The 56,885-nt window shown below is 34.4% G+C and carries 57 protein-coding genes and 1 pseudogene (1 of these 58 only partly in view); 30 read left to right on the top strand and 28 right to left on the bottom strand.

Features of this window, described 5'->3' with window-relative positions:
• From ACN0QX_RS03605 to uvrB, 3 genes are all read left to right on the top strand, one after another.
• The coding region (locus ACN0QX_RS03605; RefSeq protein WP_417195576.1) for a T9SS type B sorting domain-containing protein at positions 1–504 on the top strand (504 nt) is incomplete at its 5' end.
• Between the two features lie 67 nt (positions 505–571).
• The gene (locus tag ACN0QX_RS03600) at positions 572–3,742 is read left to right on the top strand and encodes a T9SS type B sorting domain-containing protein (protein WP_417195575.1); all 3,171 of its coding nucleotides are present in this window, start codon (positions 572–574) and stop codon (positions 3,740–3,742) included.
• A 121-nt stretch (positions 3,743–3,863) separates the two neighbouring features.
• On the top strand, positions 3,864–5,867 hold the full coding sequence (gene uvrB / locus ACN0QX_RS03595; protein WP_417195574.1) for an excinuclease ABC subunit UvrB: 2,004 nt from the start codon (positions 3,864–3,866) through the stop codon (positions 5,865–5,867).
• A 157-nt stretch (positions 5,868–6,024) separates the two neighbouring features.
• On the opposite strand, the gene ACN0QX_RS03590 is transcribed toward uvrB, so the two are convergent.
• Positions 6,025–6,429 (bottom strand): TerB family tellurite resistance protein, encoded by a 405-nt coding sequence (locus tag ACN0QX_RS03590; RefSeq protein ID WP_248400600.1) that lies wholly within the window; start codon positions 6,427–6,429, stop codon positions 6,025–6,027.
• Between the two features lie 234 nt (positions 6,430–6,663).
• On the opposite strand from ACN0QX_RS03590, the gene ACN0QX_RS03585 reads away from it, so the two are divergent.
• Both ACN0QX_RS03585 and ACN0QX_RS03580 read left to right on the top strand, forming a co-directional pair.
• Positions 6,664–6,963, top strand: coding sequence for a DUF1456 family protein (locus tag ACN0QX_RS03585; RefSeq protein ID WP_417195579.1), 300 nt, complete (start codon positions 6,664–6,666; stop codon positions 6,961–6,963).
• A gap of 67 nt (positions 6,964–7,030) precedes the next feature.
• On the top strand, positions 7,031–7,729 hold the full coding sequence (locus ACN0QX_RS03580) for a phosphoadenylyl-sulfate reductase (RefSeq protein ID WP_417195573.1): 699 nt from the start codon (positions 7,031–7,033) through the stop codon (positions 7,727–7,729).
• 60 nt (positions 7,730–7,789) lie between these two features.
• Here the strand turns inward: ACN0QX_RS03580 and sucC are convergent, their stop codons facing one another.
• Positions 7,790–8,983, bottom strand: coding sequence for an ADP-forming succinate--CoA ligase subunit beta (gene sucC / locus ACN0QX_RS03575; RefSeq protein ID WP_376861361.1), 1,194 nt, complete (start codon positions 8,981–8,983; stop codon positions 7,790–7,792).
• 125 nt (positions 8,984–9,108) lie between these two features.
• Positions 9,109–10,119 carry a T9SS type A sorting domain-containing protein gene (locus ACN0QX_RS03570; RefSeq protein WP_417195572.1) on the bottom strand — a complete coding sequence of 337 codons (1,011 nt, stop codon included), beginning with the start codon at positions 10,117–10,119 and terminating at the stop codon, positions 9,109–9,111.
• Positions 10,120–10,324: 205 nt separating this feature from the next.
• On the opposite strand from ACN0QX_RS03570, the gene ACN0QX_RS03565 reads away from it, so the two are divergent.
• The 11 genes from ACN0QX_RS03565 (at position 10,325) to ACN0QX_RS03515 (ending at position 19,068) form a co-directional block, all read left to right on the top strand.
• Complete coding sequence (locus ACN0QX_RS03565) at positions 10,325–12,268, top strand: tetratricopeptide repeat protein (RefSeq protein WP_248398487.1); 1,944 nt, start codon at positions 10,325–10,327, stop codon at positions 12,266–12,268.
• Positions 12,268–13,011, top strand: a complete 744-nt coding sequence (locus tag ACN0QX_RS03560) for a LytR/AlgR family response regulator transcription factor (protein WP_248398484.1) — start codon at positions 12,268–12,270, stop codon at positions 13,009–13,011. The genes ACN0QX_RS03565 and ACN0QX_RS03560 overlap by 1 nt, the downstream gene beginning before the upstream one ends.
• 142 nt (positions 13,012–13,153) lie before the next feature.
• Positions 13,154–13,891, top strand: a complete 738-nt coding sequence (locus tag ACN0QX_RS03555; RefSeq protein WP_417195571.1) for a hypothetical protein — start codon at positions 13,154–13,156, stop codon at positions 13,889–13,891.
• Positions 13,892–13,917: 26 nt separating this feature from the next.
• Entirely contained in the window at positions 13,918–14,676 is a 759-nt protein-coding gene (locus tag ACN0QX_RS03550) for a hypothetical protein (protein WP_417195570.1), read from the top strand.
• Positions 14,677–14,735: 59 nt separating this feature from the next.
• Positions 14,736–15,185: a nuclear transport factor 2 family protein gene (locus ACN0QX_RS03545; RefSeq protein WP_417195569.1), complete on the top strand. Its 450-nt coding sequence runs from the start codon at positions 14,736–14,738 to the stop codon at positions 15,183–15,185.
• On the top strand, positions 15,182–16,120 hold the full coding sequence (locus tag ACN0QX_RS03540; RefSeq protein ID WP_376861375.1) for an NAD-dependent epimerase/dehydratase family protein: 939 nt from the start codon (positions 15,182–15,184) through the stop codon (positions 16,118–16,120). Before ACN0QX_RS03545 ends, ACN0QX_RS03540 begins: the two co-directional genes overlap by 4 nt.
• A gap of 77 nt (positions 16,121–16,197) precedes the next feature.
• A complete protein-coding gene (locus tag ACN0QX_RS03535; protein ID WP_417195568.1) occupies positions 16,198–16,767 on the top strand; it encodes a hypothetical protein in 570 nt (189 codons plus the stop codon).
• Positions 16,768–16,803: 36 nt separating this feature from the next.
• Positions 16,804–17,325 carry a RidA family protein gene (locus tag ACN0QX_RS03530; RefSeq protein ID WP_417195567.1) on the top strand — a complete coding sequence of 174 codons (522 nt, stop codon included), beginning with the start codon at positions 16,804–16,806 and terminating at the stop codon, positions 17,323–17,325.
• 86 nt (positions 17,326–17,411) lie between these two features.
• A complete protein-coding gene (locus ACN0QX_RS03525) occupies positions 17,412–17,819 on the top strand; it encodes a nuclear transport factor 2 family protein (protein WP_417195566.1) in 408 nt (135 codons plus the stop codon).
• Between the two features lie 81 nt (positions 17,820–17,900).
• Positions 17,901–18,170 carry a hypothetical protein gene (locus ACN0QX_RS03520; protein ID WP_417195565.1) on the top strand — a complete coding sequence of 90 codons (270 nt, stop codon included), beginning with the start codon at positions 17,901–17,903 and terminating at the stop codon, positions 18,168–18,170.
• A 121-nt stretch (positions 18,171–18,291) separates the two neighbouring features.
• Positions 18,292–19,068 (top strand): DUF1206 domain-containing protein, encoded by a 777-nt coding sequence (locus ACN0QX_RS03515; protein WP_417195564.1) that lies wholly within the window; start codon positions 18,292–18,294, stop codon positions 19,066–19,068.
• Between the two features lie 49 nt (positions 19,069–19,117).
• On the opposite strand, the gene ACN0QX_RS03510 is transcribed toward ACN0QX_RS03515, so the two are convergent.
• The 10 genes from ACN0QX_RS03510 to ACN0QX_RS03465 all read right to left on the bottom strand — a co-directional run bounded on the left by ACN0QX_RS03510 (position 19,118) and on the right by ACN0QX_RS03465 (position 28,822).
• Positions 19,118–19,495, bottom strand: coding sequence for a VOC family protein (locus ACN0QX_RS03510; protein ID WP_417195563.1), 378 nt, complete (start codon positions 19,493–19,495; stop codon positions 19,118–19,120).
• Entirely contained in the window at positions 19,495–20,061 is a 567-nt protein-coding gene (locus ACN0QX_RS03505) for a hypothetical protein (RefSeq protein ID WP_417195562.1), read from the bottom strand. The genes ACN0QX_RS03510 and ACN0QX_RS03505 overlap by 1 nt, the downstream gene beginning before the upstream one ends.
• Before the next feature lie 3 nt (positions 20,062–20,064).
• Positions 20,065–21,468: a M20/M25/M40 family metallo-hydrolase gene (locus tag ACN0QX_RS03500; protein ID WP_417195578.1), complete on the bottom strand. Its 1,404-nt coding sequence runs from the start codon at positions 21,466–21,468 to the stop codon at positions 20,065–20,067.
• Positions 21,469–21,541: 73 nt separating this feature from the next.
• Positions 21,542–22,420, bottom strand: coding sequence for a PPK2 family polyphosphate kinase (locus ACN0QX_RS03495; protein ID WP_417195561.1), 879 nt, complete (start codon positions 22,418–22,420; stop codon positions 21,542–21,544).
• Between the two features lie 122 nt (positions 22,421–22,542).
• Complete coding sequence (locus tag ACN0QX_RS03490) at positions 22,543–23,706, bottom strand: sigma-54-dependent transcriptional regulator (RefSeq protein WP_417195560.1); 1,164 nt, start codon at positions 23,704–23,706, stop codon at positions 22,543–22,545.
• 6 nt (positions 23,707–23,712) lie between these two features.
• The gene (locus ACN0QX_RS03485; RefSeq protein ID WP_417195559.1) at positions 23,713–24,603 is read right to left on the bottom strand and encodes a mechanosensitive ion channel family protein; all 891 of its coding nucleotides are present in this window, start codon (positions 24,601–24,603) and stop codon (positions 23,713–23,715) included.
• An 8-nt stretch (positions 24,604–24,611) separates the two neighbouring features.
• Complete coding sequence (locus ACN0QX_RS03480; protein ID WP_417195558.1) at positions 24,612–25,922, bottom strand: ABC transporter permease; 1,311 nt, start codon at positions 25,920–25,922, stop codon at positions 24,612–24,614.
• 2 nt (positions 25,923–25,924) lie between these two features.
• Positions 25,925–26,851: an ABC transporter ATP-binding protein gene (locus tag ACN0QX_RS03475; RefSeq protein ID WP_376861398.1), complete on the bottom strand. Its 927-nt coding sequence runs from the start codon at positions 26,849–26,851 to the stop codon at positions 25,925–25,927.
• Between the two features lie 293 nt (positions 26,852–27,144).
• Positions 27,145–28,278, bottom strand: coding sequence for a molecular chaperone DnaJ (gene dnaJ, locus ACN0QX_RS03470; protein WP_417195557.1), 1,134 nt, complete (start codon positions 28,276–28,278; stop codon positions 27,145–27,147).
• 1 nt (position 28,279) lies between these two features.
• A complete protein-coding gene (locus ACN0QX_RS03465; protein ID WP_248398439.1) occupies positions 28,280–28,822 on the bottom strand; it encodes a nucleotide exchange factor GrpE in 543 nt (180 codons plus the stop codon).
• A gap of 160 nt (positions 28,823–28,982) precedes the next feature.
• Between ACN0QX_RS03465 and ACN0QX_RS03460 the strand changes: the two genes are divergently transcribed.
• Positions 28,983–29,636, top strand: a complete 654-nt coding sequence (locus ACN0QX_RS03460) for a YceI family protein (protein ID WP_248398437.1) — start codon at positions 28,983–28,985, stop codon at positions 29,634–29,636.
• A 72-nt stretch (positions 29,637–29,708) separates the two neighbouring features.
• Here the strand turns inward: ACN0QX_RS03460 and ACN0QX_RS03455 are convergent, their stop codons facing one another.
• The 4 genes from ACN0QX_RS03455 to ACN0QX_RS03440 form a co-directional block, all read right to left on the bottom strand.
• The gene (locus ACN0QX_RS03455; protein ID WP_248398434.1) at positions 29,709–30,614 is read right to left on the bottom strand and encodes a TIGR01777 family oxidoreductase; all 906 of its coding nucleotides are present in this window, start codon (positions 30,612–30,614) and stop codon (positions 29,709–29,711) included.
• A gap of 241 nt (positions 30,615–30,855) precedes the next feature.
• A complete protein-coding gene (gene mnmD, locus ACN0QX_RS03450; protein ID WP_417195556.1) occupies positions 30,856–31,551 on the bottom strand; it encodes a tRNA (5-methylaminomethyl-2-thiouridine)(34)-methyltransferase MnmD in 696 nt (231 codons plus the stop codon).
• 1 nt (position 31,552) lies between these two features.
• A complete protein-coding gene (locus ACN0QX_RS03445; protein ID WP_248398427.1) occupies positions 31,553–31,999 on the bottom strand; it encodes a hypothetical protein in 447 nt (148 codons plus the stop codon).
• Positions 31,999–32,505, bottom strand: coding sequence for a DUF4920 domain-containing protein (locus ACN0QX_RS03440; protein WP_248398426.1), 507 nt, complete (start codon positions 32,503–32,505; stop codon positions 31,999–32,001). Before ACN0QX_RS03440 ends, ACN0QX_RS03445 begins: the two co-directional genes overlap by 1 nt.
• 113 nt (positions 32,506–32,618) lie before the next feature.
• Between ACN0QX_RS03440 and ACN0QX_RS03435 the strand changes: the two genes are divergently transcribed.
• On the top strand, positions 32,619–33,707 hold the full coding sequence (locus tag ACN0QX_RS03435; RefSeq protein WP_248398425.1) for a branched-chain amino acid aminotransferase: 1,089 nt from the start codon (positions 32,619–32,621) through the stop codon (positions 33,705–33,707).
• A gap of 84 nt (positions 33,708–33,791) precedes the next feature.
• Here the strand turns inward: ACN0QX_RS03435 and ACN0QX_RS03430 are convergent, their stop codons facing one another.
• On the bottom strand, positions 33,792–34,178 hold the full coding sequence (locus ACN0QX_RS03430) for a nucleoside triphosphate pyrophosphohydrolase family protein (protein ID WP_248398423.1): 387 nt from the start codon (positions 34,176–34,178) through the stop codon (positions 33,792–33,794).
• Positions 34,179–34,590: 412 nt separating this feature from the next.
• Positions 34,591–36,636 carry a dipeptidyl-peptidase 3 family protein gene (locus ACN0QX_RS03425; RefSeq protein ID WP_417195555.1) on the bottom strand — a complete coding sequence of 682 codons (2,046 nt, stop codon included), beginning with the start codon at positions 36,634–36,636 and terminating at the stop codon, positions 34,591–34,593.
• Positions 36,637–36,725: 89 nt separating this feature from the next.
• Here ACN0QX_RS03425 and ACN0QX_RS03420 point away from each other — a divergent pair, with 89 nt between their 5' ends.
• The 4 genes from ACN0QX_RS03420 (at position 36,726) to ACN0QX_RS03405 (ending at position 40,833) form a co-directional block, all read left to right on the top strand.
• On the top strand, positions 36,726–37,745 hold the full coding sequence (locus ACN0QX_RS03420; protein WP_417195554.1) for an SRPBCC family protein: 1,020 nt from the start codon (positions 36,726–36,728) through the stop codon (positions 37,743–37,745).
• Positions 37,746–37,752: 7 nt separating this feature from the next.
• Complete coding sequence (gene crcB, locus ACN0QX_RS03415) at positions 37,753–38,118, top strand: fluoride efflux transporter CrcB (RefSeq protein WP_248398415.1); 366 nt, start codon at positions 37,753–37,755, stop codon at positions 38,116–38,118.
• Positions 38,119–38,308: 190 nt separating this feature from the next.
• On the top strand, positions 38,309–39,364 hold the full coding sequence (locus tag ACN0QX_RS03410; RefSeq protein WP_417195553.1) for a hypothetical protein: 1,056 nt from the start codon (positions 38,309–38,311) through the stop codon (positions 39,362–39,364).
• A gap of 14 nt (positions 39,365–39,378) precedes the next feature.
• Entirely contained in the window at positions 39,379–40,833 is a 1,455-nt protein-coding gene (locus tag ACN0QX_RS03405; protein WP_417195552.1) for a T9SS type A sorting domain-containing protein, read from the top strand.
• 47 nt (positions 40,834–40,880) lie between these two features.
• Here ACN0QX_RS03405 and ACN0QX_RS03400 read toward each other — a convergent pair whose 3' ends face one another.
• Complete coding sequence (locus tag ACN0QX_RS03400; RefSeq protein WP_417195551.1) at positions 40,881–41,483, bottom strand: DUF1684 domain-containing protein; 603 nt, start codon at positions 41,481–41,483, stop codon at positions 40,881–40,883.
• A 236-nt stretch (positions 41,484–41,719) separates the two neighbouring features.
• Between ACN0QX_RS03400 and ACN0QX_RS03395 the strand changes: the two genes are divergently transcribed.
• Positions 41,720–42,931, top strand: a complete 1,212-nt coding sequence (locus ACN0QX_RS03395; protein WP_417195550.1) for an MDR family MFS transporter — start codon at positions 41,720–41,722, stop codon at positions 42,929–42,931.
• Between the two features lie 39 nt (positions 42,932–42,970).
• Here ACN0QX_RS03395 and ACN0QX_RS03390 read toward each other — a convergent pair whose 3' ends face one another.
• The gene (locus ACN0QX_RS03390) at positions 42,971–43,414 is read right to left on the bottom strand and encodes an Lrp/AsnC family transcriptional regulator (protein ID WP_248398405.1); all 444 of its coding nucleotides are present in this window, start codon (positions 43,412–43,414) and stop codon (positions 42,971–42,973) included.
• A 117-nt stretch (positions 43,415–43,531) separates the two neighbouring features.
• Between ACN0QX_RS03390 and ACN0QX_RS03385 the strand changes: the two genes are divergently transcribed.
• Positions 43,532–43,927: a hypothetical protein gene (locus ACN0QX_RS03385; protein WP_248398403.1), complete on the top strand. Its 396-nt coding sequence runs from the start codon at positions 43,532–43,534 to the stop codon at positions 43,925–43,927.
• A gap of 5 nt (positions 43,928–43,932) precedes the next feature.
• On the opposite strand, the gene ACN0QX_RS03380 is transcribed toward ACN0QX_RS03385, so the two are convergent.
• The 3 genes from ACN0QX_RS03380 to ACN0QX_RS03370 form a co-directional block, all read right to left on the bottom strand.
• On the bottom strand, positions 43,933–44,544 hold the full coding sequence (locus ACN0QX_RS03380; RefSeq protein ID WP_376861423.1) for a DEAD/DEAH box helicase: 612 nt from the start codon (positions 44,542–44,544) through the stop codon (positions 43,933–43,935).
• Between the two features lie 157 nt (positions 44,545–44,701).
• On the bottom strand, positions 44,702–45,367 hold the full coding sequence (locus ACN0QX_RS03375) for a hypothetical protein (RefSeq protein WP_417195549.1): 666 nt from the start codon (positions 45,365–45,367) through the stop codon (positions 44,702–44,704).
• A gap of 107 nt (positions 45,368–45,474) precedes the next feature.
• Positions 45,475–46,014 (bottom strand): sigma-70 family RNA polymerase sigma factor, encoded by a 540-nt coding sequence (locus ACN0QX_RS03370; protein ID WP_417195548.1) that lies wholly within the window; start codon positions 46,012–46,014, stop codon positions 45,475–45,477.
• Positions 46,015–46,422: 408 nt separating this feature from the next.
• Between ACN0QX_RS03370 and ACN0QX_RS03365 the strand changes: the two genes are divergently transcribed.
• The 3 genes from ACN0QX_RS03365 (at position 46,423) to ACN0QX_RS03355 (ending at position 50,043) form a co-directional block, all read left to right on the top strand.
• Positions 46,423–47,454, top strand: coding sequence for a DNA cytosine methyltransferase (locus ACN0QX_RS03365; protein WP_417195547.1), 1,032 nt, complete (start codon positions 46,423–46,425; stop codon positions 47,452–47,454).
• Positions 47,429–48,445, top strand: coding sequence for a BsuBI/PstI family type II restriction endonuclease (locus ACN0QX_RS03360; RefSeq protein ID WP_417195546.1), 1,017 nt, complete (start codon positions 47,429–47,431; stop codon positions 48,443–48,445). Before ACN0QX_RS03365 ends, ACN0QX_RS03360 begins: the two co-directional genes overlap by 26 nt.
• 674 nt (positions 48,446–49,119) lie before the next feature.
• On the top strand, positions 49,120–50,043 hold the full coding sequence (locus ACN0QX_RS03355; RefSeq protein WP_417195545.1) for a septum formation inhibitor Maf: 924 nt from the start codon (positions 49,120–49,122) through the stop codon (positions 50,041–50,043).
• Positions 50,044–50,142: 99 nt separating this feature from the next.
• Here the strand turns inward: ACN0QX_RS03355 and ACN0QX_RS03350 are convergent, their stop codons facing one another.
• The gene (locus ACN0QX_RS03350) at positions 50,143–53,577 is read right to left on the bottom strand and encodes a methylmalonyl-CoA mutase family protein (RefSeq protein ID WP_417195544.1); all 3,435 of its coding nucleotides are present in this window, start codon (positions 53,575–53,577) and stop codon (positions 50,143–50,145) included.
• A gap of 231 nt (positions 53,578–53,808) precedes the next feature.
• On the opposite strand from ACN0QX_RS03350, the gene ACN0QX_RS03345 reads away from it, so the two are divergent.
• From ACN0QX_RS03345 to ACN0QX_RS03335, 3 genes are all read left to right on the top strand, one after another.
• Complete coding sequence (locus ACN0QX_RS03345; RefSeq protein ID WP_417195543.1) at positions 53,809–54,516, top strand: DUF4197 domain-containing protein; 708 nt, start codon at positions 53,809–53,811, stop codon at positions 54,514–54,516.
• A 171-nt stretch (positions 54,517–54,687) separates the two neighbouring features.
• Positions 54,688–54,891 carry a Lacal_2735 family protein gene (locus ACN0QX_RS03340; protein ID WP_066253249.1) on the top strand — a complete coding sequence of 68 codons (204 nt, stop codon included), beginning with the start codon at positions 54,688–54,690 and terminating at the stop codon, positions 54,889–54,891.
• Between the two features lie 75 nt (positions 54,892–54,966).
• Positions 54,967–55,179 (top strand): Lacal_2735 family protein, encoded by a 213-nt coding sequence (locus ACN0QX_RS03335; RefSeq protein WP_248398388.1) that lies wholly within the window; start codon positions 54,967–54,969, stop codon positions 55,177–55,179.
• Here the strand turns inward: ACN0QX_RS03335 and ACN0QX_RS03330 are convergent.
• The 3 genes and pseudogenes from ACN0QX_RS03330 to ACN0QX_RS03320 all read right to left on the bottom strand — a co-directional run.
• Entirely contained in the window at positions 55,142–55,939 is a 798-nt protein-coding gene (locus ACN0QX_RS03330) for an ABC transporter substrate-binding protein (RefSeq protein WP_417195542.1), read from the bottom strand. The genes ACN0QX_RS03335 and ACN0QX_RS03330 overlap by 38 nt on opposite strands.
• Positions 55,929–56,156, bottom strand: a pseudogene (locus ACN0QX_RS03325) (orotidine 5'-phosphate decarboxylase); the annotation flags it as partial. The pseudogene ACN0QX_RS03325 and the gene ACN0QX_RS03330, both read right to left, overlap by 11 nt.
• Positions 56,157–56,309: 153 nt before the next feature.
• On the bottom strand, positions 56,310–56,885 hold the 3' portion of the coding sequence (locus ACN0QX_RS03320; RefSeq protein WP_417195540.1) for a hypothetical protein. Its footprint extends 273 nt past the window's final position; the window shows 576 of its 849 coding nt (coding positions 274–849); its start codon lies off the right edge, out of view — the gene reads right to left on this strand; it ends in the stop codon at positions 56,310–56,312.

Raw genomic sequence — 56,885 nt, 5'->3', positions numbered from 1 at the left:
TCAATTAGAAACATTGAAGTTCTACCATCTAACATCCCGACAATAGATGACATTGTAGTTGTAGATGCATCATCAAATAACACCATTACTGTTTTTGTTTCTGGAGAAGGTTCTTATGAGTATGCTTTAGATTTTGGAACGTTCCAAAACAACCCAACCTTCACAAATGTTTCGGCCGGAGTTCATACCATAACCGTGAATGACATTAATGAATGTGGATCTATTTCACAAGATGTTTCGGTTCTGGGTTTTCCTAAATTTTTCACACCAAATGGCGATGGCATGAATGATGTCTGGAAACCACTTGGCGTAAACGCGAATAGCAGTCAATTACAAATCAGTATTTTTGATCGGTATGGAAAACTCATCAAACAAATAAATGCTTCTAATTCAGGTTGGAATGGCACGTATAAAGGTCAACAATTAGGTTCGGATGATTATTGGTATCGCGCTGTACTTCTAAATGGTAAAGAATATCTAGGTCATTTTTCATTGGTAAGATAATCGTAACATACATTTAATCTTTCAATATGTAAAAATTTCTTACTTTTGGTTGCTATTATTTTTTCCCATGAAACAACCGAAACTTTTCCCTTTTTTTCTCTGTTTACTATTTATTAGCAAATGTAGTTTTGCATTAATAAACGTAAATTATTCAAACACTGAAAGCCGCTATAATAATCCGTGTCCTGCACCGGTAATTTCAGATTTCTCGCCAACTAGTGGCCCAGAAAACACCTTAATAACTATTAATGGTAGTAATTTCAACAATGCAGTAGATGTATCCTTTAATGGCGTAACTGCTGCTTTCACTATAATTAATGATAACCAAATAACAGTATTTGCCGCATCGGCATTAAATACTAGTGCTACAATTTCCATTACGAGTTCGGGTGGATGCGTAGGAAACTCGACAACCGATTTTGCGTTTATTCAACCAAATTGTGCAGATACAGGCGATATTTATATATCAGAAATTTATGATGCTTTTTCCGGAAGCTACGCCGTAATAGAACTTTATAACCCAACAAGCACGCCTATTGTTTTAGATGGTGTGTATGTTATTGATCGTTATGGTAATATTGGAGATCCAACACCAAGTCATACCTACGCCATGCTGGGTACGATAGCACCTTTAGATACATATATTATTTTATTAGGAAGTGGTTCCGATTGTCCAGCTTTAGTTGCCGATTTTACTGTTGGCACAGGAATAAATGATAACGATGAATTTAAACTATTAAAAAATGGTACGGTAATAGATGTAGTTGAGGCACCAAACGAACGTGGTTACAGTATTGTTAGAAATGCAGATGCTGTGGTTCCAAATAACACCTTTGTTCCTTCAGATTGGGTTACAGATCTTAATGAAACCTGTACTAATCTAGGTTCTCATACAGCTGATCCTATTACGACAACTACGATTCCCGTTATTACACAGCCAGATTGGCAAACCATTTGCGAAAATGAAAATGCATCATTTACGGTGTCTGTAGCTACAGGAACTTACACATATCAATGGAAAGTTTTAAATAGCTCTGGTGCTTGGGTAAATGTTGTTAATAATGCCACTTACTCTGGTGCAACCACCAATACATTAAGCCTAAACAACGTGCCTATTAGTTTTAATAACAACCAATATTATTGCGAAATGACATCTGCAACTTGTAATCTTGTTACAGATGCTGCTCATTTATTTGTTTCTAATCCTGCAGTAGATACCATTTCAAATCAAACAGTTTGTGATAGCTATGTATTGCCCACGTTAACAAACGGTAGTTATTTTACAGGAAGTAATGGTACTGGAACTACCTTAATAGCCGGTCAAACAATTACAATATCGCAAACTATTTATATTTATAATGAGTCTGGTACTGCGCCTAACATATGTTCTAATGAAAGTAGTTTTCTTGTTACCATTGTTGGTTCGCCTCCTGTAGATATAGCAACGAACCAAACCGCGTGTACCGAATATATTTTACCAACCTTAACAAATGGTAATTATTACACGTCACCCAACGGAATGGGAACCTTATTGAACTCTGGCGAATCCATATTAACAACACAAACAATTTATATTTATGCCGAAGCTGGTACTGCTCCCAATATCTGTTCCAATGAAAGCAGTTTTACGGTAACCATAACAAGTAATCCTCCTGTTGATAATTTGTCAGACCAAACGGTTTGTACGGATTTTACGTTGCCAACTTTAACCAATGGCATGTATTATACAGGGACTAACGGAACCGGAATCATGCTAAATGCAGGTGAAACAATTTCAACAACGCAAACCATTTTTATATATAATGAAATTGGTACAGCTCCAAACACCTGTTCTAACGAGAGCAGTTTTACCATAACCATTTCTGGAACCCCAACCGTGGACACAATTTCAGATTATACAGGTTGTTCAAGTTACACCTTGCCAACTTTAACCCATGGCACTTATTATACAGGGACTAACGGAACCGGAACCATGCTAAATGTAGGCGAAACTATTTCAACCACGCAAACCATTTATATTTATAATGAAATTGGCACAGCTCCAAACACTTGTTCTAATGAAAGCAGTTTCACCGTTACTATTTCTGGTGCTCCATTGGTGGATACAATTGCAGATCAAAATGTGTGTACAGATTACGTACTGCCAACTTTAGTGAACGGCAATTATTTCACAGGAACAAATGGCACAGGAACCATGCTAAATTCTACTCAAGTTATTTCTACAACCCAGACTATTTATATTTATAATGAATCTGGAACAGCACCCAATATTTGCACGAATGAAAGTAGTTTTATAGTATCCATTGTCGGTACACCTCCTGTTGATATACTAACGAACCAAACAGATTGTACAGAATATATTTTACCAACCTTATCAAATGGTAATTATTACACAGGAACTAATGGAACTGGAACCATGCTAAATGCAGGTGAAACTATTTCAACTACGCAAACTATATATGTTTATAATGAAATTGGTACGGCTCCAAACACCTGCTCAAATGAAAGCAGTTTTATGGTTACCATTTCTGGAGCTCCTCTTGTTGACACATTAGCTGATCAAGATGTGTGTACAGATTATACCTTGCCAACGTTAGTTAACGGAAATTATTTCACAGAAACTAATGGTACAGGAACGCCATTATTTGCAGGCGAAACCATTTCCGCAACACAAACTATATTTATCTATAACGAATCTGGTGCAGCGCCAAATACTTGTTCTAATGAAAGTAGTTTTACAATTACCATTTTTCCATCAATGGATTTCGTACTCACAGAAAATAACCTTCAAATACATGAGAATACGGTAAACGTGGTTATGACCAACACCAGCATTTCTTACGAATACGCTATAGATAATGGTAGTTTCCAGTCTAGTCCTCTATTTTCAGGACTTTCAAATGGAACACATACATTATACGTTCAAGATATAAATGGCTGCGTTCTAAAATCAATTCAATTTGAAATAGAAACAGCAGTATCTATTCACATTCCATTATTTTTCACACCAAATAATGATGGCGAAAATGATGTTTGGCAAATAACGGACACGCAAAACACCATTAAAGAGATTTATGTTTATGACAGATATGGCAAACTTTTAAAACAGATTCCATTGCAATCTAAAAGTTGGGATGGTTTATACAGAGGCTACCCAAAGGAAAGCAACGATTATTGGTATGTGATAACCTTACGAACAGGCGAACAACTGAACGGTCACTTTACACTTAAACGCTAGAATTTACGTATTTTTGTACTTTGATACGAGCATGACTAAAATTAATTTTTAGAGTGTTATTAGTTGTGACTTTTTCCGATACATATCGGAATGACCCTCGAAAATCAATATAAAGAAACGTATGAAATTCAAAATAAAATCCGAATTTAAACCAACAGGTGATCAACCTCAAGCCATTAAAAAGTTGGTTGCAGGTATTGATTCACAAGAAAAATACCAAACCCTTTTAGGAGTTACAGGTTCGGGAAAAACATTTACCGTTGCCAATGTTATTGAAGAGGTTCAAAAACCAACCTTGGTTTTGGCCCACAACAAAACGCTTGCTGCACAATTGTACTCGGAATTCAAGCAATTTTTCCCTGAAAATGCTGTAGAATATTTCGTGTCTTACTATGATTATTACCAACCAGAAGCCTACATCCCTGTTTCAGGTGTTTATATAGAAAAGGATTTATCTATAAACGAAGAAATTGAAAAAATGCGCTTAAGCACCACCTCTTCCCTACTTTCAGGACGTCGTGATGTGATTGTTATAGCGTCCGTTTCCTGTTTATATGGTATTGGAAATCCTGTAGAATTTCAAAAGAATGTCATTTCTATTGAACGTGATCAGGTTATTTCACGTACCAAATTGTTACATCGTTTGGTACAAAGTTTATATTCTAGAACAGAAGGCGAATTTAATCATGGTAATTTTAGAATAAAAGGTGATACAGTTGATGTGTTTCCGAGTTATGACGATCATGCCTTTAGAATTCACTTTTTTGGAGATGAAATTGAAGAGATTGAAGCCTTCAACGTCCAAACCAATGAAGTTTTAGAAAAATACGACCGCCTGAATATTTATCCGGCCAATATGTTTGTAACCTCGCCAGATGTGTTGCAAGGTGCCATAAAAAGCATTCAGGACGATTTGGTAAAACAATACGATTATTTTAAAGAAATTGGCAAACATCTTGAAGCTAAACGCTTAAAGGAACGCACAGAATTCGACTTGGAGATGATTCGTGAATTGGGTTACTGCTCAGGTATTGAAAATTATTCACGGTATTTAGATGGGAGACAACCAGGCACAAGACCCTTCTGTTTATTGGATTATTTTCCAGACGATTATTTAATGGTCGTGGATGAAAGCCACGTCACCATTTCGCAAGTCCATGCCATGTATGGCGGCGATAGAAGTAGAAAAGAGAATTTAGTAGAATATGGCTTCCGTTTACCGGCTGCTATGGATAACCGACCATTGAAATTTGAAGAATTTGAGGCGCTTCAAAATCAGGTTATTTATGTGAGCGCCACACCTGCAGATTATGAATTGGAAAAATCTGATGGTGTTTTTGTCGAGCAGATTATTCGGCCAACAGGCTTATTAGATCCCGTCATTGAAGTACGACCAAGTTTAAATCAGATTGATGATTTAATAGAAGAAATTCAGTTGCGCGTTGAAAAAGATGAACGGACTTTAGTCACCACATTAACTAAGCGAATGGCTGAAGAATTGACCAAATATCTCGATCGGATTCAAATTCGGTGTCGTTATATTCACAGTGATGTGGATACCTTGGAACGTGTGGAAATTATGCAAGATTTACGAAAAGGCTTATTTGATGTTTTGGTTGGCGTCAATTTACTGCGTGAAGGATTGGATTTACCCGAAGTATCTTTAGTTGCCATTTTAGATGCCGATAAAGAAGGGTTTTTACGCTCGGCTCGTTCATTAACGCAAACGGTTGGTCGTGCAGCCCGAAACCTCAACGGAAAAGCCATAATGTATGCCGATAGAATAACCAAAAGCATGCAAAAAACGATTGATGAAACCGAATACAGACGGGAAAAGCAAATAGCCTATAACACCAAGCATAATTTAGTACCAACAGCATTGAATAAAAGTTTGGACAATGCCTTAACTAAAAACTCGGTGAGTACCTATAGTTATGAATTGGAAGCCGCCAAAGCCGCAGAACCTGAAAGCCAATATTTAACCAAGGGAGAATTAGAAAAGAAAATTCGTGAAAACCGCAAAATGATGGAACAAGCTGCCAAGGCATTAGACTTTATGGAAGCGGCTCAATTTAGAGATTTGATAAAGAGTTATCAGGATAAATTGGAGAATTTGAAGGTATAACGTGGTTTGTGGTGTCTTCGATACACCCCTCCGGACGTCGGGACACTCGAACTGACAGGTTTGTAGACTTTATTAAAAACAAAAAGTTATAAGAGGCTTTTGATAGGAATAAAAACACGCACCTTGCTAACTTTTTGGGTTTTAAAGTGCAAAACCCTTAGTTATACTGCACCTTAAAAATATCAATAAGCACATCTGGTGGTACTACCTTATTGGGAAAACTTTCCATAAGATATAGTACTTTATTAATAGATTCATGGCTCAAACCCATGCGCAAACCGTAGTTGTGAAGCTTAATTTTATCTTTAGTTGAACTTTCTTCATCAATATTCATGAGTAACACCAACCGATGAAATTGAACAATCCGTTCGCTATGCGATTTTAAGTGAATATAATTAATGGGATTTTCAATTAAATAATCAAAATCCTCTCTTGATATATCAAGTTGTCTAGCAATTGCCAAAAGAAAATTATATTCTATAGGTTTTAGGTCGCTTTCATTTTTAGCAAATGAAATCATTTCAGATAGGAGACTTAGCTTTTCAACCCTGTTAATTAGCATGAGGAATGGATTAATTATTTCAGTATAAAGATACGCACAATGATTATTTGATAATCCATGATAAATTGTAACTTGTCGAAAATTTGGATGCATTTTATCGTTATTTTCTTACATTTACTCAAAATTAATGAATTAATCAACTGAAAATCAAAATATTATACAAAAAATGCATTTCGTCGATTTTTTATAAATTGACACTAGAAACAGACTTATATGAGTACACAAAAAGACAACATGACAAATAATGATATTTTTAAAAAATTACGTGTAGCCCTTCAACTACGTGATGACGAAATTGTAAAGATTCTAGAACTCGTTGATTTTAGAATTACTAAAAGTGAACTCGGTGCATTTTTCAGAAAAGAAGACCATCCAAAATATATGGAATGTGGTGATCAAATTCTTCGAAATTTCCTAAATGGATTGGTTATTCATTTACGTGGCCCAAAACCTGATAAAAAACCTAAATTGGAAGGAAAAGTAAAAGCTACAACGCCAAAAAGAAATCCGATAAAAAAAATAGAAAAAAAGTAGGTTTTTTCTTTGTGCTCTGATAAGTTCGTCTTAATATTGCTATATAAGACTAATTTATCTTAATTACATGTTTCAACCACCTACTACGCTTCCCAATTTACAGTTATCGGAGAAAGACATTGCACGCCTCAATAAAAAATATAAGCTTTTAACCCCTTGCCAAAGGATTGAAACCTTATACACGGACTTTAATGTAGAAGAAATTATGCTAACCAGTTCTTTTGCGGCTACGTCTGCATTTCTTCTAAAATTAGTTTCTGATGTTAATAAAGAGCAACATGTGTTTTTCATTGATACAGGTTATCACTTTGAGGATACCATAAAATACAAGAAAAAACTAACAGATTTATATGAACTAAACGTAACATCTATTAGCGCTTTAAAGGAGGAACATGCTTTTACCACGCAAGACGAAACGTGGAAAAAGAATCCTGACTTTTGTTGTTCTATTAATAAGGTACAACCATTAGAGTCTATTAAAAAGCATTTTAATATTTGGGTTTCTGGGTTAATGGAATGGCAAAGTGATCATCGTGCGAATTTAGATATTTTTGAACAACGTGGAAGTATTTTAAAGTTCTATCCTTTGTTAGACATATCCAAAGAAGCTCGAGATGCCTATATTAAAGAAAACCAACTACCATTTCATCCGTTAGTAGCAAAAGGCTATAATTCTATTGGGTGCAAACATTGCACAGTTCCGGGCGAGGACCGAAATGGCCGATGGAATAACAACCCGAAAACCGAATGTGGTTTACATCTATAAACTAAAAAAGCTCTCAAAATTATTTGAGAGCTTTTTTTTATGATTAGAAAATCATCTATATTATTTGGATAATACTTCGTGTACTTTATCTGCAGCTTCTTGAAATTCTGTAGCACTCATAACGGCTAATCCTGAATTATCAATCAACTCTTTTGCAATATCAGCATTGGTACCTTGAAGACGCACAATAATTGGCACTTCAATATTACCCATGTTTTTGTAGGCATCAATAACACCTTGAGCAACACGATCACAACGTACAATACCACCAAAGATGTTAATCAAGATTGCTTTTACGTTTGGATCTCTTAAAATTAACTCGAAAGCCATTTCTACACGGGCTGCATCCGCTGTACCACCAACATCTAAAAAGTTAGCCGGCTCACCACCTGCTTGCTTAATTAAATCCATAGTTGCCATAGCAAGACCTGCACCATTTACCATACATCCAACGTTTCCGTCAAGATCTACATAGTTTAGTCCAGCTTCTTTAGCTTCTACTTCAATAGCATTTTCTTCACGTAAATCACGTAAAGCAGCATAATCTTTATGGCGGTATAATGCATTTTCATCCATGGTTACTTTTGCATCAACAGCCATAATTTTGTCATCACTTGTTTTTAACACTGGGTTAATTTCAAACAATGAAGAATCAGACTTATCATAAGCTGTATATAAAGCTGTAACAAATTTAGTCATTTCTTTAAATGCCAAACCAGACAGACCTAAATTGAAAGCAATTTTACGTGCTTGAAAAGGCATAATTCCAACAGAAGGATCAATCTCTTCTGTAAAAATTAAATGTGGCGTTTCTTCAGCAACTGTTTCAATATCCATTCCACCTTCCGTAGAATACATAATCATATTACGACCTGTAGCACGATTTAATAAAACAGACATATAATATTCTTCAGGTTCATTATCACCAGGATAATAAACATCTTCTGCTACTAATACTTGATGAACGCGCTTTCCTTCAGCTGAAGTTTGCGGCGTTACTAAATCCATACCGATGATTTCACCTGCAATTTGTTTAACCTCATCAAGGTTTTTTGCAAGTTTAACACCTCCACCTTTACCACGTCCACCAGCATGAACTTGGGCTTTAATTACGTGCCAGCCAGTACCAGTATCTTCTGTTAGTTTTTTGGCAGCTGCAACTGCTTCTTCAGCATTTTGAGCAACTATACCACGCTGGATACGTACACCAAAACTACTTAACATTTCTTTTCCTTGATATTCGTGTAAATTCATCTTATAAATTCGTTTGTAGTTTTCTCACCAAGAGAAAATCATTAAATTTTTAGTTGCACAAAAGTAATCAACCTAACGCTTTTAACCAATAATTTTTAAAAGTTGTTTTCAGATTGATTAAAAATTTATTTCTTAAGGAACTTCTTCAACATAAGTCCACCTTCGGTTTGAACAGCTACAATATAAAGTCCACTTTGTAAACTAGAAACATCCGTTGTTTTTGAAGATCCAACAGCACTTAAAACAAGGCGTCCATTTAGATCCGAAACACGAATAGATTGAATGGTATTTGGTGCATTATAAGAAATGTTTAAAACATCATTCACCGGGTTTGGAATTACTTGAAACTCCTTTTCAACCCAATTATTACTTGGAGTAGTTAAAGGGTTTGTTAAGAAGCTCTCCATAAGGGTAATTGTTTCATTAATACCTGCAAAGGCAAACACTATTTCTGCTGTGTTAGATCTAAAAACAAGATTTCCATTACTATTATCATAATAGTAATAAGAGGTTTGAGTAACAGATCCATTAAAAATAACAACGGTTAACGTTAAATCCTGAACAACTTTAAGTCTAGTAACGTTACCACTATAAGCGCCTTCTCCCACATCATTCATATTTAAGGTTCCGTACGCATCAACCGAAGTGGTAATAGTTCCTGTGAAATCTCCTGAGGCAGCATCACTTGAAAAGCTACCAGCTACAGGATCTGAAGTGGTGTCCGTATAAGCCAAAGGGAATGTACCTAACAGCGCATTGTTTAAATTATAATTTAATTCTATTCCGGCTGCTGTAACACCTGTAAAGGAAAAGGCTCCTGACATTTCTTCTTTAGCTAAAATATTGTTTACCTCTAGAGAACCTAATGTAGTAATGGTTAAAACCTCTGTTGTTCCTGGAAATAATGATAATTGTCCAGCATCCGGTGCAGCATAGGTGTCTGTATTGGTGCCTACCGCAGTTAAATTTGTAAAATTCCACGTTAATCCAGCACCAGAAGCACTTTGATCTAAAGCAGGAGTTGATTCCACAATAGCATACGAAGACATCGGAATACTAAAGAAATCATTAATTGGTGATTGTGCGAAACCAATAGAAGTTACGATTGTTGATAATAAAAGTAATGTTTTTTTCATTTTATAATTTATTAATTAATAGCGGGTTAAATGTACAAAAACACGTTTTATAATAGGAACGAAAAAGAAATTTATAGCTCATCTACCAAAAACATAGGTAAATTTCTTTTTTTTAGGAATAGAAAAGCATTAATACCCGAGTAAACTTATTTTTTACTACATTTATAAACCTTCAAGTCTTTAATAATAGCATAAAAAAAGACTAATGATTCAAAAACCACCATTCATTACTACACTCTTTCTAGTAGTTATGCTTTGCTACGGACAAAATATTTCTGCCCAAAACAATTCGAATAAAACTATAGATAGTCTAACTGCGGTACTTAGTCTTGAAAAAAATCAAGAAAAAAAGTTAGAAATACTCAACAATATTGTTGCTATTGCTTTCCAATCAGATTTAAACCTTGCTAAAACTTATGCTAGAAAAGGTGTTCAATTATCAGAAGAATTTAATAATAAAAATTGGCAGCCAAAATTTTATGAAATGCAAGGTCGCATGCATGCAAATCTATTAGAGTTAGATTCCGCATCCATTAATTTTGATAAAGCTTTAAAAGGTTATACCGATATTGATGATAAAAAAGGCCAAGCTACTACCTATTTTAAAATGGGTTGGGTTCATAAGCGACAAGGCAATATTGAAGATGCTTTAAAGGTTGATCTGGAAGCTTTAAAGCTCATGGAGTCTATAGATGATAAATTGGGCATTGCTGGTGCTTATAACCGGATTTCAGAAGATTTAACCAAACAGGGCAGACATGAAGAAGCTTACGAGTACGCACTAAAAACAATTGCCTTGTGTAAAGAAAACAATTTGGAAGTGGAACTGGCATATGCCTACACGGCAGCTGGAGATACCCAAATAGCTATGGGAAATAGCGAAGCTTCATTTGACTTTTATAATGAAGCGCTTACTTTGGCCAAATCCCTCGATTTTTCAATTTATGACGTTTTAAACTTCTCAAACAATCGTGCCAATGCCTTAAAACGTATGGGAAATTATACCGAAGCAAAAACAGCTTATGAGCAGGCATTAACCAAAGCAGAATCCGTTAATTACGGAAATGCTATTTATGTGATAAGAGCAAATCTTGGCGAGATAAATTTACTATTAGGCCATTATGAGGATGCTTTAAAATATCAATTACAAACAGTAGCCACCCAAGAATCTGAAGGCGATGCATCCAACCTAACAGAAGGCTATCACCATTTAAGTTCCATTTATGAAAAGTTGAAAAATTATCCGCTGGCATTAGAATTCCAAAAAAAGGCACTCGTTATGCGTGATAGTACCGCCAAGATGGCGAGTGATAAAACCATGTCTGAATTAATGACCCGATTTGAAACGGAGAAAAAAGACCAAACCATTAATGCCCAAAACATGCAAATTGCGCAACAAGAACGAACACAAATTCTTTATATAACTATTGGAGCCATTCTAATATTCAGTTTATTGGGTATGATTTTAAGTTTTAAAAATATCCGGAAAAAACGGCAAGCTTTACAGGTCTTAAATGCCGAATTGGATACCAAAAACAAACAGAATGAATTACTTTTAAAGGAAATTCATCATCGGGTAAAAAACAACCTAGAAATGGTAAAAAGCCTGATTGCTTTACAATCGGCTCAAATGGAAGATTCTGCCACAAAAGACGCTATGATTGCCAGTCAAAATCGGGTGCAATCCATGGGAATTATTCATCAGAAACTCTATCAAGGCACCAATTTAGGTTCTATTGAAATGAAAGACTATTTCTTGAATTTAAGCGAAGGTATTTTAGATTCATTCAACGCCGAAAATAAAGTTAAAATAGAATGTGCCATGGAGCAAATGGAATTGGATGTGGACACAGCCGTTCCTATTGGATTAATTGTGAATGAGCTATTAACCAATGCCATAAAATATGCGTTTCCGAATACCGAAACTGGAAAAATATCCATTCAGTTGGAACAAAAAACAAATGATATACTGCATTTAAAAGTCACCGATAATGGCATTGGAAAAGTATTAGGCCTTGCACCAAAAGGCACCGGTTTTGGATCGCAATTGATTCAGCTGTTAACCCATCAACTAAACGGAACCATGCAGGAAGATGGTGAAGACGGTACATCGGTTTCATTTCAATTTAAACACCAAAAAGCAGCTTAATGGAACAACCCATAAAAATACTAATTGTTGAAGATGAAATGATTATTGCTGCAAATATTTCATTACAACTTACCAATTTAGGTTATGAAGTCACAGGAATTATACCGCGAGGCGAAGAAGCGCTTATTCACATAAAAAAAAATAATCCGGATATATTATTATTAGACATTCAGTTAAAAGGTACCATTGATGGCATTGAAATGGCGCAAATCATGCAACAAGATTACAACATCCCCATTATTTATTTGACTGCCAATACAGACGATGCACATTTTGAAAAAGCTAAAACTACCAATCCGCATGCCTTTATTTCTAAACCATTTAAAAAATTAGATTTACAACATGCCATTGAGCTCACCTTACACAACATACAAAAGGATGATTTAGCAGTAAAAAGTGACCCTATAAATGACCTAGCTCCTTTTGTATTAAGCGACTGCATCTTTGTAAGACACCATGATAAAATGGTGAAAGTCGCTATTTGTAATATATTATATATTGAGGCAGAACGTAATTATTGCCGCATCTATTCCAAAACAAAAGAATATCTCTTGGTTATGACTTTAAAAGATTTGGACGAAAAACTACCCACCAACCTCTTCTTACGAATTCACAGATCCTTTATTGTAAATATCTCCCATATTGATGAAATAGCAACCAGACACGTTGTTATTTCCAAAAAAGCTATTCCATTGAGCAAGAGCTTAAAAGAAGAACTTCTAAATAGGTTACATACTATTTAAAGTCCGGATAAATAAAATACTACTTTCGGACAGACATAGGATATCTTCATCCTAAGATACTTGCCATTTTCATTGATTATCAGTTATTTAGAGCAACACGAAATGTGTTACGCTATTAATTAATCTTTTAAAAACAGTAATCATGAAAACTATTAAAACAATTATGGTATTGGCCGCTTTGCTTCTACTAGCCCCTTGTACGACAAATGCACAAGAGCAAGAGAGTTTTATCATGAACATAACCGAATTTACGGTTAAGTTTGGACAAGACCACAACTTTACAGACGGTGTCAAAAAGTGGAAAAAATGCTACCAAGACAATAACGGCACCAACAAATGGAATGTATGGCATCGTTTACAAGGCAAAGGCAATGTATATGTGGTTGCTGGTAATATGGCAAATTGGGCAGAAATGAGTAAGGAAGATCCAGCATCAAAATCCTGTAGCGCCATTGCACTAGAATCTATCACACCTTTTATAGAAAGTACAGATTTTAACACTACCAGATTCATACCAGGTATTAGCCGCAATGCACCTTTTGGTGATGCGACTATTATTTGGGTAACAAACTTTATTGTACATGATGATTTTACTTTCAATGAAATAATTTCAGAAGTTACAAAAGCCATAGCATCTAAAGAAGGCGATAAAAGAGGCTATTGGTACCGAGTAATGGGAGGTGAAACAAGCGATTATTTTGTGACGACACCATTTAAAGACTTTGCGGCAATGGACGTTGAAACGGACAATGTCTGGAAGGTTTTTGAAAGCGTACATGGCGAAAAGAAAACTAAAGAAACTCGCAAGAAATTTAGAGAATCCGTAGAAGATATTTGGAGTTACACCTTTATGCTTGAAAGCGAATTAAGTCTGAAATAATAATCAACCAATTAAAACCAGTAATTATGAAAACTATTAAAACAATTACGTTGCTAACCATAATATGCCTGCTAACTCCAGTAGTATTAACTGCTCAAAACCAAGCGTATTGGATTCATGCTGATCAAGTAAAACCCAGCAAACAGACAAATTATGAGCAAATAACTAAAGATTTTATAGCCGCTTGCAAAAAGCATGATTTAAAAAATGCAGATTGGGTAACGGCGCGCACAGATGATGGCATGTATTTAAATATCATGCCAATAGCTAACATGGCAGATTTAGACAAGAATCCATTGGCTCCTTTAATGGAAAAAATGGGAGAAAAAAATTTCCAAGCCGTTTTTGAAAACTTCGATACTTGCTATGATAATCATGGCGATTATATTCTTTATTTAATGAAGGATTTATCCTATATGCCAAATGGTTTAACTACCAATACGCCTGAACAAAACTACCGGAAATGGCATTATTTTCATGTAACCCCTGCAAACGAGCAAGCGCTGTATGAAAAAATTAAAGAAATAAAAGCACTCTATGAAAAAAAGAGTTCTAAAGAGTACTACAGAATTTATAGAAGTGGATTTGGCACCATGGGAACATTTTACATAGCTAGTATTTCCGCTAAAGACGAGCAGACCTATTCTAAAACATCTACCGAAAACAATTCTCTTTTAGGAAATGAAGGCACAAAGCTATTTGCTGAAATTTATGTGCTTCTAGAAAAATATGAAGTAAAATCAGGACGTATGAGAACAGATTTAAGCTATACAGCTAAAAAATAACAACCAAACCGAAACCTGCTGGATTGTTTCCAGTAGGTTTCTTTTTGAAATTAAATATTATGAAAAAATTATTCTTATTAGGATTTACAATAATTCTTTGTACAGCATGCGAAAAAACAGAAAAGCGATATACCATGCAATCTCCAGAAATAGACACATTCAAACAAGTAATAGATGCATATCAAAAGCAAGATTGGGCAACATACAAATCACATTATGCAGATACAGCTAAAATTATGAGTAATACAACTCAAGAATTTGCTAAAACTTTAGATCAAGAAATTGCACAGAATAAAAAAGATGCGATCATGTTTCATTCCTGGAAATACAACCCTGAAGATGTTGAATATGAAATGGTAATTACCGATGAAGGCGAAAATTGGGTGAATTTTTGGGGAGATTGGAGAGCGCGTTTAAAAGAAAATGATAAGGAATATATAATCCCAGTACATATTACGGCACGTTTTTTAAATGACAAAATAGACAAATTGCAAAACAATAGGGCATGAAAAAAGTAGGCATCATCGGTGGTTCAGGATTTATAGGAAGTCATATTACCAAAACATTTTTAGAAAATGGTTTTGAGGTAAAGGCGTCTACAACAGATATTTCCAATGAAGGTAAATATCAGCATTTAATGAATTTAAAAAATGCTGAAAACTTACATATAAGCGAATTAGACGTAAGAGATAAAAATCAATTAAAACAGTTTGTTTCAAACTGTGATATTATCATTCATGGCGGCACGCCCTTTCAATTGGATTTTCAGGATGCCAAAACCGAATTATTTGACCCAACCATTATAGGCACCGAAAATGTTCTGGAAGTAATTAATACGGTTATTACTGTAAAAAAAGTTGTCATCATTGCTTCAGTGGCGGCATACAACACCAACTTTCCTTTACCGCCTGACAATATGCTTGAAACCGATACTTTTAATGAAAAAGATACCCCTTTTTTTAGTGAAGAAAGTCATCCCTACGCACAGGCAAAATTTCTGGCTAACCAAACAGTAAATAACTTTTTACAAACCCATCCAAATGCCAACGCAGAAATTACAAGTCTGTCTCCAGTTGCCGTTTTTGGAAAATCCATGTCACAACGAGAAGATTCCACCTCAACAGGTTTACAGTATTTAATAAAAAATAATTTAGCTCCTAATCCGTTTATCCAAATGCTTTATGATACCAATGCGGAAATGGCAGTTGTTAATGTAACAGATGTAGCAATTGCCGCGTATAAAGCAGCCACTATTTCTGGGTTACATGGCAAAAACTATTTATTGAGTAGTGAAACCTATCCTGTTTCAGATATCAACTTGATGCTAAACAATCAAGCACCTGAAAACCTACCAAAAATAATTTATCAAAACCAACAAGCTGAACATGATCTGGGACTGCCATTTCAATCTGTAAAGGATACTTTACAAGGATTTAATTCTTAATAAACAGCCGTTAAAAATGCATTAACCAATTGGACAAAAGCAGAATTAAAATTTTAAATACTAAATGATTAAAAATAATGGAAACCACAACAATACAACCAACACCAGCAGCAATCCTACAAATGGGAACAGGATTTTGGGCATCAAAAGTTTTATTGACTGCCGTAAATTTTCAATTATTCACAAAATTAGCGACACACGGATCTATGTCTGCAAAAGCCATCAAGAATATTTTAGGATTAAAATACAGCGACAGAAACCTGTATGATTTTTTAGATTGCCTAACTGGTTTGAGCTTTTTAGAACGTGAAGGTCTCTTAGCAACTGTAATCTATTCTAATACCGTGGATACAGCTATTTTTTTAGACAAAGCCAAACCATCCTACATTGGAGGCATTCTTGAAATGCAAAATGATCAGGGCTGGAATGTTTGGGCAAAACTTGATAATGGATTAAAAACCGGATTGATTCAACATGAAATAAAAGATAACGGCGAGAACATTTTCGATTTTATAAGTAAAGATCCTGAAATGTTCAAAAAATTCGTCGATGGTATGACAGGTGTGCAAATGGGCAAAAAAAGCAGGTTTCTCCACCACAGAATTAATGCCTTTGGCAGGAACATGCAGTGCTGCAATTGCTTATAAACTATAAAATTCACATAATCATTAAATCGAATAAATATGAGAACAACAAAATTTACACTATTGGCAATTGCTTTAGTGACTGCTATGTCAATATCAAGCTGTAACGAGAAAACCAAAACGGAAACAACCGTAGAAAAACCAGTATCCACTGAAACCGTTGTTGCAAATGAAACACCAGACTATTTTCTACTGCGTCCAGAAGTAGAAAAGGCTTATGGTTACACGCATGCTGTAAAAATTGGAAATTCTATTAAAATCTCTGGTGCTGTTAGTATGGATGACGAAGGAAATCCTGCTGCTATTGGCGATTTAGAACAACAAATGAAAAACTGTTATGCAGATCTGGATAAAATATTAAAACACTATGGCTGCACATTTGATGATGTAGTCGTGGAAAACGTATTCACAACTGATATGGCCAAGTTTTTAGAATTTGCAGGTTACAGAACAGAAATCTATAAAAAGCAATTTCCTACGGGTTCGTGGCTTGGTGTTAAAGAGTTGGCAATTCCAGAATTTATGATTGAGATAGAATTGGAAGTTCACAAGGCACAATAGTGAATGGTGAATAGTGAATAGTGAATAGTGAAAAAATTGAAAGCGATACTAATGGAAATCAAAATTAAAAACTAAAATCAATAATTATGAAAACAAATGAAAACACCCAAATCATTGACACTATGTATAATGCATTTGCTTCAGGTGATATGCCAACGGTTTTGGGTTCCATGCATCCTAAAATAGAATGGAACGAAGCTGAAGGAAACAAATATGCGGACGGAAACCCATACATAGGTCCAAATGCGATTTTAAATGGGGTATTTGCCCGTCTTGGAGCTGATCACGAGTATTTCAAACTAGCGGATATTAAGCTTCATGACATGCGTAACAATCAAGTATTAGCTACGTTAAGATATGATGCTAAAAATAAAAAAACTGGTAAAAAATATAATGCGCAAGCCGCACATTTGTGGACATTTAAAGACGGGAAGGTTACGGTATTTCAACAGTATGTAGACACCAAAAAATTGGCTGATGCGGAGATGCCGTAAAACTAAAACCAAGTAAGCCAACCCGCCTTCAATAACCTCGGAAACCTTTTAAAGTAAATATGAACAAATAAAATAAAGATCATGAAACAAACCATTGTAACCAGACACAAAGTAGGCAATTTTGATAGGTGGATTAAAGGTCATCAAGACAGACTTGATGCTTTTGCACCTGCCATATCGAGCCTTAAAACATTTCAAGATTCTAACAATCTAAATTCGGTGGTATTGATTATGGAAGTTACAGATATGGAGAAATTTGGGGCGATTTTAAATGATCCTTCACTAAAAGCATTAAAGGATAAACACACGGTTTTAGATCCGATAATAGTATCGATGCCAGTAGAATTATAAGCGTCCAGTAAATTTAAATTATTGCTAGCATTTTACGTTCAATTTAATTAGGGTTGCGGTAGCTATTCTAAATTCATTTTATGTACTTTACATTTCTATAAACAGTAAGGTACACGTATTTATGGCAACCAAAAAAGAAAATATTGCGCGCATTGGTTTAAGTGCAATTGGATTTGTTTACATTCTTGTTGGTGTTTTAACAGCTTTAGAGGCTTTCAATTTGGGCGGACGTGAAGTGGGAACAAAAGGTGCCATTGGATTCCTTTCGGGACAACCTATTGCAAAAATACTATTGGCTGCTATGGCAATTGGTTTATTTAGCTATACGTTTTGGCGTTTTTATCAAACTTTTGCCGATTCTCGAAATTTAGGAACCGACTTAAATGCCCTATTTGTAAGAGCTGGATTTTTTACGGGAGGATTGTTTTATGGATCGCTTGGCTTTATAGCTACTCAACTTTTAATTGGCGCTAGTTATGATACGCAGCAAGATTCCGTTGTTAAACTTTTAAATTCATCATTTGGCCATATAAGTGCTGTTATTATTGGATTAATTTTTGGAGGGAAAGCCTTATTTGAAATTTACTTTATACTGTCCAATCAATTCAAGAAAAATGTCCAATCCTCAAAAATGAAACCTAAAGTGCAAAAATTACTTCTCAATTTAGGAGTTATAGGTCATTCGGCAAGAGGTATTATATTTGGCATCATGTCCTTTTTAACGATACGAACAGGCTTAACGTTTAGAAATGAAAAAATGAGCAAATTAACCGATGCCTTCCAGTTTATAGATCAGAATTTTGGCGCCTTTGTTTTGGCTCTTATTGCGGTTGGAATGTCCTGCTATGGTTTATTTATGCTTGTTAAAGCGCGATATCTGTATATTAATATGAACTAAAACTCGCTTATAGGTATTCAAGAAATATGACCCCATTAGATAGTTACACTTACAAATTACTATAAAATGTCAATGTATTTTTATCTAAATCATAAATGGTAAATTCTTTAGTTCCCCAATCGGTATTAACTATTTGAATTTGACCTTTTAAAATTTCTTTAGCTTCAAACTCTATATATAAGCTTTCTATGTTTTGCGTTACTATACGCAAATTAGGTTTAACAGCCGTTTTTAAAGGTTTTCCTGTGTTCTGAAAGTTCAAGTGAATTTCTATATCGCCGCGTCGTAATCCGGCATAAGTAGGCACTTTAGGATCGTCAGCAAAGGCAATTTCAAAACCGAGTTTATGTACATAAAAAAATAAAGCAGCCAAAAGATTTTGAACTGGTAAAACGGGATGAATTTGATGTAAATGTGCTTTTTCCATTAGTCTTGTAATCTTCCACTAAAAACACTCACTTTAGAATTAAAGGGGTTTCCAGATGATCTTCTTAATAATGCAATTTGTCCGCAATGCCAAACGGCATCTTCAATTGGACCATGAATGAGTGTCCAAAATTCGACTTCATATTTTTCAAAAATTAGTTTAAACTCACTAATATCTTTAGTTTCTTTAAAAATATTTGACGCTAATTGTAAATTTAAAAGTGTGGCTTTTCGCAAGCCTTCAAAATCTTCAGGTTTATCTGTATCTTTTTTAGCATTTTCTTTTTTTAAGGCGCAATTGGCAATCATTCTTGATAAGTCATAGATATGATCAATGGTTTCCAAACTTGAACGTGCATCATCATTTGGGCGAAAATTCAAATCATCTTCACGCAAGCCTTCAGTTGCCCAATAAAAACGAAATCCTAATCCATCAATAGCTCTTGCGGCAACGGTTCCTGCTGTAAAGGTTTCTGAAGCTTTAGGGATTTCGTAATAAGGTAGTTTCTCTTGTGAACTCATAGAAACATTAAAAAAAATAATTGACCAAAATACTATAGGTTTCATAACTTAATTTTTCAGTTCATTCGTATTAGAAATGGGCGAAATACCATATTTATCAATTAAATATACTAAGCTTGTCATGGTTGCTGCTCCTAATTCCAGTTCACGCTTATTTACATGTTCAAAAACATCATTGGCTGCGTGATGATGATCAAAATAGCGTTGCGAATCTGGACGTAATCCTGCAACAACATTAGAATCTGTTTTTAAAGGCGCTACATCTGCTCCACTTCCACCCCTTTCAAAATAATGAATTAAATAGGGTTTAAATAAGGTCTTCCAACTTTCTATTTTAGCAAAAATAACATCGTTACAATCAAATTGAAAACCACGGGGTGTAAATCCACCTGCATCACTTTCTAATGAAAAAATATGGTTTTCACCTTTCTGTTTTGCCATTTCGGCATATTTCGTAGCACCACGTAAACCGTTTTCTTCGTTCATAAACAACACCACGCGAATGGTGCGTTTTGGTTTAATACCACTTTCCTTTAATAACCGTAACACATCCATGGATTGCACACAACCGGCACCATCATCATGAGAACCATCGCCTAAATCCCAAGAATCTAAATGGCCTCCAACAATAATATATTCATTTGGAAATTCACTTCCTGTAATTTCACCAATTACGTTATGCGACTGAACGTCTTGTAGTTGCTGACAAGTTTGATTAAAAAACAATTTAATATTTTTATCTAGCGCTAACATGCTACTCAATTTTTCAGCATCATTGGTGCTAATCGCTGCTGATGGAATACGTTGTGAATTTGGTAAATTACCATAGGTCATGCTCCCTGTATGCGGTAAATCGTCTAGACGTAAATTCATGGACCGCACAATAACACCAACTGCTCCCAATTTTCCGGCTTCCTTGGCGCCTGCATAGCGCTGATCTACACAACCGCCATAGGCTTCAAAGGTTTGTATAACATCAGCTTGCATAGGCCTATTAAAAAACACAATTTTTCCTGACACCTTGTCTTTTCCTAAAGCTATTAATTCATCAATACCTTGTACTTCTACAACCGCGGCTTTAACACCTCCAATTGGTGTGGCAATAGAACCACCCAACGCACAAATATTTACCGTAGTTGTAATTCCAGAAGAAGACTCTATAAAGGCATATTCTTTTGTTCCTCTTACCCATTTTGGTACCATTACAGGTTGTAACCAAACTTTATCTAAACCTAGTTTTTCTAGCTCTTCTTTGGTATAAGCGACTGCTTTTTCGGCATTCAAAGAACCTGATAGCCTTCCACCAATTTGGTTGGACAAATAATCAAGCCACTCATAACTTTTTCCGTTTGTTAAGGAAGTAGAGTAAATAGTTTTTAGCGTTTCGGCATCTGTTTGAGCCGTTATATTAATAGTTAATAGAAAAAATAAAATGGGCAAAACATGTTTCATAATTAGCATATATGTCATTAAAAAACTAAAATAGTTTTTATTTAAAGGTTTACTTCCAAAAGGAATCTTAAAATTACTCATTTTCCAATTGCTTCCGGTAGTCGTCTATATTGGCTTTAATATCATCATCCAATTCAGGCTCTCGGATATCATCATATTTTTTAAGTGTATCCAATAGAATTTTAGCAACGATGTAACGAGCTGTAGGCTTATCATCTGAAGGGATAACATACCAAGGCGCATGCGGTTTTGCTGTCCTAGAAATAGCATCCTGATAACAGTCTTGATAATGATTCCACAGTTTACGTTCTTCCAAATCACCAGGCGAAAATTTCCAATTTTTGTTTGGTTTATCTAATCGGCGTAACAACCTATCTTTTTGTTCTTCTTTTGAAATATTCAAGAAAAATTTAAAAATAATCGTTCCATTTTCTGAAATCGTCTTTTCAAAATTATTGATTTGTTCGAAGCGTTTATCCCAAAATGCATCATTAACATCGTTTAATGATAAAACATTAGGTAAGTGTTCATTTAAAATATATTCTGGATGCACACGAGTTACCAATACGTTTTCATAATGTGTTCTATTAAAAACACCAAACTTACCACGTGCTGGTAATGAGATATAATGACGCCATAAATAATCGTGTTTTAGCTCTAATTCCGTTGGTGTTTTAAAACTATGCACAACAACCCCTCTAGCGTTAAGTTCTTTAAAGACTTCACGAATCAGACTATCTTTTCCTGCTGTATCCATACCTTGTATACAAATAAGCACAGCATATTTTCCATGTGCATACATGGCGTTTTGTATTTTGGCCAGTTTTTTACAAACATCCTGTAATTCGTCTTCAATTTTGGCTTTGTCTTCCTTTAAGTTAAATGTTGTTTGAAGGTCTTTTATTACTACCGATGCAGGAACTTTAAAATCTTCCGGTTTAATTGATTTCATAGAATAGTATTCGAATTAGAATTGATTTATAAATATACATAATTATAAAACGATGTAATAACGGGATTGTAGTTTGGTTTTATTTCAAAAAAAATGCCTGAACACATTCAGGCATATTAAGGTTATTTGGAAGCGAACATATTTACATCTTCTTCGCTAATTTCTTTTTCACCAAGTATAATTAAGCGCTCTACGACGTTGCGGAGTTCCCGAATGTTTCCGGTCCAATCATATTCCTGAAGTTGCTTAATAGCTTTGCTAGAAAAAGATTTTTTAACCGTTCCATGCTCATTGGATATTTTTTCAGAAAAATAATCAATTAGCAATGGAATATCTTCACGTCTGTCGTTTAATGATGGTACTTGAATAAGAATAACAGCTAATCTGTGATACAAATCTTCACGAAAACGCCCTTCCGCTATTTCTTTTTTTAAATCCTTATTGGTGGCGGCTATAACACGAACATCGACTTTAATATCCTTATCGTTACCAACGCGTTGAATTTTATTTTCTTGAAGTGCGCGGAGCACTTTAGCTTGAGCAGACAGACTCATATCACCAATTTCATCTAGAAATATAGTTCCTCCATTGGCAGTCTCAAATTTCCCGGCGCGATCTTTAACAGCACTCGTAAAAGCTCCTTTTACATGACCAAACAATTCACTTTCTATTAATTCTGCTGGAATAGCGGCACAATTTACTTCAACCAAATTCCCTTTAGAACGGTCGCTTTTTTGATGCAACCAGTGTGCTACCAATTCTTTCCCTGTTCCGTTTGGTCCAGTAATTAAAACGCGTGCATCTGTTTGCGCCACCTTTTCAATCATATCTTTAATATGCGTAATAGCGGCACTTTCACCAATCATTTGATAATTTTTACTGACTTTCTTTTTCAGCATTTTATTTTCAACAACCAATACTTTGGTATCCAAAGCAATTCTAACTGTATTTAGTAAACGGTTTAAATCTGGTGGCTTGGATATATAGTCAAAAGCACCTAAACGCATGGTGTTTACAGCTGTGTCCAAATCGCCATGACCTGAAATCATGACAATAGGGATTTCGGGTTTTATTTTTTTTGCCGCTATCAAAACATCAACACCATCCATTTTTGGCATTTTGATATCACAAAAAACGAGATCATAATCTTCATTTTTAATTTTCTCTAAACCTTCTAAACCGTCTTCAGCTTCATCTACTTGATAGGTATCATTTTCTTCTGAAAGGATTTTTACAAGTACACGCCTAATGGCTGCTTCATCTTCAATTACTAATATTTTTGGCATAACTATTTACTCTTTTTTTTCAATAATATGAATATCTCTTTGTGGAAATGGAATGGAAACATTGTTTTCTCTAAATAATCTATCTATTTCAAATCGAATATCACTTTTAGGAAATTGGGATTTAAAACTATCTCTAACCGTAAAAATAACTTTAAAATTCAAGGAGCTATCACCAAAATCCGTAAATAACACAACAGTTGATTTGTTATCTAAAACCTCGGGATGGGAATTAGCAGCTTCCAGCAACAGGCGTTTTACCAACTGCGTATCACTACCATAAGCCACACCGACTGTTATATTTTCGCGTGTGGAAATGTCATTTTGAGTCCAGTTATATAAGCTATTTGTTAAGTACAAATGATTTGGAATTACTAACACCCTATTGTCAATGGTAACGGCGCGTGTGGTACGTAGCTTTATTTCTTCCACACGCCCAACTTTGCCTTCAATTTCAATAATATCACCAACATGTAAACTTTGGTCCACAAGAATAAACACGCCTGAAATAATATCTTGAAATAGGGTTTGTAATGCTAAACCAACACCAATTAATAGTGCGGCTGATGCTGCAAAAATAGCGGTAACATTAACACCTACTGAATCAAAAACAACTAGAATAACAACCAAATAAATTAACCATCTGGCAAACGAAAAGACTGTATTGAATTTAGCCTTATCTTCATTTGGCAATCGTTTCTCATACAATCTGCGAAGGAAATTTAAAACAATAGTTGTAACGAGGTAAATAATAGTTATTAATACTAGCAGTCCAACCGTTATATTAATGGGGCTATCTTCTGATCCGAATTGAAATCCTAAATTTAAAAACTCGACAAAGGATTCCCAAGCACCACTCTCGGTTACAGCATCTTCAATATCGTCTAATCTATTTTGCATGGTTTAATTTAATATTTCATCCATTTTAAAATTTCTTTATAACTCGGCTTTTTGCCATACATTAATATGCCGACACGGTAAATTTTGGCAGCAAACCAAACGGTAAACATAAAAGTACCTATTAAAATAAGAAGTGACAAAATTTGTTGCCAAATTGGAACGCCAAACGGAATCCGCATAAGCATAACAACCGGTGATGTTAATGGTATAAACGAAAATATAGTTGATATGGTTCCATGTGGATCCTCAATTACGGTAAAAAAACCAATATACACCGCTAAAATTAAAGGCATTAAAATAGGAAACAGAAATTGTTGCGTATCTGTTTCATTATCTACAGCTGCACCAATTGCAGCATATAGCGAGCTATAAAGTAAATAGCCTCCAATAAAAAACATTAAAAACGCAAGGACTAAATTGGTTAACGGTAAATTATAAAAGGCTTGAAATCCGCTTTGGACTAAATCTGGCATGGCTGTCTCGTTTCCTGCTTGGCTTAATAATTGCCCTGAAGGCGCTGCTTGCATTAAATCGATTCCAAAAATTGCCGAAATAATGGTTATTAATATTCCGCCTAAAATAAGCCAGATAACAAATTGTGTCACACCAGCTAATGACGTTCCAATAATTTTTCCAAGCATTAACTGCATGGGCTTCACAGATGATATAATAATTTCTATAATCCGACTTGTTTTTTCTTCAATCACGCTTCGCATAATCATATTACCATAAATAATGATAAACATAAACAGCAAATAGCCAGCTGCGCCGCCAAATATTAACTTTACAATACTGTCCACTTTTGATGTTTTTTCGCCTGTGAAACTTTCTTGAGTAATGGCTACATCAATTTTTGAAGTCTTTATTTTCTCAATGTCAACCCCTTGACTTTCTAGCTTTAAATCGGTTAATTGTTTTTCTAATTTGCTTTCCAAACCTCTAATTACGGATATGGAAGGGGATTCTTCTGAATAGAATTTTATAACATTCTGAGATGAGTTTAGGTTATCAAATTTACCAATATACAGTAAGCCATAGTTTTCTTGAACTTGCGTAAGTGTTTTAGCCTCATCTAGAGACAATTGATTGAATATAACATACTTGGTGTTTTTGGTGCTCTCAAAAACGGACGCCATTTGACCAGATTCATCTAAAATGGAAATGCTGCGTTCAGAATTATTATTTAATTGGGTTAAATAAGCTACAACGGCTACCAAGCCAATCATAATCATTGGACTTAAAAATGTCATGATTATAAAAGATTTATTCTTCACTTTGGTAAAGTACTCGCGTTTTATAATGAGTGGTAAATGGTTCATAATTAACTATTCTTTACGGCTTGAATAAAAATATCATTGGCACTAGGTATTAATTCTACAAAATGCGAAACTTCTCCTCTACTTGTTAAAAAACTCAACAAATCGTTAGGCGATTGCTGTTCGGACAGCTTGATATTACGTTTTAACTCATTCCCTAGTGTTTTAAAACTGGTTGGTGTTACGGTAAATTTTTCGTTAAGTTCCTTGTCTAATGCGGCTTCATGCGTAGCACGTATACCAATTTCGAATGTATTGGTTTTAAACTGCCTTTTAATATCATGTAATTTACCATCTAAAATTTTATTGGATTCGTGAATTAAAGCAATATGGTCACACAATTCTTCTACAGATTCCATTCGATGTGTAGAAAATATAACCGTGGCGCCATTTTCGCGAAGTCTTAAAATTTCATCTTTAATTACGATAGCATTAATTGGATCGAATCCGGAAAAGGGTTCGTCAAAGATCAACAATTTTGGTTCGTGTAGAACCGTAACAATGAATTGTACTTTTTGAGCCATTCCTTTAGAAAGCTCCTGTATTTTTTTATTCCACCAATCGCCAATATCTAACCTATCAAACCAATAATGCAAGCGTTTTTTTGCTTCTGTTTTACTTAAGCCCTTAAGTTGTGCAAGATACAAAGCTTGTTCACCAACCTTCATAGATTTGTACAGGCCACGTTCTTCAGGCAGGTAACCAATGTCTCTAACATGATGATTTTGTAATGGTTCATTATCTAAAATAACATGTCCTGAATCTGGCATGGTTATTTGATTAATAACCCGAATAAGTGTTGTTTTTCCCGCGCCATTTGGCCCTAAAAGCCCGAAGATACTTCCTTGTGGCACGGCAATAGACACATTGTTTAAAGCTGTATAATCTCCAAATTTTTTAGAAACGTTATGCGCTTCTAATAAGTTACCCATACTTGATTGCTAGTTAATTGAAATGATTGTAAATATATTAAATGTAATACTGCCATCCGAAATTAATAAAAAAGAAATTGTGCTTGTTCAATAAAAACAAAACCCATCCTAAAACTTACGCTTAAGGATGGGAAAAAATTGCTATGAAAAAGAAAAATTATTACTATAATCTATAGTAATAAACCAAATATAGTAATTTTTATTAAACAATTATAGAAAGACTGTAATTAACTTTAGCTATAAACAACAAATCCGCCAAAAAGGCGGATTTGTACTACATGAATATTTTTCATTTATGAAAACATATCTTTTACTTTTTCAAAGAATGATTTATCACCAACTTCTGGTTTTGGATCAAAATGTTCGTCCTCACGCATAGATTCAAAAAAGTCTTTTTGTTGTTTGCTTAAGGTTTTTGGCGTCCAGACATTAACATGTACTAACAAATCGCCTTTTCCATAACCATTAATAGACGGAATACCTTTGCCACGAAGTCTTAAAATTTTACCTGATTGTACACCTGCATCAATTTTAATTCGCACTTTTCCTGTTACGGTATCTATTTCTTTTGAAGTTCCTAAAACAGCATCCGGTAAACTCACATATAAATCATAATGTAAATTATCGCCTTCTCGTTGAAGCGTTGCATGTGTTTCTTCTTCTATGGCCACTAATAAATCACCGGAAACACCATTTCCAGGGGCTTCATTACCTTTACCAGTAACTTTTAGTTGCATACCATCAACCACACCTGCAGGAATTTTTATAGATACGGTTTCCTCTTTTACAAGCATACCTTGTGCATCCGCTTCATTCGGTTTTTTATCAATTGTTTGTCCTGCTCCACCACATGTTGTACATGTTGTGGCTGTTTGCATACGACCAAGTATAGTATTAGTAACACGCATTACTTGCCCGGCTCCATTACAGGTTGAACAGGTTTTATACGTCGTTCCAGGCGCTTGAACTTTGCGTCTAACTTTCACCTTCTTCTCAACACCATTAGCAATTTCTTCCAACGTTAATTTCACGCGAATACGCATGTTGGTACCTTTAACGCGGCGTTGTCCGCCACCGCCAAAACCACCACCACTAAAGCCGGAAAATCCCCCCCCGCCGCCAAAGGCACCACCGAATATATCGCCAAACTGACTGAATATGTCATCCATATTCATGTTACCTCCATTAAAACCACCATTACCTTCAAAGGCTTGGTGACCAAATTGGTCATAACGTGCTTTTTTATCAACATTACTTAATACTTCATAAGCTTCAGCTGCTTCTTTAAACTTCGTTTCTGCTTCGCTATTATCAGGATTCTTATCTGGATGATATTTCAATGCCATTTTACGATACGCCTTTTTAATTGCGGCGGCATCTGCATTTTTATCAATTCCTAAAACCTCGTAATAATCTTGTTTTGCCATATTATTGTCCTATAACTACTTTTGGAAATCTTATTATTTTATCACCCAACTTATACCCTTTTTCTATAACATCTATAATCTTGCCTTTTAAAGCTTCGTTAGGTGCTGGTACTTGCGTTATTGCTTCGTGATTATCTGCGTTAAATTCGTCGCCAGTGCGCAAATCTATTAATTCTAGACCTTTACTTTCTAGTGTGTTTTTAAGCTTATTTTTAATGAGCTCCACACCTTTCAATAAATCCTTTTCTTTTGTTTTAGATATTTCAGTATAAGCACGGTCAAAATCATCCAAAATTGGCAATAATGCCACCATTACATCTTGACTTGCTGTTTTAAACAACTCATTACGTTCTTTGGCAGTACGTCTCTTATAATTTTCAAATTCAGCGAACAGTCGTAAAAATTTATCTTTTTCTAATGCTAAAGATTCATTCAATTGCTCTTCAACGGTTCGTGTATCTTCAGAAGACACCTCGTTGTTATCCAGTATTTGCTCGTCTACTTGCTCATGGGCAGTAGTATTATTTTTATCTTTCTTGCTCATTGTGTATCTCTATTTTTAAAATACGTTAAATGGATGGCAAAAGTACTGCCATTATCCTTAAAATGTCAAAATGTCATTAAAAATAATTTAATATTTTTTTAAACATTTTTAAATCTGAAACAACTATTTTTGCAGCTTAACACTAAAATATATTAAAACAATGAAAAATCGTTTTTTACCAATCTTAACATTAGCATTAGTTGTAACGTTTGCAAGTTGTAAAGATAAAGCACAAGAAGTTGAAACAACAGAAGCTGAAGTAGCTGCTGAAGTAACTGAAGTTTCAACAAAATATTTAGTTGACACAGAAGCATCTACTATTATGTGGAAAGGCTTTAAGCCAACAGGAACACATACTGGAACTATTAAAGTTGAAAGTGGTGTATTTACTATGAATGGTGATGCTATTGAAAGCGGAAGCTTTTTAATTGACATGAATTCACTTTATGTAACAGATCTTCCTGAAGATGATGAAAATCATGGAAAATTAACTGGTCATTTAAAAAGCCCAGACTTTTTTGACGTTGAAGCGTTTCCAGCATCAGCTTTTGAAGTAACTGGTTTTACAAATGAAAATGGAAAAATGATGTTATCTGGAAATCTTAAAATGAAAGATACAGAAAACAACATCTCTATTCCAGTAACTGTTTCAGAAAACAATGATTCTGTAACTATTACTAGTGAAACATTTACTATTGATCGTTCTAAATGGAATGTGAAATATGGTTCAAAATCTTTCTTTGATGATTTAGGAGATAAATTCATCAACGATGATATGGAATTACAAATAACTATTACGGCTAATAAAGCGTAATTCATTTTTGTTAATAATTTTAAAAATCCGCTACAGAAATGTAGCGGATTTTTTTATGCCTGTTTTATGACTTTAAGCTAATAGGTTTTCCAGGGCTGGTTTAATGTTTACAAATTCAAACTGAAACCCTTCCTCCTCTACTTGTTTACAACTTACACGTTGACTTTCGAATAATAAAATGTGCATATCGCCCAAAATCAATTTCATTAATGCTTTTGGAATGTTTGGTAAAAATAATGGTTTATTTAAAACGCTAGCAACGGCTTTTGTAAGTTCAGAATTTGTTATGGGATTTGGTGCTACGGCATTGGTAACACCTTCAATTTTATGGTTTAATACATAAACAAAAATACGCGCTAAATCTGTAATATGAATCCATGATTGCCACTGATTACCACTACCAAAAGCTGCACCAGCACCAAATTTAACCGGTTTCACTATTTGTGGCAAAGCACCTTCTTCAGCATCTAAAACCAAGCCAATTCTAACTTTAGAGACCAAAACATCAAGCGTTTTAAACGTATCTGTCATGGCCTCCCACTTTTCTACAACCTGTCCTAAAAAACTAGTGGAAATTTCCGTTGTTTCTTCATCATAATAGTTGGTTAAAGAATCTGGATAAATGCCAATAGCACTTGCCGAAATAACGTGTTTTACCGAATGATTTTCACGCTGTAATGTTTCTTTTATTAATCGTAATGTATCTAACCTACTATTAATAATAACGTTTTTATAAGCTGCAGTCCACCGTTTAGCAATGGTAGCACCTGCCAAATTTATAATGGTTTCAACACCTTCCAAACAAGCTACATCTATTTCATTATTTTTAGGGTTCCAATAAAACCCTTTATAGTCATCGTGTTGCTCAATTTTTTCTTTAGAAGTTGTTAAATAATGAACGGAAATATTTTGATCATGACATTGTTCAACTATTGCCTTACCAATTAAACCCGTAGCGCCTGTAATTAATACCTTCATGTACAATTTTTATATAAAGATACGGGTTAAAACAGTGTTTTTAATTGCTTTTAAAGAAGGTTTAACAGATTTAACGAAAGATTAAGTATGTATTAACCCCATGTTGAAGCCTTGAATGGATAACGAAGAAAAGTTGCTTGACTATGAATATTTCTACTGAAATGTTTCAGGATTTAATAAGGAAACATGTAACTCACTTCGCATCGTTGAATGTTTCGGGCTTTAAAAGGAAACATGTAACTCACTTCGCATCGTTGAATGTTTCGGGCTTTGTGGCCCTTAACATTTCACGTTTGCCTGGAGGCCCTGGTAGACGTTCCACCACAAACCCTACAGCTTGCATGGCGCGACGCACGCTCCCTTTTGCTGAATAGGTAACCAAAACACCTTTTGGTTTTAGCGCATTATACATTTTCTCGAGAATAGGTTCCGTCCATAATTCGGGTTGCACACGTGCTCCAAACGCATCAAAATAAATAAGATGAAACTGATTTATATTCGTAATATCCTGAAACTTCTTTTCTTGTTTGGTTAATTGGAAAAATTTAGAAAGTGATGCTTTTATTTCCCAAGAAATAGTATGAATGGCTTTAAACTGTGCTTCAGCAGAATCACCTTTCAACAGTTCTGCATAGTTTAATTGGCTAATTTCGGAGGTTAAAACAGGATACGCTTCAATACCCACATAATCCACATGAACTTGTTCTTTTTCTGCCTTTAATAAGGTAATTATGGCATTTAATCCTGTGCCAAAACCAATTTCTAGTATGGACAAAGAGTTCAACTGCAATCCCGAAATAACAGCCTCGAAACCTGTTTTTATAAACACGTGATTTGCTTCTTGAATGGCGCCATGGATAGAATGGTATTGCTCGTTCCAATCGTCTATCTGGATGGTTTTAGAACCATCAGCCGTGGTTATAATATGGCGTTTCAAACTATTTAATTAATAGTTTTTTAATACGTGGAATTGGCCCAGTACATTCGGTTTGGTGACAAGAAATACAAAGATTTACCACATTATTGAACCTTTCGGTTTCTGACAAAGCAGATTCCGGATTATAAAGTTCCTTTTCGGCTTGAATAAATAATTTTGAAAAACTCTCAAACGTTTCATTGCGTTTTTTAAAATCGGATAATTCCGCTGTATGGATTTTTAAGAAATCTAATGGAAATTCTTGTATATCTTCACCTAAAACTATCGCATTTTTAACGTCCAAATTGTGCGCATACATTTGATTCATGAGATTGGCCATTTCAGACGGCTCATACATATCATAAACAACTTCCTGTTTTTTAGACTTTTCAGGAATTACTTTTTCTTCAGCGTTATTACAACTGGCAACAAGGATAAGTAGGCTTAAACAGCTAAAAAACGTTTTCATTATTCTTCAATTAGCAACACACCATCTGCTTCAAAAGACAAGGTACGTTGCGGTTCTGTTATAGCAGCAATTTCTTCTTCTGTTTTTCCTGCATCTTCCGCATAATGACGTTGCTCATCAACAGAAACTTCAGTTACATAAGCTTTACCATTAATTATAACTTCTTTATCTGCTATATTTTTAGGCATAAAAAAACCGTAGTCTTTAAATTTTACCATCACTTCTTGATTGTTCTCTAAATCCAAACGCATCCAACATCCTTTGGACTGACAAACACTGTTTACTTTTGCCTTTACTTTAGTGTGAAGGGTGTCACCAGCTTTCAAGTTTTGGTATTTTTCGCTTATTTCAGATGCACTTAATGTATTATCGGCTTCAATAACATCTCCAAAAGAAACATAAGCCATTTCGTTAATTTCTGTTTCAATAATTTCTGTAGATTTATCATTATTCTTACAAGAAACTGCTACAAACACTAAACAAAGTGCTAAAATTATATTTTTCATTATTCGAGATTTTTATAAAATTCAAGGCCAAATATACACTTTTTTTAAGTAAATTTTAAGTTTTATATGAGTCCAAAAAAGAGTACTTTCGCAAAACCAAACTTTTAAGAAACATGACGGATCAGAAATATAACAAAATCGACATAGAACGAATAGAAAAATCAAAAATCAATGATGTTGATTTTAATAATATCGATTTTGGGCGTAAGTTCACAGATCACATGTTCTATTGTGATTTTATTGATGGCGCTTGGCAACAACCGAAAATAGTTCCTTACCAAACCATGACCATTGAACCTTCAGCTCGTGTGTTTCATTATGGGCAAGCTGTTTTTGAAGGCATGAAAGCTTATAAAGATGATAACGGAAAGGCCTTTTTGTTTCGTCCAGAAGATAATCACAAACGGATTAATATCTCCGCGGCACGATTAGCGATTCCAGAATTCCCAAAGGAATATTTCATGAAAGGTTTAGCGACTTTAATGGATATGGATAAAGATTGGATTAAACCAGGTATTGGAAATTCATTATATGTTAGACCGTTTGTTTTTGCTTTTGAGCCAGCTATTTCAGCTGCGCCTGCTCAAGCATATCGTTTTATGATAATTTGTTCTCCAGCAAAAGCATATTACACAGGTAAAGTTCGTGTACTTTTTGCGGAGAAATATAGTCGTTCTGCAGATGGTGGCGTTGGTTATGCCAAAGCTGCTGGAAATTATGCCGCACAGTTTTACCCAACTAGTTTGGCACAGAAAAAAGGCTATCAGCAAATTATTTGGACCGATGCTAGTACACATGAATATCTAGAAGAAGCTGGTACCATGAACATCTTTTTCAGAATTAATGATACATTGGTAACTGCACCTACAAGTGATCGGATTTTAGATGGTATTACTAGAAAAAGTATTTTACAATTAGCAGAAGACAACAATATTCCCGTAGAAGTAAGACGTGTAACTGTAAGCGAAATAAAAGAAGCTGCCAGAAATGGTAGTCTGAAAGAAATTTTTGGAACAGGAACTGCGGCTGTAATTAGTCCAATTTCAGCTTTTGAGCATTCTGAAGAAGTTTTTGAAATTCCAGATGCCAGCGATTCGTACGCCACATTATTTAAAAAGAAATTATTAGATATTCAACATAACCTTGCCGAAGATAAACACGGATGGCGTTTTGAGGTTAAGCAACCCGAAACGTCACGTTAGTCGTTGAATATTTTATTACTACAAAACATAAATTCCAATCCTGAAAATTTCAGGATTGGAATTTTTTTTATCATATGGTTTAGATTACGATTTCAGAATAGAAGAGATATTAGGCTTAAAATAATTTGGCCCTTTTAAAACCTTACCATCTTCGCGATAAATGGGTTCGCCGTCTTCGCCAAGCTTACTCATATTGCTACGTTGAATTTCATTAAAGACATCTTCTATTTTATGCTGTAATCCGTGTTCTATTATAGTTCCGCATAAAATATAGAGCATATCACCTAGAGCATCGGCAACCTCAACTAAATCATTTTTGTTTACAGCTTCTAGATACTCTTCATTTTCTTCACGCATTAATTTATAACGCAACATGTTTTTATCAGAACCTAAATCAGCTTTTGGGGTTTCACGATGACCAATTTTAAAGGCAGTATGAAATGCTTTTACGGCTTCAATTTTATTTTTCATAGTTTGGTTTTCTGTGTTTATTCAAAAGTAATAATTTTAAAATCTAATTAATTTTTGATTCCGTATTAATATCACTGAATAAAAATTTGGTTATGGGTTTGTTTTCTTAAATTTGCAAAAAAAACGACATGTTTACTACTGGACAAATAATTTTTGGAGGCTTATTTGCGGTCGCTTTTGTATTAATTTTAGTCTATGCTTATAGAAAGGATTTAGCGCTGCATAGAAAACACTACAAAGGAACTGTATGGGTATTGATTGCCTTTATTTGTTTTGTTTTATTTATACTTTCTATTAAATGGGTGTTCCAATAATCTATTATAACATAGCTACTTTTTTTATATAAATCTAGCATAAATAAAAAGCCTCAACACAATAGCGTTGAGGCTTTTTCCATAGTATATGGTTATATTTAATTAACTTCTGGCAAGAAATTATATTTCTCACTATAGTCTAACATTTGCTTTGGAAACGATTCTGGTTGAACCACATTAATTTTAGTGATTTCGCCATTATCATCCATTTCTGGAACCAACATAGGATTTACAAATCCACTGTATGGTGCCGATTTAAATTGTGCGTTTCGCTTTAAAACTTCGGCATGAATTTCTTGATCTACTTTTACACCGTAAGTTTCAACCAAAGCTTGAACAGCTGCAAAATCACCTTCTGATTTAATACGTTGTGTTTCACGTAATAATTGTCCGAATAAATCATGCAATTTATCATAATCTGTAATATTGAAATAAGTTTTACCGTCGCGAGTTACTTTTTCAATAACATTTGCTTCTTGGCCTTTTTCAAAAACCCAAGCACTCACCCACTGTCTGTTACGCATGTGGGCTTCTTCAACTTCATCACCTATATTTAAACGAATTAATTGTGTCATTAAACCGTTTCTAATATAGCCATCGTAAGCTGCTTTTCCTACAGATTTCCAATCGTCCACTAAACCTAATTCTTGTAATTTTGGATTGTATAGATAGTAAAGACCTACTAAATCTGCCCGACCTTCTTCTAATGTAGACGCATAGGTTTTAAGTGTTTCTTTCGTTTCACCAACACCAGGATTTAATTGTCCTGAAGCATGACCAATTACTTCGTGTAAGGCTGTGTGTAATTTATCTGCCACTTGTCCGTATTTTTCTTCGAGTTGAATTTCTTCGGCATCATTTGCAAACTCTTTTAAGCGACCTGTACTTCCTGCATTATTATATGCATGAATTATGTTTCCTAAAGAAACCGATTTACTTCCTACTGCTGCACGAATCCAGTTAGCATTTGGTAAATTAACGCCAATTGGAGTACTTGGAGACGCATCACCAGCTTCTGCAGCTACATTAACTACCTTGTAAGAAACACCGACAACATTTTTCTTTTTATGATCTTCCATTAATGGCGAATTATCTTCAAACCACTGCGCATTTTCTGATAAAACAGACATTTTTTCAGACATATCAAAATCCTTAATTTGTACAATGGTTTCGTAGCTTCCGGTGTAACCTAATGGATCATTATATACTTCAATAAAACTATTTATATAATCAATATTTCCTTCGGTAGCAGCCGTCCATGCTACATTGTAGTCATCCCAAGTTTGCAAATCGCCCGTTTGGTAATATTTAATTAATAGGGCAATAGCATCGCCTTGTGCTTTGTTTTCAGCAACACCTTGTGCTTTTTCTAACCAAGGAATAATGTTATCAATAGCTGAACCATATAAACCACCAGACTTATATACTTGTTCAACAATTTTCCCGTTTTCTTTTACCAATTTAGAGTTTAATCCAAAAGATAATGGCTTTTCAGGATCTGGAGATTTTTTCGTTTTATAAAATGCTTCAACTTCTGCCATAGTCACATTTGGACCATAGAAGTTAACCGCTGATAATAATACATTATCTACATCTTTAGCTTGGTTCACTTTTTTAGAATCCTTGTCATTAAATAAAACTTCTAAAGCTTCGCCTTCTAAAGTTGTATTCGTTTGTTTTAATAAACCAACTAAATAGTCTTTTGAAAATTCAGGTTTCATTTTATCATTTGAATAATGATGGTGAATACCATTACTAAACCAAACGCGCTTTAAATACGTTTCGAAAGCTTCCCAATCTGCTGATGATTTATCACCTGTATATGTGGTGTACACATTTTCAAAAGCATTTCTAATGGTTAAATTGTGTCTATAATTCTGATCCCAAGTAATATCGCGACCAGCTAAACCCGCTTGTCCTAAATAATAAACCAGTTTTTGTTCTTTTAGCGTTAAATTTTCCCAACCCGGAATTTGATAACGTAAGATTTTAATGTCTGCAAATTGTTCTACATTAAAATCAAATTCAGTTTCAACCTTTGTTTCAGTTTCAACTATTTCGGCTTTTGGTTCCGATTTATCATTATTACATGAATAGAAAAAAGGAGCCACTAACGCCAAACCTACAATCAATTTTAATTTCATATGTTTAAGTGTTTTTTTAGTATTCACAAATGTAACATTAATTATTAACGCATAAAATTGTTTATCTTTGATTTATAACCCAATCATTCATGAAAACAATTCAATACATCCTGTTCTTTTTACTTATTTTAATTATTGGTATCTCTATATATGTTGCTGTGCAACCCAATGATTTTAAGGTAACACGAACGCGAACTATTGCGGCACCATCGCAAGTTATTTACAACCATGTCATTGATTATAAAAATTGGGACGCTTTGTCTCCTTGGGTTGAAATTGATCCTGAAACAAAAACGGTTCTTTCCGATACCACTATGGGTATTGGCAGCACATATAGCTGGGAAAGCAGTGATGAAAAGGGACATATTAAAACGGTTGAAGCCATTCCGTTTCAAACCATCAACCAGGAGCTGTTTTTAAATGAATCGGCATCAGTACAAGTAAATTGGGAGTTCCAACAAATTTCAGCCAAAGAAACGGAAGTGTCTTGGACTCTGTATTCTGATAATTTATCATTTTATGAAAAAGGATACGCCTTAATAAATGGTGGTCATGAAAAAATGATGAGTCCTGAATTGGAGCGTGGTTTAGACAAATTAAACAACATAGTTATTGCTGCTATGGAGGTTTACAGTATTCAGGTGGATGGAATTGCGCAACATGGTGGTGGTTTCTATATTTACAAAACCACCTCTAGTAAAATTTCAGACATACAAACAACGATTAGCAAAGTGCTACCAAGTGTAAAAAGTTATAGCATAAAAAACAACATTGCCATGGCAGGTGCTCCATTTGTATATTATCACAATTGGGATGAACCTAATAATGCCGTTATGTTCTCCGTTTGTATTCCAACAACCACACAAGTTATAACAACACAAAGCGATATTTTAACAGGACAGCTGGAACCCTTTAAAGCGGTTAAAACAACATTAAAAGGAAATTATACAAACCTAAAGGAAGCTAGAGACGCGACAAGGAGTTATATTGGACAATATAATATGGAAACTTCCGAAACAGGCCCGATGTTAGAAGTTTATTTAACAGAACCAAGTCAAAAACCAAATCCAGCCAATTGGATTACCGAAATTTATATTGCAATTAATTGAAATACAAATGAAACAAATCCTATTGGTATTTATTGGAGGTGGTTTTGGAAGTGTATTGCGCTTTTTAGTCGGTAAATTTTTAAACAATACTGAAACAGGAATCCCTTACGGTACGTTTTTAGCAAATATTTTAGGTAGTTTACTTATTGGTATCATATTGGGTATGGCGGCTAAAAATAATTCCTTGTCCGAAAATCATTTGGCGTTACTAGCTACTGGTTTTTGTGGCGGCTTTACCACCTTCTCTGCTTTTGCTTATGAAAATCATGTGTTTTTAAAATCCGGAGACTTTATGAGTTTCGCTATGTATACCATTGCTAGTTTTGCCCTTGGTTTTCTGGCCGTTTTCCTTGGAATTTTTCTCGTTAAATAAAAAAAAGCGTATTTAGAACGGAAATTTAAAAATCAAATTCTCAACCTATTTCTTCGTAACACTTCATGAATAGAGGAAAATCCTTCACTTTTAAAATTTTGAAGTAATTTAAAATATACGACATTCCACGTATGTTCTGGCATGCATATAATTAGGCTTTTTGACAATATTAATCTTAAATCTAATTATCATGAAAAAATTTATTTTAGGTATCGCTTTACTTGTAGTAAGCTTTACAAATGCACAAAACACGTTAATAGTGGACAACAACCCCTTTATTGACGATTCGCCATCACATGTTTACACAACATTTGCGGCTGCAATTGCAGGAGCTTCCAATGGCGACATCATTATGATTCAGCCGTCCAGCACGACTTATGGGAACATTACAGTTAATAAAGGCGTCACAGTTTTAGGTATGGGTCATGCACCAGAACTTAACAATGGAGAAGCTTCATCAGCTGGAAATATCACAGTTACGGCTAACAACGTTAAGATTTCCGGATTACATGTTATTGGCTACATAATCACCGGCAACAATGTGAATAATTTATTAATTGAAAATTGCGCTATAGCCGTAGGAATTTACGCAAATTCCATTGGTAATGAAGACATTACTATTAGAGGTAATGTTATTAAAAATTTAATTTACCTGAATGCAACACTAACGAATAGCACGAACATTACTATAACCAATAATCTTATTCAAAACATTGGAAATAATGGTTTACAGTATTTTAACGATACAACTATCTTTAATAATAACGTGATTGTTGCGGACCAAACAGCTTTTCAATGGAGCATATTTTTGAATCCTAATAATTTAGTATGCCAAAATAATATTTGGGTGTTTACTGCCAACAATCAAGCAATTGTAGATCAAAACGGAGGCACACCAATTATTCACAACAATTCTTTAACATACCATTACGGAACACAAACTATTGCAGATTTAAATGGTACTGGGAATTTTAATAATCAAAATCCATTTTTTGTAAGTATTCCTGCAAACAATCCACTTTGGGCTGCAACTAATAATTATAATTTAGGCAACAGTTCAGTTGGAAATGACGCTGGTACAGATGGAAATGATGTAGGTATTTTTAATGGGTATTATGATTTTGACGTACGAGGTTTTCCAACAGAATTACCTTATTTAACTGAAATGTCAATTTTCAATAATATGGTTCCTGCCGGCACAAGCTTAAATGTAAATTTAAAAGCAAACGCTAATAAAACTAACTAAAAACACCCAAAATTATGAAAGCTTTATATACCTTTTTACTAGGCTGCTTTTGTGTTGGTGTATCGTTAGCGCAATCGGATATTGCCAGTGTTGAATACTTTTTTAATACCGATCCTGGTATTGGAAATGGTATTCTGGTAGATATTGATCCAGATGTAGACTTGTTAGATCAAACATTTAGCATTTCTACGGTAGGACTACCTGCAGGAACACATCAATTATTTATGAGAGTTACAAATGCCGATGGCATAACCTCCATTTATAATAACCAAACTTTTAGAGTATCTGACGTACCATTTAATAGCACAGTCAATATTACAGGAATTGAGTACTTTTTTAATACCGATCCTGGAATTGGAAATGCAATTCCTGTAAATAGCGTTAATTCTAATATTTTAAATAGAAATCTGAACATTTCAATTGGCGGATTGCCAGCTGGTACGCACAAGCTGTTTGTACGCGTTAAAAACGATAATGACCAATGGAGTCTGTACACCTCTAAAACTTTTAGAAAATCTGATATTCCCGTTTCTAATAACTTTGATATTGTTGAAGCCGAATACTTTGTTGATACAGATCCTGGTTTAGGCAATGGAACAACCATAGATGTTGCGGATGTTGCCTTATTAGATGAAAACTTCACAATTCCTACAAGTAGCCTATCTATTGGGACACATACCATGTTAATACGTGTGAAGAATAGCAATAACAAATGGAGTATGTACGATACAAAAACCTTTCGCGTTTCTGATGTTCCGTATAATAATATTAGTGACATTGTGGAAGCTGAATACTTTTTTGATACAGATCCAGGCATTGGAAATGGCACCATTGTAGATGTAAATGATGTTGCCTCTTTAGATGACGATTTAAGTATTCCAACATCAAGCCTGTCCATTGGCACACACCGATTGTTTATGCGCGTCAAAAATAGTGCTAATAGCTGGAGTCTTTATGATGGAAAATCGTTTCACGTAGCAGATATTCCGTTTACCAATAATGCCTCTATTGTTTCCGCCGAATATTATATAGATGTAGATCCAGGTGTTGGCTTGGCTACAGCTTTAACCGTTTCAGGTGATGATTTGGATGAAACTGTAATAATCCCAACCACTACGGGATTGGCTCAAGGTGATCATTATTTGCATATTCGTGTACAAAATGCCGATGGCTCATGGTCTCTTTATGACCGGAAATTATTTGAAATTGATGGTACTTTAGGTATTAGCTCTGAAACCCTTTCAGAAATAAAAATATACCCGAATCCAGCAACAGATTATGTGCATATTAAAACACCAAATAGCATTCAAATAAAATCAACCGTACTCATTGATATGAATGGAAAAGTTGTCAAGCAAATACAGAGTCATCTCGAAAAAATAGAGATTTCTATTTTGCCACAAGGCATATATTTATTACAAATAACCACAGAAACCGGAAGTATATCCAAACGGATTATTAAAAATTAAGTTGAGATTAGTGGCAATTAAGGCGTCTGACAAATTTGTTAGGCGCTTTATTTTTTATTAAAAGCCTTCACACCTGCTTTTACCTCAATGTCTAAATAATTATTTCGTGGTACAATGGGACAGGAATACTTTTCGTCATAGGCACAATAAGGGTTATATGCTTTATTGAAATCGATAATCATTGTATCGTTTTCAGGAATTCTTAAATCAATATAACGGCCACCACCATAAGTAGTTTCACCATTAGTATGGTCTATAAACGGCAAAAATAAATAATCTTCAAAACCTTCTTGAGTCATTAAATCTTGACCTTGGTAAACAGATAATTCAAACGTTTTTCCATGAAGTTCAAAGGTTATAATTCCATAAACGCGCTCATTAGAAACACGATCGGTTGTGGTTTGCATTAAAAACCAATCGGAATCTGGCGTTCGTTTTAATGTAGCCTTGACAATTGCGGAAGAATCTACAGGAAAAAAATCCAAGGTCTTAAAATTCTTTCTATCCTTGGCTTTAAGTGGCGATTTACTGGCATCCTTAAAATCGGCATTTTGTTGGCGCTGCCATTCTGTTTCCCCTAATAATGGTTCTTTATTTTGAGCACAACTAATTACTATAAAAAGCACTAAAAAACTAAAAACTATTTTCATGAGAATTATTTTTTTGACTTCAAAAGTACAACTTATTCATATTTTGTTTAGCTTTGGTAAGCAAATTAACATACCATCATGCTAAAAAGAGTCACCACGTATAGAAAATCTCATATCTCATTATTGATGAGTTGGACGCTATATGTATGTGAATAATTTTAAATGAACATAACCATTATATGAAAGTCCGACCATTGCGTCGGATTTTTTAGTTTATATAACCACCAATAACTAACATGAAAAAACTTTACAACAGCTATATAGATACCTTTCGAGGTTTGTCTTCAGAAATATGGTGGTTGGCATTAATTACATTAATTAATCGTGCTGGCACCATGGTTATTCCATTTTTGTCGTTATACCTGACTACAGATTTAAACTTATCTTTTGCACAAGTGGGATGGGTTATGACTGCTTTTGGATTAGGATCCGTTTGTGGTTCATGGCTTGGTGGCAAACTAACTGATAAAATTGGTTATTATAAAGTAATGGTAAGAAGTTTACTAGCCACAGGAATCCTGTTTATAGGCTTGCAATTTTTACACACCTTTGCTGGTGTTTGCTTGGGTATATTTTTGGTTATGTTAGTGGCAGATATGTTCCGTCCTGCAATGTTTGTAGCATTAAGCGCGTACAGTAAACCTGAAAATAAAACACGTTCTGTAACGCTTATTCGTTTAGCTATAAACCTGGGCTTTTCTGCAGGTCCAGCTGTTGGCGGTATCATTATAACTACTATGAGTTATGCGGGACTTTTTTGGGTGGATGGTATTACCTGTATTTTAGCCACTATTTTATTAGTAAATGTTCTGCATCCTAAAAAAGCCAAAACGCAAGATAGTATCATTAATGAAAACCCACAATCCGCTTATAAAGATAAAGCCTTTTGGATTTTTCTAGCTGCCATGACCATGTTTGGTATTGTATTTTTACAATATTTCTCAACCATGCCGCTTTACTATAAAGATGTGCATTATTTAACCGAATTAGAAATTGGTATTCTCCTAGGTTTAAATGGTGCCTTCATTTTTATTTTAGAAATGCCACTCATTAAATGGCTAGAAAATACAGGGTATAGCAAAACAACATTAATGGTTTTTGGAGCTATTTTGGTTGGAATTAGTTTTGTAGTACTCAATGTTACGCCTTGGATTGGCATTTTACTAATTGGTATGTTATTTATGACGGTTGGCGAAATGATAACATTTCCATTCTCAAATGCATTCGCTATGGAGCGTGCTAAAAAGGGAAACCAAGGTGAATATATGGCACTTTACAGCATTGCTTTTTCCATAGCGCATATTTTTGGGCATAACGCAGGAATGCAGCTCGCCGATTCCGTAGGCTTTGAAAACACTTGGTACATCATGACACTGTTATCCATTTTATGTATTGCTTTATTATGGTTATTAATGCGCTATTTAAAGAAACATGAACCGGTTTCGTAATGGGTAAATTCTTATTACAGGTGTTAAAAATTTAATTAACTATTTCAAAGGTTTCACTGCATTATGTTTAACCACATGCGATAAAACAATCTGTGTTTTTGTTTCACCGTAAACAATTAATTGGTCTATAAAAGCCTCCAAATGTTTCTGGTTTTTTAGAACCACTTCCATGACAATGTTCTCATTACCTGTAATGCGGTAGCAATTAATAACCTCATCATAGGTTTTTACTTTCTCTAAAAACGGCTTTAACATACCCATAAAAGCACGAATAGTAATTAATGCTTTTAACTGATAACCAGCTTCAAAAGGGGAAACGGTTGTATGATAATGTTGAATAATCCCAGCATCTTCCATTTTTTTTATACGTTCAGAAACGGCTGGCGAACTAATACCAATTTGCCTACCAATTTCGGCATTGGAAGTCCTTGCATTTTGTTGTAAACACTTTAATATTTTCCAATTTAAGCTATCAATACTCATATTAAGGTTATTTAACAGTAATAAGTCGATTATTAAATCAAATATACGTTTTTACTTTAATATCGAAAGTAAGATATGAAAACTTGTCGCTATTTTTGATAAAATTGCTAATATAATATGATTACCCACATCTCTTCAAGCTTATTCCATTCACCTCTATATCAAAAGGCTATGGATATTATTACGCTTTCGCGAAGCATTTCAACCTACTTAAACCAAGACTTATCAGCTTTACATGAAGATGGTTCGGAAAATGCATTTATATATTTTTCAGGAGATATTGTTCAGCAATCCGTTTCATTAGCACCAGAAATAGCAAAAGCCGAAGAGGCGCGGTACTCTGAAAATAAATACAAGCATATTGCTTCAGTAAAACGCTTAACGTATTTGCTAAATAAAAACATTAAACGTTTAGAAAACTGTAATAGTGATGGCAAGGATTACCTTCCTTTATTACGTTCAGAACTGAAAAAATTCAAGCAGTTGCAACATACCTGGACCTTAACATTATAAGATATTTAACCAGTAACAATGTGCGCGTTACTCATCATATTTTCTTGAAGACTTTTTAATTTAGGCGATAGCTTTTCAGCCATAATAACATATTGGCATTTCTTTAAACTTTCGGCCACACGCAACACATCATTCTGATAGTTATTTCGCATTAAGAATTCGGCATCCTCCATGATAAACAATTGCAATTGTCCTAAATGAATTCCGTTTAAAAAGTATAACTTATTTAAGCGTTTTGGTGTAACAATCATGATATCGACTCCAAAATAAATTTCTTCCTTTTGCTTTTCCAAATCATACTCATCATAGGCGCAATAAATACGCAAATCGGTTTCATTTGTAAACTGCTCAAACTGGTCTTTTAAGTGCAAAGCTGCTTCTTTATCTTTAACCATAATTAAAGCACGTGGCGAATCTTCAAAAGCTTCCGCTTTTAATTTATGAACAGCCGCTAAAATAAAAGCCGTTGTTTTTCCGGCACCCGCTGGCGCTATTCCATAAACATCCATACCACCTTTTAGTTTTGGTAAAATGGCATTCTGAAATGGTAATGGTGCTTCCATATTTTGAGCCTGTAAAGCTTCTTTAAGTATGGGATGGAATTTTTTAAAGGACATGTAGACTTTAGTTTGTTGATTTGAATGGCACAAACTTACAACTTTAATACCGATTCTTATTTTCTGAAAGTAAAGTATATAACAATAAAAAAACCTCACAGATGCTAAACCTGTGAGGTCATTTTTTAAATGTTTTAAACTTATACCGTTTAAATATTTATTCTATTCTGAATACGAAACCACCACTAAATCCAAAAAGCGCAATTGTACTATTGGCACCCGCGCCTGTTGAAATTCCTCCAGAGCCTCCATAAACATAAAATCCACCATAATCCACGGGCATCATAAGGTTGGCTTGCAGGTTTAAACCGACAACTTCATTAAACATGATATTTACACCACCTTTAAAGCTAAATGCGAATTTTGTTTCGCTATACGAGCGGTTGGTTAAAAGAGGGTTTTCATTGCTAGATGATAAAATTACCATACCTAAATTTCCACCAAAAAAGGGCTTCACTTTATCCGAATTACCAAAATATCTGTTACCACCAATCAATATCCAGTCTGCTGATAAATCTGCCAACCGACTTTCAATAGGACTAATAAAATAATCCTTGATTAACGCTTCAGAACCATGGTGAATATAACTGACTTCAACCATTAATTCATTTAACGTTTCAAATCCTACGGTAACACCATATTGGTCGCTATCATTAAATTTAATATAATTTCCACCATAATTTAATTTGGCACCAAATTGATACCCATAAGATGGTGTAATTTCAAAGGCTTGCGCATGAACACGTTGAGTAAAGCTAATAGCCACAAAAAAGCAGACCACAGCTACTAATTTATAGTACAGGTTAAAGTAGTTTTCTTTCATTATATCGTTGGTTTTAAACGTCAAATATAATTAAATCCATATAATTACAACTTTGGCACCTGAAAACAAGGTGTTGAATTATACAAGCTCGTTTGCGAATTGGTATTCTAACGGCAAATTTTACAGTCCTTTTTGTCTTTTATTTCGCCAACTAGAAAACCAGAATCATTGCGTGTAAAGTCACAACAATACATGAAACCTTGGGTAATTAGTTTTCTACCTCGTTGTATTTGCGATTTTACGGTAGGTAATGCCAACTGTAATTGATGTGCTATATCCGCTTGTTTCATCCCTTTAATATCAGATAAAAACAAGGGATCTCTATATTTTTTTGGTAAACTTTTTATTATGCTTCTTAAGCAGTCATGTTCCGTATGCTCGGGTGTAAAATCTGTGTCCACTAATTCATTTTCCGGTAATTTGGCTATGGTTTTTTGTGCTCTAAAATAATCCATAACCGTAAAGCGTGCAATGCTAAATAACCAAGATTTCAACTTCTCATCATTTTTTAGCATATCCTTTTTGGTATGCACTTTTATAAAGGTTTCTTGCAGCAAATCATCAGCAATGGCAGGCTCTTTTACTTTACTTAAAATAAAGTATTTAATATCATCAGCATAGGTATTCCATATATCGTGTGTGGTCATTTTCTCAATATTAAAAAAGCAGAACCTTTAGTATAAATTTACTAAATACGTTCTGCTTTACAATGTTTTTAGCACATCTTAACAGTTGCAGTTGTTACAGGTACAGTTTTCACAGGTGCATCCAGCACAATTACCACCTTTACAACTTGAACAGTTACAGGTACAATCTATATTTTTCATACTATCTAATTTTTAAATTCATATAATAGACGTGAATATTTCCAAAAAGATGCAAAAAAAGATTTTTTATTTTAAACACAACTCCGCGTCTCTTTATAAATGCCCATTGAATTTAACCCATTATTCTGCTTGTTTACTGCTTTTAAATGTTATTTTAGTAGTCCATTTAGAACAGGTGGTTATATGTGCTTGTTGTGCCTAATGCAAAAAAATCCGTAACTTTGAAGAATGGAATATTGGGAAGAAATAAATAATAAACTGAAACCTTGGATTGACACTGATTTGAATAAAACAGTGCTTGACCTTTTTGCAGGTTGCGGCGGACTTTCCCTTGGATTTGAAGCTAATGGTTTTAAGACTATTGGCTATGAAATGGATGAACAAGCTGCTAACACTTACAATGAAAATTTAATTGGAAAGTGTATCAACGAAAAATTAACCGTTGAATCTAAATATCCGAAAGCTGATATAGTAATAGGTGGCCCACCTTGTCAGCCTTTTAGTGTGGGCGGAAAGCAACTGGGTTTAAAGGATTCTAGGGATGGATTTCCTATATTTTTATCGGCAATCAAACAACTTGAACCAGAAGTTCTTCTATTTGAAAACGTTCGTGGAATGCTCTACAAAAACAAATGGTACTTAAAAGAAGTGATTGAAGAATTGGAAAGTTTGGGGTATTACATCAACTATTCACTTTTAAATGCAAAAAATTATGAAGTTCCTCAAAACAGAGAACGAGTAATCGTAATGGGTTCAAAACAAAAAATCAATCTTCCAAAAAAAATTAATAAACAAATAACCGCAGGTCAAGCTTTGGGAGAACTGGCATTTCAATTTAACGAAGAATCAAAGTTTTTTACAGAATCTATGGATAGATACGTTGCTAAATATGAAAAAGCGTCAAAATGTATCAATCCAAGAGATTTGTATTTAGACAGACCAGCAAGAACTCTAACTTGTAGAAATTTAGCAGGAGCAACGGGAGATATGCACCGAGTGAGATTGAAAGATGGTCGCAGAAGAAGAATAACAGTTCGAGAAGCCGCCAGACTTCAAAGTTTCCCCGATTGGTTTCACTTTTCAGGAACAGAAACAAACCAATACAACCAAATTGGAAATGCTGTTGCGCCTAATTTCGCATATAATTTAGCACTAAACATTAAAAATCATTTAATGTGCGATGATGAAAATCAATATATACTTACAGAAAACGAACAGTTAAAACTATTTGAGAATGAAGCAATATATCAGTCCCGATAAAACAAAAACTTTTAGAGAAAAATCGCCCCAAGTTCAGGAACTGATAAATACAACGCTTTATATCCTTAACGTTTTTGGAATTCCTTTAGATACTACACCGAGAAGACTAGAAAGAATGGCAATTACATTTTTAGCTAGTGCTGACGTTAAGAAAATTGCTGATTTTAAAAATTCAAAAGATCTAAATAGTGGATATGCTCTTAAAACAAGAGATATAATAATCTACGTCAACAATCATTTTGGAGAAAATATAAGTTCAGGTTCTTATGACGACATTCGTAGAAAAGACCTGAAATTACTAACAGTTGCAGAAGTGGTTTTGCAATCAAGTCCAAACTCTGCGACAAACGACTCAACACGTGGTTATTCAATCAATCCAACTTATGCTGAACTCATTAGAGATTTTGGCTCAAAAGATTGGGAGAAGAAGGTATCCGAAAAATTGAAGAATATTGAGCCATTGAGCAAAAAACTAAAAAGGGAAAGGGAAATAGCTAAAGTCAATGTTACGCTTCCTTCAGGTGGCGAACTGACTTTTTCAGCAGGAGAACACAATGATTTACAAAAAGCGATTATTGAGGACTTTTTGCCGAGATATGGACACCGTGCAGAAATCTTTTATGTTGGAGATACCTCTGACAAATACCTCTATTTAGAAAAAGAAAAACTTGAAGAACTAAACTTCTTTGAAATTTCACACGAAGAATTACCTGATGTTATCGCATATTCGAAGAAAAAGAATTGGCTCTATTTGATAGAAGCAGTTCACTCTTCGGGTCCGATTAGCGAATTGAGACTAATCCAACTTCAAAAACTAACGAAAGACTGTAAAGCTGACATAGTATATGTAACAGCATTTTTGAACAGACCAAAGTTCAGACAATTTATGACAGATGTTGCTTGGGAAACAGAAGTATGGATTGCTGACAACCCAGACCATTTAATACATTTTAACGGAGACAAATTTCTTGGACCATATAAACCGGAATAAAGAAAACACTAGTCACAACAACGTTGATAACAAGCTAAAAAAAATAATATCAGACAAGTAATTGGAGAAAATCTATAATTTTTACGACAAACTCTTTCTCTATTATTATAATTTGAAGAAAAATAGTGATGATACACCGCAGTATCTTCCGATTATAATAATTTCAACTGTGCAGTCTTTAAATATATTTTTCTTTGTAATTCTTGTTTATTATTTTTTTAGAATTGATTTTTCTTTTTTACCTAAATGGTTTTTAATCATTAATATCGGAGTGACAATTTTAAATTTTTATCAGTATCAAATTAAGAATAGAACTGAAAAAATAGTTCGAAGAAAGCTAGAAATATCGTTAAGGTTCAAAATATTCTCCTATTTCTACTTTGCAATATCGTTTATATCACCTCTCTTTTTGATTTATTTAATAAATGAATACTTATCGTAATTGAATAAAAAAGCGAGTTGCCAACACTGTGTATAAAAAATGTTTATTTTAGTGCTTAATCAAAGGAAAAGTGCGTGTTTGCTTGCTTCCGATTTTCCTTCGGAAAATCCTCGCACTCAACACGCCACTAATCTTATACAAAACCGTTAGACAGAAATTTCATCCGTCCTGATTAAAACCACAAGAATCTAATAAGCACTGTGCATAACAATAAAATAAATCCTTTCAAGAAATGACACACCTTTTAAAAACATACTGCATATTAGCCATCTTTTCGTTGCTTGCCTGTAAACAGGATAAGAAGGCAGCCGATACGGCAACAACGGCAGAAATACAATGGAATCCAGCAGCTGTGGACGACGAGTTTAAAGCGTATTGGTATACAGGCAAAGCCGAACTGAACAGTTACTCTTTAAAGCAATCTCGGTATGGTGAAATTCGTGATGGCGAAGTGGTTCTTATCTTTGTTACTGAACCATTTTCATTAAGCAAACAGGTGAAACTTGATAATCCCGATGCTGCTGGTGCAGATAATGTATCAGTTATGAAACTTAATAACATTAGAAAATTTAATACAGGGATCTACGATTATTCTGTTGTAAGCTCAACATTTACACCTATAAACTCACAAAAACATCCGCATACTTTAAAGCTAAACACAAGTATCCAAGAATGGTGTGGACATACATTTACGCAGCTCAACTTAAAGGAAAGCAATTATCATTTTCAGGAATTCTCATACTTTGAAGCAGAAGGAGATACGGAAAAGGATATGCCTATTGCACTTTTAGAAGACGAATTGATGACGCGAATTCGCATCCATAAAGGGCAACTTCCTTTGGGAAAAACCAACATGATTTTCTCCACATTATACAGTCGTTTTAACCATAAAGATTTAGAAGCTACCAAAGCCGAAATTAGCAAAACCGAAACAGATTCCACAACAAACTACACCGTTCAGTACCTGAATTATAACAGAACAGTTACGATTAATGTTGAAAAACAATTTCCGTATAAAATTCTCGCGTGGACCGAAAATAATGGTGATGGGTTAATAACGGAAGCGCAATTGAAAAAAAGTATCAACGAACCGTATTGGGAGCAAAAAAAACGCTCTGACGAAAGTAAGCGTGACGCATTGCAGCTCATCAAGTAGGAAACCGTCCAAGAAATAAACGCACTATGTTAGTTTTACCAACAAAAAAGAGGACAACCTATGTTATCCTCTTTTTTTATAATTGCATAGATAATTAGCTTACATATTTCGTCTATACTGACCGCCAACTTCAAATAAAGCAGATGTAATTTCACCTAAACTACACACTTTACAAACATCCATTAAAGCTTCAAAAATATTCTCATTATGAATGGCTCTATTTTGAAGATCTTTTAATAAGTCCGTCGTGTCTTTGGACTCATGTAAATTCTTTAAGGTTGTAATCTGATTTTGCTTTTCGGCTTCTGTAGCGCGAATAACTTCCGCTGGTTGAACTGTTGGAGACCCTTTAGAACTTAAAAAGGTATTCACACCTATAATTGGGAATTCGCCGTTATGCTTTAAGGTTTCGTAATACAAGCTTTCTTCTTGTATTTTACTACGTTGGTACATGGTTTCCATAGCGCCTAAAACACCACCACGCTCCGTAATTCTATCAAATTCTAACAAGACAGCTTCTTCAACTAAATCGGTTAATTCTTCTATAATAAACGAACCTTGAATTGGATTTTCATTCTTGGCCAATCCTAATTCTTTATTAATAATTAACTGTATAGCCATAGCACGACGCACCGATTCTTCTGTTGGTGTGGTAATGGCTTCATCATACGCATTGGTATGTAAGGAATTACAGTTATCATAAATAGCATATAAAGCTTGAAGCGTGGTTCTAATATCATTAAAATCAATTTCCTGCGCGTGTAAACTACGTCCGGATGTTTGGATATGATATTTCAGCATTTGCGCTCTAGCATTAGCACCATACTTGTTTTTCATGGCTTTGGACCATATTTTTCGGGCCACACGACCTATAACCGCATATTCTGGATCAATTCCATTTGAGAAAAAGAAGGATAAGTTTGGACCAAATTTATTGATGTCCATACCACGACTTAAATAATATTCCACATAAGTGAAACCATTAGATAAAGTCAGGGCCAATTGTGTAATTGGGTTGGCTCCTGCTTCTGCAATATGGTAGCCAGAAATAGAAACCGAATAAAAATTACGCACATTATTCTCAATAAAGTATTCCTGAACATCTCCCATTAATCGCAAAGCGAATTCGGTAGAGAAAATACAAGTATTTTGTGCTTGATCTTCCTTTAAAATATCTGCTTGAACCGTTCCTCGCACTTGCGCAATGGTGTTCTTTTTAATGTCTGCATACACATCTGCAGGTAATACTTGATCGCCTGTTACGCCTAACAACATAAGCCCTAAACCGTTGTTACCATCTGGTAAATCGCCATAATATTGCGGACGCTCCTTACCTTTATAAAGTTTGGCTATTTTAGCTTCTACTTCTTTTTCAAGGCCGTTTTCTTTAATATACATTTCACATTGCTGATCGATAGCTGCATTCATAAAGAACCCTAATAACATGGGTGCAGGACCATTAATTGTCATACTAACCGAAGTCATCACGTTGGCTAAATCGAAACCAGAATAGAGTTTCTTGGCATCGTCTAAACAGCAAATAGACACACCAGCATTTCCAATTTTCCCATAAATATCTGGACGTAAATCTGGATCGTTTCCGTAAAGCGTTACACTATCAAAAGCAGTTGATAAACGCTTGGCTGGTAAACCTGCACTTACGTAATGAAAACGTCTGTTGGTACGTTCTGGTCCACCTTCACCCGCAAACATACGTGCTGGATCTTCACCTGTACGTTTAAAAGGATATAAACCTGATGTGTATGGAAATTCACCAGGTACATTTTCTTGTAAACACCATCTTAAAATATCGCCCCATGCTTGATATTTTGGTAAGGCTACTTTTGGAATTTGCGTGTGTGATAAGGACTCGGTATGGGTTTCAATTTTTATTTCTTTATCGCGAACTTTAAAGGAATAAATTGGATTTTTATATTTATTTACTTTGTCATCCCAACCGGTAATGACTTCCCAATTGTAAGGGTCTAAATTTAATTTAACACGATCAAATTCTGCTATAAGCATTTTAACAAAGTTGGCTTTATCCTTCTGAACAGCGTGAAGAATCTCTTCTTGATTAACACCAAACTTGTTTAAAAGCGATTTCTCACTTTCGGTAGAAATGTTAGCAACCGAACATATCGTTTTATAAATCCCATATAATTTTTGTGCAACATCAACTTGTTCATTGGCTGTTTTATCATAAGCGCGATTACTTTCGGCAATTTCTGATAAATAACGTGTTCTTGATGGCGGAATAACAAAAATCTTCTCGCTCATTTCATCCGAAATATGGAAGGTTGATTGTAATTCAGAATCCGCTTTTTCAACCAATTTATCCATGACAGCTTTATAAAGCGTATTCATACCTGGATCGTTAAATTGTGATGCAATGGTTCCGTAAACTGGCAACTCATCTTGTGGAGTGTCCCACAAATGATTGTTACGCATATATTGTTTTTTTACATCACGAAGCGCATCCAAAGAACCACGTTTATCGAATTTATTGATAGCTACTAAATCAGCAAAATCAAGCATGTCTATTTTTTCCAATTGAGTGGCTGCTCCAAATTCCGGAGTCATAACATATAAAGACACATCTGAATGCTCGATAATTTCGGTATCGGATTGTCCAATTCCCGATGTCTCCAAAATAATTAAATCATATTCTGCCGCTTTTAAAACCTGAACGGCTTCATGAACATATTTAGACAACGCTAAATTAGACTGACGTGTTGCCAAACTACGCATATAAACGCGAGCGTTATTAATAGCATTCATACGAATTCTATCGCCTAAAAGTGCACCTCCTGTTTTACGTTTAGATGGATCTACCGAAACTAGACCTACCGTTTTTTCCGGAAAATCGATTAAAAAACGTCTTACTAATTCATCAACTAACGATGATTTACCAGCACCTCCCGTTCCCGTAATTCCAAGAACTGGCGTTTTTGAATTTTTATTCTTTTCATGAATTTTATTCAAGGTACTTTTAGCAACATCCGGAAAGTTTTCAGCTGAAGAAATAACGCGAGCAATAGCCTTCGGATTTTTACTTGGCAATTCATCAATTTTAGTATCTAAAGAATCGCCTATGGCAAAATCAGATTGCTGAACCAAATCATTAATCATGCCTTGTAAACCCATTTCACGACCATCATCTGGCGAGTAAATACGGGTAATTCCATAATCCATTAATTCCTTAATTTCTGAAGGTAAAATTACACCTCCTCCTCCTCCGAAGATTTTAATATGACTAGCACCTTTTTCTTTTAGCAAATCATACATATATTTAAAATACTCATTATGACCACCTTGGTAACTGGTTAAGCAAATGGCATTTGCATCTTCTTGAATTGCTGTATTTACAACCTCTTCAACACTTCTATCATGTCCAAGATGAATCACCTCAACACCTGTAGCTTGGATAATACGACGCATAATATTTATGGATGCGTCATGACCATCAAAAAGCGAGGCGGCCGTTACGATTCGTACTTTATATTTTGGATTATATGGTGCAATATTTTTCATTCAAATTGTTTTTTAAGCATGGCAAATTTAAGGAATATTACTGTATTAATTTAAAGATGAGCCATGAGATGCCCTTTACGCATGCATTTTTCAGTAAGGATATTAAAAATAGTATTGAATTTCAGGATTTTAATGTGAACGAGACCTAGAAATGGCTAGAAATTAATAAGGCTTTTGAAATAATATATGTTCTGAATATTTATCTTTGTTCAAAATTGAATAAAACAAATCATGATAAAACGTTTAATTGTCCTCGTCCTAATTTTGAATCTAACAGCATGTGCTGAACTGCAACAAGTAGTTGATAATTTACCTGAAAACACACCTGGCATTTCCAATACGGATATTGCCAATGGTTTACGTCAAGCATTGGATCAAGGAATAGACAAACAAGTGAGCACACTTATGAAACAAGATGGTTTTTATAAGAATGATCTTGTAAAAATTCTCCTCCCAGAAGAATTACAGAAAGTAGATAAAGCCTTACGCGATATTGGTTTAGGAAGTTTAGCAGATGAAGGTTTAAAAGTATTAAATCGTGCAGCCGAAGATGCTGTTGGAACGGCAACGCCTATTTTTATTAATGCTGTAAAAGGCATTACGTTTAATGATGCTAAATCTATTTTATTAGGAAACGATGATGCCGCAACACGTTATTTGGCTGGCCGAACAGAATCGGAATTATATACAGAATTTCAACCTATTATTAATAACTCCTTTAAAAAAGTAGGTGCAGATCAAATTTGGTCAAACTTAATTACGCGTTATAATAGTATTCCATTTACAACCAATGTAAATCCCGACTTAACAGATTATGTTACTGAAGAAGCACTAAAAGGTGTTTATAAAATGATTGCGGTTGAGGAGAAAGATATCCGAACTAAATTAAGTTCTAGAACAACCGATATTTTACGAAAAGTGTTTGCTTTACAAGATTAATTACTAGAAACCATACAGAACAAAATTCATTATTCCTTTTCTTCGAATATTGGAATTTGATTGACTTAAAGTCGATTTGGAAACAAATCGATTTTTTTTATTAACAATTATTAATTTTAATTTGCTCTCTATCAATATTTTAAATATATTTAATATTCAATATGGCAAAAAATGGAAAATCTCTCAAAACTCAAGCAGTCCCAAATCAAACTGCAATCACGCTATAAAATACTCGTTGAACAAGCCTATAATTTAAGGCAAACTGATTCTGCACAAAGCGATATTTCAGAATTTAAAGCCATTAAACTTTTAAATAAATTAAATCGTTTAAAGTATTTAAATAGAGAGACTTCACAACGAACTATTTCGTCTTAATTTTAGATTAACTTTAACTTTTACCAACATCTGTTGTCAAGGCTCTACTCGTATATCTTTTTAAAACAAGTAATTATGAGTGCACAATTCTGTAAAATAGGAAAAGTAAAAGTCGATTTAAAACAAATATTAGGTTTAAAGGAACTTGAGAATACATATAAAAACTTTATTGAAGAAGCTTACAATGTGAGTATGACAGACGCTAGTTTAAGCGATATGTTATATTTTGAAGCCCGAAAAATAAAGCAGATTATTCTGAAGTCAAAACAGTGCGATGCCACGTTTTAAAATATTCAAAAGCTAATACCAATCGGCTACCATACCATGAAAACATTTCGCCATCCACCAAAAGGATTTTGGCGTTTGGAAACTGTGTTTGAATGAGGCTTTTATGCTCATTTTTAAATGGATAGGGCTCACTGGATAATAATACCAGCTCTATAGTTGGATATATTTTTTCCATAGCAATTTCAGGATAACGCGTCTCTTTTTGAAAGCTATTTTTGAAATTATTTAGCTTGAGCATATAATTTACAAAAGTGTCATTTGCTGCAACCATCCAAGGATCTTTCCAAATAAAATAAGCTACTTCCTTAACAGGCTGTGATTTTATAAAGTTTTCAAAATCTGTTTTAACGGTTGTAATTTTTGAAATTAGGTTTTTGGCTTGAGGTAAACATTGAAAAATAGCACCATACATTTCAATTAGCTCCAAACAATCTTCAACCGTATTAATATCGCTAATGTGGACTGTTGCAATAGCTTCCAACTCACGAGTCATTTCCGGCGTATTTTCTTCTTTATTACACAGAATAATATCCGGATTTAAATCTCTAATTTTATCATAATGCACTTGCTTGGTTCCACCAACTACTGCCACCTTTGATGTGATATGCTGCGGATGCACGCAAAATTTGGTAATACCAACCAGTGATGACGCCAAACCTAAATCGCAAATTAGTTCGGTAATACTCGGCACAAGACACACTATACGTTTTGGCCTGTTGTTTAAAGTAATAGGTCTTTGTAGTTGATCTTTAATCTGCATGGTTTAAAATACTTGCCATTTCCTGTTGCATATTTTGAGCTTTTTTAGCTGCTGCTTTTGCAAAATCTTCTTGATTGGATGCATAGATTATCCCTCTAGATGAATTGATTAATAAACCTATATCTTTATTCAATCCATATTTACAAACATCTTGTAAATTTCCGCCTTGTGCTCCAACACCAGAAACAAGTAAAAAACTGTTTGGAATAATTTTCCGTTTACTAATTTCCTTTCAGAGATTAAATATATGATTGAATTTACATTAATAACTTTTTTGAGGTGTCAATTAATTGCTTGAATGAATTATGTGATTTAGTTTATCGCTTAAATCAAACCTTTAATAATTCAATGTTATTTGTATGGCACAATTTCATTCTTTCAAATAAGCTAAAACAGATAAACCAAGCGCAGTACCAACATAATGCTTTTCATTATTAGATGTTACATTATATTCAGTTTCTTTTTTCTCCAAATATCTCTGATGTTGTTCTTCAAGGTTTTTAAGTTCAATAGATTCTTTGGGTGTAGCATTGGGTTTCCTCAATTTTTTTATCTTATTTAGTAAGTCTTGATATTCTTTCTTTTCCAAAAAACGACGAATATAACCATCAATATCATTATTAAAAGCCTTCTGACTTGAATTTTCTATTACTCCAACAGATATTAGATATTCTAATGTTAATAACACGTCTTTTTCATTTGTTTGTTTAGCTAATTTTATAACAGTAATCTCACTCATTGCAGACCAAGATTTAATATTTGGGTCGTATTTTTCTTTTCCAGAAAGCATTAAGTATTGCGGTTTGTTAATATCACCAACAATCATTTCAAGAATTAAAACATCGAAACCAGATAATTTAATAATTGTTTCTAAAATTGAATTTTTTGTAACATCCTCATAGTGTTCATTAGTACAGGAGTTAACTAGAAACTGACTCAACATTTT

Source organism: Bizionia sp., assembly GCF_048259285.1.
Classification (GTDB): domain Bacteria; phylum Bacteroidota; class Bacteroidia; order Flavobacteriales; family Flavobacteriaceae; genus Algorimicrobium; species Algorimicrobium hallyeonense.
The sequence above is the reverse complement of the archived record's forward strand: the minus strand, read 5'-3'. Positions and strand labels throughout refer to the sequence as shown.

What these genes read in the sequence shown, in the direction of transcription:
- ACN0QX_RS03600 (WP_417195575.1), top strand. Translation starts at nt 572, where the DNA reads ATGAAACAACCGAAACTTTTCCCTTTTTTTCTCTGTTTACTATTTATT.
- uvrB (WP_417195574.1), top strand. Translation starts at nt 3,864, where the DNA reads ATGAAATTCAAAATAAAATCCGAATTTAAACCAACAGGTGATCAACCT.
- ACN0QX_RS03590 (WP_248400600.1), bottom strand. Translation starts at nt 6,429, where the DNA reads ATGCTAATTAACAGGGTTGAAAAGCTAAGTCTCCTATCTGAAATGATT.
- ACN0QX_RS03585 (WP_417195579.1), top strand. Translation starts at nt 6,664, where the DNA reads ATGACAAATAATGATATTTTTAAAAAATTACGTGTAGCCCTTCAACTA.
- ACN0QX_RS03580 (WP_417195573.1), top strand. Translation starts at nt 7,031, where the DNA reads ATGTTTCAACCACCTACTACGCTTCCCAATTTACAGTTATCGGAGAAA.
- sucC (WP_376861361.1), bottom strand. Translation starts at nt 8,983, where the DNA reads ATGAATTTACACGAATATCAAGGAAAAGAAATGTTAAGTAGTTTTGGT.
- ACN0QX_RS03570 (WP_417195572.1), bottom strand. Translation starts at nt 10,119, where the DNA reads ATGAAAAAAACATTACTTTTATTATCAACAATCGTAACTTCTATTGGT.
- ACN0QX_RS03565 (WP_248398487.1), top strand. Translation starts at nt 10,325, where the DNA reads ATGATTCAAAAACCACCATTCATTACTACACTCTTTCTAGTAGTTATG.
- ACN0QX_RS03560 (WP_248398484.1), top strand. Translation starts at nt 12,268, where the DNA reads ATGGAACAACCCATAAAAATACTAATTGTTGAAGATGAAATGATTATT.
- ACN0QX_RS03555 (WP_417195571.1), top strand. Translation starts at nt 13,154, where the DNA reads ATGAAAACTATTAAAACAATTATGGTATTGGCCGCTTTGCTTCTACTA.
- ACN0QX_RS03550 (WP_417195570.1), top strand. Translation starts at nt 13,918, where the DNA reads ATGAAAACTATTAAAACAATTACGTTGCTAACCATAATATGCCTGCTA.
- ACN0QX_RS03545 (WP_417195569.1), top strand. Translation starts at nt 14,736, where the DNA reads ATGAAAAAATTATTCTTATTAGGATTTACAATAATTCTTTGTACAGCA.
- ACN0QX_RS03540 (WP_376861375.1), top strand. Translation starts at nt 15,182, where the DNA reads ATGAAAAAAGTAGGCATCATCGGTGGTTCAGGATTTATAGGAAGTCAT.
- ACN0QX_RS03535 (WP_417195568.1), top strand. Translation starts at nt 16,198, where the DNA reads ATGGAAACCACAACAATACAACCAACACCAGCAGCAATCCTACAAATG.
- ACN0QX_RS03530 (WP_417195567.1), top strand. Translation starts at nt 16,804, where the DNA reads ATGAGAACAACAAAATTTACACTATTGGCAATTGCTTTAGTGACTGCT.
- ACN0QX_RS03525 (WP_417195566.1), top strand. Translation starts at nt 17,412, where the DNA reads ATGAAAACAAATGAAAACACCCAAATCATTGACACTATGTATAATGCA.
- ACN0QX_RS03520 (WP_417195565.1), top strand. Translation starts at nt 17,901, where the DNA reads ATGAAACAAACCATTGTAACCAGACACAAAGTAGGCAATTTTGATAGG.
- ACN0QX_RS03515 (WP_417195564.1), top strand. Translation starts at nt 18,292, where the DNA reads ATGGCAACCAAAAAAGAAAATATTGCGCGCATTGGTTTAAGTGCAATT.
- ACN0QX_RS03510 (WP_417195563.1), bottom strand. Translation starts at nt 19,495, where the DNA reads ATGGAAAAAGCACATTTACATCAAATTCATCCCGTTTTACCAGTTCAA.
- ACN0QX_RS03505 (WP_417195562.1), bottom strand. Translation starts at nt 20,061, where the DNA reads ATGAAACCTATAGTATTTTGGTCAATTATTTTTTTTAATGTTTCTATG.
- ACN0QX_RS03500 (WP_417195578.1), bottom strand. Translation starts at nt 21,468, where the DNA reads ATGAAACATGTTTTGCCCATTTTATTTTTTCTATTAACTATTAATATA.
- ACN0QX_RS03495 (WP_417195561.1), bottom strand. Translation starts at nt 22,420, where the DNA reads ATGAAATCAATTAAACCGGAAGATTTTAAAGTTCCTGCATCGGTAGTA.
- ACN0QX_RS03490 (WP_417195560.1), bottom strand. Translation starts at nt 23,706, where the DNA reads ATGCCAAAAATATTAGTAATTGAAGATGAAGCAGCCATTAGGCGTGTA.
- ACN0QX_RS03485 (WP_417195559.1), bottom strand. Translation starts at nt 24,603, where the DNA reads ATGCAAAATAGATTAGACGATATTGAAGATGCTGTAACCGAGAGTGGT.
- ACN0QX_RS03480 (WP_417195558.1), bottom strand. Translation starts at nt 25,922, where the DNA reads ATGAACCATTTACCACTCATTATAAAACGCGAGTACTTTACCAAAGTG.
- ACN0QX_RS03475 (WP_376861398.1), bottom strand. Translation starts at nt 26,851, where the DNA reads ATGGGTAACTTATTAGAAGCGCATAACGTTTCTAAAAAATTTGGAGAT.
- dnaJ (WP_417195557.1), bottom strand. Translation starts at nt 28,278, where the DNA reads ATGGCAAAACAAGATTATTACGAGGTTTTAGGAATTGATAAAAATGCA.
- ACN0QX_RS03465 (WP_248398439.1), bottom strand. Translation starts at nt 28,822, where the DNA reads ATGAGCAAGAAAGATAAAAATAATACTACTGCCCATGAGCAAGTAGAC.
- ACN0QX_RS03460 (WP_248398437.1), top strand. Translation starts at nt 28,983, where the DNA reads ATGAAAAATCGTTTTTTACCAATCTTAACATTAGCATTAGTTGTAACG.
- ACN0QX_RS03455 (WP_248398434.1), bottom strand. Translation starts at nt 30,614, where the DNA reads ATGAAGGTATTAATTACAGGCGCTACGGGTTTAATTGGTAAGGCAATA.
- ACN0QX_RS03445 (WP_248398427.1), bottom strand. Translation starts at nt 31,999, where the DNA reads ATGAAAACGTTTTTTAGCTGTTTAAGCCTACTTATCCTTGTTGCCAGT.
- ACN0QX_RS03440 (WP_248398426.1), bottom strand. Translation starts at nt 32,505, where the DNA reads ATGAAAAATATAATTTTAGCACTTTGTTTAGTGTTTGTAGCAGTTTCT.
- ACN0QX_RS03435 (WP_248398425.1), top strand. Translation starts at nt 32,619, where the DNA reads ATGACGGATCAGAAATATAACAAAATCGACATAGAACGAATAGAAAAA.
- ACN0QX_RS03430 (WP_248398423.1), bottom strand. Translation starts at nt 34,178, where the DNA reads ATGAAAAATAAAATTGAAGCCGTAAAAGCATTTCATACTGCCTTTAAA.
- ACN0QX_RS03425 (WP_417195555.1), bottom strand. Translation starts at nt 36,636, where the DNA reads ATGAAATTAAAATTGATTGTAGGTTTGGCGTTAGTGGCTCCTTTTTTC.
- ACN0QX_RS03420 (WP_417195554.1), top strand. Translation starts at nt 36,726, where the DNA reads ATGAAAACAATTCAATACATCCTGTTCTTTTTACTTATTTTAATTATT.
- crcB (WP_248398415.1), top strand. Translation starts at nt 37,753, where the DNA reads ATGAAACAAATCCTATTGGTATTTATTGGAGGTGGTTTTGGAAGTGTA.
- ACN0QX_RS03410 (WP_417195553.1), top strand. Translation starts at nt 38,309, where the DNA reads ATGAAAAAATTTATTTTAGGTATCGCTTTACTTGTAGTAAGCTTTACA.
- ACN0QX_RS03405 (WP_417195552.1), top strand. Translation starts at nt 39,379, where the DNA reads ATGAAAGCTTTATATACCTTTTTACTAGGCTGCTTTTGTGTTGGTGTA.
- ACN0QX_RS03400 (WP_417195551.1), bottom strand. Translation starts at nt 41,483, where the DNA reads ATGAAAATAGTTTTTAGTTTTTTAGTGCTTTTTATAGTAATTAGTTGT.
- ACN0QX_RS03395 (WP_417195550.1), top strand. Translation starts at nt 41,720, where the DNA reads ATGAAAAAACTTTACAACAGCTATATAGATACCTTTCGAGGTTTGTCT.
- ACN0QX_RS03390 (WP_248398405.1), bottom strand. Translation starts at nt 43,414, where the DNA reads ATGAGTATTGATAGCTTAAATTGGAAAATATTAAAGTGTTTACAACAA.
- ACN0QX_RS03385 (WP_248398403.1), top strand. Translation starts at nt 43,532, where the DNA reads ATGATTACCCACATCTCTTCAAGCTTATTCCATTCACCTCTATATCAA.
- ACN0QX_RS03380 (WP_376861423.1), bottom strand. Translation starts at nt 44,544, where the DNA reads ATGTCCTTTAAAAAATTCCATCCCATACTTAAAGAAGCTTTACAGGCT.
- ACN0QX_RS03375 (WP_417195549.1), bottom strand. Translation starts at nt 45,367, where the DNA reads ATGAAAGAAAACTACTTTAACCTGTACTATAAATTAGTAGCTGTGGTC.
- ACN0QX_RS03370 (WP_417195548.1), bottom strand. Translation starts at nt 46,014, where the DNA reads ATGACCACACACGATATATGGAATACCTATGCTGATGATATTAAATAC.
- ACN0QX_RS03365 (WP_417195547.1), top strand. Translation starts at nt 46,423, where the DNA reads ATGGAATATTGGGAAGAAATAAATAATAAACTGAAACCTTGGATTGAC.
- ACN0QX_RS03360 (WP_417195546.1), top strand. Translation starts at nt 47,429, where the DNA reads ATGAAGCAATATATCAGTCCCGATAAAACAAAAACTTTTAGAGAAAAA.
- ACN0QX_RS03355 (WP_417195545.1), top strand. Translation starts at nt 49,120, where the DNA reads ATGACACACCTTTTAAAAACATACTGCATATTAGCCATCTTTTCGTTG.
- ACN0QX_RS03350 (WP_417195544.1), bottom strand. Translation starts at nt 53,577, where the DNA reads ATGAAAAATATTGCACCATATAATCCAAAATATAAAGTACGAATCGTA.
- ACN0QX_RS03345 (WP_417195543.1), top strand. Translation starts at nt 53,809, where the DNA reads ATGATAAAACGTTTAATTGTCCTCGTCCTAATTTTGAATCTAACAGCA.
- ACN0QX_RS03340 (WP_066253249.1), top strand. Translation starts at nt 54,688, where the DNA reads ATGGAAAATCTCTCAAAACTCAAGCAGTCCCAAATCAAACTGCAATCA.
- ACN0QX_RS03335 (WP_248398388.1), top strand. Translation starts at nt 54,967, where the DNA reads ATGAGTGCACAATTCTGTAAAATAGGAAAAGTAAAAGTCGATTTAAAA.
- ACN0QX_RS03330 (WP_417195542.1), bottom strand. Translation starts at nt 55,939, where the DNA reads ATGCAGATTAAAGATCAACTACAAAGACCTATTACTTTAAACAACAGG.